Genomic DNA, 54,354 nt, shown 5'->3' with positions numbered 1-54,354 from the left:
AGGAAGAAGGAAGAAGGAAGAAGGAAGAAGGAAGAAGGAAGAAGGAAGAAGGAAGAAGGAAGAAGGAAGAAGGAAGAGGGAAGAGGGAAGTTCGGCAACGGATTCTATAACGGATCTAACTCATATGTTTTACCATTCTCAATTAGCTTTTTATGAACAGGCTTTTCGGCCTGTTCCACACAATATAAATTTTCTTGTGGAACAGGCCGAAAAGCCTGTTGCTGAAAATGGTGCAAGATATCAGATGTAACGGATGTCAGGAAGAAGGAAAAGGGAAGAGGGAAGAAGCAAGAGGGAAGAAGGAAGAAGGAAGAGAGAAAATTATCCCCTCTTCCAACTTAAAACTTAAAATTCAAAATTCAAACCTGAAAACTATACCTCACACTACACTCCCAACAAGCTGCTTAGCGGCAAGTGCGATATTTGACGTGATAAACTAAACCGCGATGAGCCAAATCGAAGGAGTCAACGGTGGCCATGCCGGCACCGCGGGCTGTCATTGCAGCATTTACTCGCATATTTACACTGTCGCCGCAGCGAGACCAAACATTAGCTACAGTGGCTAAGCTATCTCGAACATTGTAGTTAGTTTCGCCGCTGAGATTCCGATTAAAAACTGGGCCGCGGGCTCCAGCGAAAAAGTATTCTGCCCGCAGGTTGCCTGTGGTTTTGGGAGCAACGTAGCCGCGGTAATCAGCATCGTAGATAGAAATTTGGTAGCCTTGGGGTACTTTGATGGGAATGCTCAGATTGCAACTTTTCCGGCTTTCTGTTGAGACATTTCCCAGGGCTGCAAATTTATCAAATAGGATGGTGAGTTCTTGACCGTCGGGGCTGACGCTGACGCTGGCGGAGCGATCGGGGCAACCGCTACCGCCGTAGCTTGCACCTAAAATTTGAACTGCAGGATTAGCCAAGGCGGGGCCGATAGAAGCAGTCATTAATGCGGTAGCTAGCAATAGTTTTACAAACTTCATGGATGTTCTCCTTAATAAGTTCAGTTGTGTGTTAGGAGCACCCTAAAAAAATGGAACTGAATTTAGGTAATGTGTTTTAAACTTGGATATGGCAGCCTTCATGTTGCAAGATGAAAAGCCTGTCAAGCCAAGCTTATGACCTCATGTGCAGTTCCTATTCAGGTTTTTTCGATTAGTGAATTAATCGAAAGAATAGGTTTTATGTTGATACTTCTTAAGATTCATATCTGTTGGTAAAAGTTCCGGAAGATTTCGGTGCGAAACTCCGGATCTGTGTTATTGGGCTTGGATGGAGCGCGAGACAGCGAAACCAGTGGGGAGGCTTTTGGGCCCGGATCTGCGTTCTTAGGAAGAGTGCGGGAAGGAGAGGAAACGAGATAATGACATATTTGTGTATTTTCAAACCTCGCATACTTAGTGTCGCGCTGGGCGGATGAAAGGCAATTGTCGGAGCGAATTTTATGCGCGCGATATTCGTGTTTTCAATAGGGGTTTGATATAAGTAGTCCCGGACGCAGGGGCGGCAGAAACCGGGTTTTTTTTGCGTCAAGAATGCCTCGATGGCTGATAAGTTAGAATAAAGCCAATTAATTATTCCAAAAAATGAGTGCTAAAGTTACTGTCATCGACCATCCTTTGATACAGCACAAGTTAACTCTTATGCGGCAAACTCAAACGAGCACGGCGAAATTTCGCCAACTGCTGAAAGAGATTGGAATGCTGCTAGCCTATGAAGTGACGCGAGATTTGCCGCTAAAATACGAACTAATAGAAACGCCGATCGCCAAAATGAATGCACCGGTGCTGGCTGCAGAAAAGAAAATTGTTATTATTTCGATTATGCGCGCGGGTCAGGGACTGTTAGATAGTATTTTAGAGCTGATTCCGTCTGCGAGGGTAGGACATATTGGTTTGTACCGCGATCCGACAACTCGGATGGCGATCGAATATTATTTCAAAGTTCCCCAGGATATCGAACAGCGAGATGTTTTAATTGTCGATCCGATGCTGGCTACTGGTAATTCAGCAGTGGCGGCAGTTGATAGGCTGAAAGAAGTTAATCCGAAGTCTATTAAATTTTTGTGCTTGCTGGCGGCACCGGAGGGAGTGGGGCACTTTCACGAACAACACCCTGACGTGCAGATTTATACGGCTGCTGTTGACGAGTGTTTAGACGAGCATGGCTATATTGTACCGGGATTGGGAGATGCGGGCGATCGACTTTACGGGACTATGTGAATTCAAGAAAATTATTTTCTGCTGTATATGTCAATACATTCATTGAAAAATAACTTTACTAACATAACTATTGGTTTGATAGTGCCAGACAATGTAAATTGTAAGATTTTAATGTCAGGAAAAGCCTATATATAGCAAGGGTTGTAGGATTTTTTTCGTTAAATTCGTAAATTGCATTATCTCAATGTATTTACTGCATTTTATGGTGTAATTCTCTGCCTTTAGTGTAATTAATCGCAGGAATTATTTCTCATAAAATAGATGTATGATGCTTACCGTTTTTGATCGACTACTAACAATTATTGGACGAGGAAAAAAGAATGGAGACTACAGCACAGAAAGAAGCCCCAACTCAGCCTGTTGAGGAAGTGAAAATTCAGAATATCAACAGTTTGGAGTTTGAGCTTTGGGCTAAAGCAGTGAAACGGCAGATGATTGCAGCACTCTCTAAAAAGGGCGCGATTTGACCTCTCTGGGTTTTTTGTGCACAGGTTGTGTTAATTAATTAAATTAACAAAAGTTTTGTCTGCATTGTTGTCCGAGTTCGAGAGGAGTAAGGGAAAGAGTTTTGAGATTGCGCTGCTTTCGGAGTTACGGGAGGTGCAAAAGAAAGAATTTTCCTTTTTCCTAGTTTTGGACGTACAGGTGGAAGGAAGCCGGGTTTTTTTACGAAAATACTTCTGTTGCAATCGGCAGAAATGGTAAAAAACCCCGGTTTCTTTGTGTCAAGAGTGCCTCCGGGACTGTTCTATAGCAATCCTTGCAGGAGTCGTAAATTTTTGACCCCACCCCAACCCTCCCCTTATCAAGGGGAGGGAGTAAGAAATTCACAAATGATGCGAGGATGGCTATATCTGCCGAATGCTTTCTGCCCGATTACGATCGCTTGTCAACCGCCGCCAGCAAGCGCAGACTTCCGTCTTGAATCTGCACTGCTTTCACCGTTCCCACAGCAACTCTTTGTTGACCGTTAGCCATCGCTACCTCAATCTTAATCTTGGGGTCAGCCTGCAATCCCAGCCGCCCCCACAGCCACTTGACTTGAGTAGCAGGAAAAGAGCTCACTTCAACATCAGAAAATGGCGAATTAACCCAGCGGCTACCGTCGTAAAAACTCGCTACCTGCACCTGATACCAAACTTGTTCTCCTGCCAATTTTAGCTCGTTTTTCGGTTCTGGTTCCAGCCACTCAGCGGGATTGACACTGTTAATTAAAGTAGCAGAACCCATAATTTGACTTTTGTGGTCTTCTAAACTTTCAGCCTGAGAAACTGCTTCCTCAAGTTTGTTGACCAAATTCCGAATTCGACTTCTTGTTTCGCTGTCAGTATCTGATTGCTGGTCGAGCCAATTCATCGCCTCGCGAGTGCCGTCTTGAGACGCTACAATCAGGGCACCCCAAGCCTTGACATCGGCGTCAGCGGCATTCACTCTCAAGGCGGCGTCGATGCGGTTCCAGATCCGCCCGCTGTCATTTTTGAGGGTTGTGGCTATTTCGTGACTGTTACTCGGATCGGCTTCAAATACTTGCAAAGCTTCAGTCCAGCGGCCGTCGATCAATTCTGCGAGAACTTGTTGACCGGGACTGGCCCAAGATGCGATCGCCTGAGCCCGAGTAATTTTAGCGTGAAATTCGATCGTTTCTAGCTGAGCTTGCGCGACTGCAGGCCAATTTTTGCCGGCTTTCCCCTTCGCCAAACGCATGACATTTAATGCTGGAGACCATAGCCCGCTTTTTGCCAGTCGCAGCCCATTTTTGTAAGTCTCGTCATTGAAAGCAATTTCTTCTAAAGAAATCGCCGTTAACTGAACGGGGTTCGGCAAAAATTTGCGCGGGCCAATTTGATAAAGGGTAAATTGCGGCTCTAAACCAACTGTTTGGTCGATCGCTAACTGCGGGTTTTCGCCCTTAACAATTTGCTGCCAATTCGGCGGTTGTCCAGCCGCACTCGTCCACTCCAAAAGCGAGATTAAATGATTTTGGCTGGGGTTGTAGCGAACGACTTGTCCGTAGGGAATTTTCTTGTCGCCCTGCTTTAGTTGACCGCTGACATTAAACCAAATGCCGGAGGCGGGGGGCTTTCCGTCAAAGCGGCGCAGTTCTGTTAGGGGTAGGGACTGATTCGAGGCTTGATTGTCAGATGTAGAGTCAGCTAAAGAAGCAATGACAAAAGATTCCGCAGGGCCTTCTACATTCACAGAACTTGCTAACTGAAAATACTGCTCTTTATCGGAACTGCGATCGGGAAGCTGCACCCGCTTGTACACCCGAAGTTCGACAATTTGACGGCAAGGATTTTTGCAAACCGTAGAAGCCTTAACGGTTCTTTCTACCATCACCGGCAATAGCAAATCGGAAATAGAATTATCGCGGGATTGATCGACGGGAAGCGGCAGGGGTTCTCCGGTTACGAATCCCAATTTGCGGATGCTGGCTTTGATTTGATCGAGAGTTTGGATCGAATCTCTGCTACCTGTAGGCAGGCGCGACCATTCCGGCACAAATTGAGAGATCAACTTGTTGCCATTGGGATCGACAATTAGCTGATAACTCAGCCAAGCGCCGCCTCCCATTAAAGCTGCACAGCCACCCAAGATGCTGAGGGCTGTCAAATTAGCTATCAGTCTTTTCCAGGGATATCTGGCGCGAGTTCGGGGAGTAGGTATTGGACGCTGGGACTCTTGAAGATTTTTGGGGCGTCGGGTTTGGCGACGGCGTCTTGTCGGAGGAGGAGCAACTTTGCTATTTTCTGGGGGTTTGGCTCGATTTTTTGAGGGGTTAATTTTGTGTTCCATCATGCCATTTTAGAATTTAGATTTTAGAATTTAGAGTTTAAATTTGCAATAGCCGATCGTACTGCCGACCTATGATATCCCAAGTGTATTGGCTTTCAACGAGCGATCGAGCGTTGACAGAGAGCTCCTGTCTTAGCTGCTGATTTTCAAACAAACTGGCGATCGCCTCAACATAGTCCTGAACTTTGTTGGCCCGCAAGGCCCTGATCAGTTGTAGCCCACCATCGACGGCTAAACCCTCCAAACCTCGATCGCTAGCAACCACGGGAGTTCCCGCAGCCATCGCCTCCAAAGTTTTATTTTTAATCCCAAAACCAATCCGCATCGGCACCACACAAACAGCAGCTTGATGCAAATATTCTGCCACCCTTTGCACCCGACCTACTACTTGAATTCCGGGGAGTTTCCCCAAACCGAGCACTTCCGGGACTGGCGAAGCCCCTACTAGGGTGAGGGTAGCATCGGGATAGCGCTGCTGCAAAGGCGGCAGTATTTGCAAACTCAGAAATCGCGCCGCGTCAATATTAGGCAAATTGTTCATTGCGCCTGCAAAAATTAAGGTGTGTCCTCCCGGATCGATCGACCGATAGGGAAATTCAGTTAAATCCACGCCGTTAGGAATTACATCTATGGGAGGTACAAAAAAATCTTGTTTTCCTCGCACTCGAACCGGAGGCGACAGCAATTCTAGGAGTTGCTCTCTGTCGGTGGATGTTGTCGCAACAATGCGGGAGAATTTGGAACAGTAGCGTTTTTCGTAGCGGGCGAGTAGCGGTAAATTCAGTCGATCGCGCAGGGGTTTTTCCGAGGTGCCGGTTGCTAACATTTCCCTGCAAGTTCCCCAAACGGAACTGTGAATGTTTGCCACTGTCAGCACTTTTTGTCGCCATTCTGGACGCACGTAAATCTCGTTAACGCTGTGTTCGCAGGTGACAACATCGCATTTGCCTGCAGTTACTAATTCGTCTGCCCAATTCTGCATTGCTTGGGAGTAGCTTGAGAGGACGTTCGGAGGTGTCCCGAACAACAAAAATCTACTGAATCTGTGGAATTTTCCTATTATTTCAGAGAACCCCCCCTCAGTCCCCCCCTTATTAAGGGGGGGAGGCAAGAAGCCCTCCTCAAGCCCCTGGTGCAGAGTTAGCCCCTCCTTGACAAGGGGGGGTTGGGGGGGTAATTGCGGGGAAGCCAAGAAGCCCTCCTCAAGCCCCTGGTGCAGAGTTAGCCCCCCCTTGACAAGGGGGGTTTGGGGGGGTACTTGCGGGGAAGCCAAGAAGCTCTCCTCAAGCCCCTGGTGCAGAGTTAGCCCCCCCTTGGCAAGGGGGGGTTGGGGGGGTACTTGCGGGTGGGGAAAAACTGCCAATTCTGCAACTTGCTGGCGCAATGTGTCGATTTGTGCGTCGGTGACATCGCGCGATCGTACAGTGCCGAGAATTACCTCATGCCGCTGGCTCAAGTATTGTAATAAATTAAACGTCCTTACCTGAGTTCCTCCGCGGCTTGGCGGATAGGGAAAAGTCGAGGAAAGCATCAAAATCTTCATGGGATGTGGGATAAACTGAGATGTTGCACCATTCTCAATTACTTGTTTAGGAACAGACTTTTCGGCCTGTTCCACAAGAAAATTCACTCTTTGTGGAACAGGCCGTCGAGCCTGTTAAGCGAGAATGGTGCAAGATGTGAGATAAATAAATTTGCCGCTTGCGCGATAAAATTGATTGATAAAACGTTTTTTTTTAACAATTCTCGCACCTATGGACGAATTATCTGTTAAGGCGCTGCTGGAAGACTTGAAAAAGTCCGACGAAAGCGTGCGCGATCGGGCAACTACAGAACTCTGGCGCACGTGGTTTAACCAGAAGGGTGAGTATGGGATGCAAATTCTCAGGCGATCGCAAGTTTCGCTGGATGCAGGCGATGTTCACCACGCTTTGGATTTGCTGACGAAATTGATTGCGGAAGCGCCGGATTTTGCGGAAGCTTGGAACCGACGCGCCGTACTTCACTATACTCAAGGAAATTATAAAAAGTCGATCGACGACTGCGAAATCGTCCTCAAACTGAACCCGGTGCATTTTGGGGCGTTGCACGGTCTGGGTTTGTGCTACGCTGCCTTGGGAGAATACCTAAATGCTATTCAAGCTTTTCGTCGCGCTTTGGAAATTCAACCGTTTGCTTTGGTGAATCAAAAGTTAATTCTGGAGTGTACGGCTCGTTTGAGTTAAAGTTAATTTTCTGGGGCTGAAAAGTGTTAATACCCAATTATAAGCTGCTACGCATTTAAATTGAATCCATATCAGGGTTCAGGGGCCAGTTCCACAATAATAATTGTAGAAAAATTGACTTTCAAATTAGATGCACAACAGCTTAGTCACTTTTTAGCAATCTAAAATCTAAAATCTAAAATCTAAAATCTAAAATCTAAAATCTAAAATCTAAAATTGTCTAAGTTAGTGCCGAAAATTAGCGTTTGCATTCCTACTTACAATCGAGTGCATCTGCTGGCTTGTGCGATCGCCAGCGTGGTAGATCAAACTTATACAGATTTTGAATTAATTATCTGTGATGACGGTTCTACAGACAGCACTCCTCTGTTGATGTCGGAATTTGTCGATCGCGGGATTCGCTACATTCGCCACCCGCAGAATATCGGCAAGAGTAATAATATGCGATCGGGCTTTGCGGCAGCAAGGGGTGAGTATTTTATCAAGTTTGACGATGACGATCGCCTGAGCGCGCAATTTCTAGAGCGGACATCTGCTATTTTAGATAAAGACTCCAGTATCGATTTTGTCAGTACCGATCACTGGGTGATCGACATTAACAATTATATAGACGAAAACCAGACTAAACTCAATTCGCAGCGGTGGGGCCGCACCGAGTTATCGCCGGGAATTATTGAAGATTTGCTCTCTGCAGTGTTTCTCAGACAAAGTTTGCAAATAGGGGCGACTTTGTTTCGGCGCCGCGCCCTGGAAGAAGTCGAATTTCTGCGGCCGAATTTGCAAAATTGCGAAGATAACGATTTGTTTGTGAGACTTGCGATTGCCGGCAAAAAATGCTATTACTTGCCGGAGCTGTTGATGGAGTATCGAGTTCATGCAGGACAGCAAGGAGTCGATCGGGCAATTCCGTATTTAAGCGATAAATTGCGCTATTTGCTCGGCTACGAATTTGATTCCGAGAAGTTGGAAACAGTCAGGCTCAAAAGGATTGCAGAAACTCAATTAGCGCTAGGTTTGCGACTGATTGAGGTGGGTGAAACTGCAAAAGGGCGCCTGATGGTGCGGGCAGGAAAGTCTGTTTCTGCGGCGAAAATGTGGGCGGGTTTGGGATTGTCGCTGCTGCCCATCGAGTTGCGTCCCAGGGCGTTTGAGTTGGTGCGAGAGTTGATGAAATAACCATCAAGAAGAGTTATTAATTATCAGAAGCGGATAATATATTAATTTTAATTAGAGTACGGGGCTTTGTCGGGGCTTGAGATTTACTGAGATTTGGCTCGATCGAGAACTTGCCGGAGATCGTTCCGAGAGTCGGCAAAAAATAAAAATTCGATGGGACACGTTTTACATTAAATTAAGAAATTAAGAAATACTGAAAAATTAAGTATTTACGAGTTTGACATTGATCGGGCACGAGTACAGACCTAGGGCTGTTTCATTCTCTTGTAGGGGCAGCAAAGAGTGGCTGCCCCAATCTCTGAAACACCAGCAAATCGTGGATGGGGAGGGTAGGCACGGGGAGTAGGGGTAGCACTACAAGAGTCAAAATCATCGTTTTCCGTAGGGGCAATCCCCCCGTGGTTGCCCTGAAACAGCCCTGAGTACAGACCTTTCCTTGGGTCAGCCCTGCTTGTGCTATCTGTCAGGCGATTAGGGAAAACTTTTGCCCTGACATTGGGTAAAGGGATCAAAGCCAGCATTGTTAAATTTTGTCGAGTTTATTAATGCACCACTCATGTCAGTAACTAATCAGATTCGTTTTAATAATCTCAAGGGCGACATCTTCGGCGGTGTCACGGCTGCCATCGTCTCGCTGCCCCTGGCCCTCGCCTTCGGGGTCGCTTCGGGAGTAGGGCCGATCGGGGGACTGTACGGTGCCATTTGCGTTGGCTTCTTTGCGGCGCTGTTTGGTGGCACCCCAACACTGATTTCTGAACCCACGGGGCCGATGACTGTGGTGATGACTGCGATCGTCGCATCCCTCACCGCCAGCAATCCCGAACAAGGGCTAGCAATGGCGTTTACCGTTGTGATGCTGGCGGGGTTGTTTCAAATCATCTTTGGTATTTTCAAGCTAGGGAAATACATCACCCTGATGCCCTACAGCGTGATTTCCGGCTTTATGTCGGGAATTGGCGTGATTTTGATCATTCTGCAAATTGCACCGTTTCTGGGTCAAGCCCCTCCCAAGGGCGGTGTTTTGGGCACTTTTTTAGCAATTCCGCAGTTGCTAGCGAACATAAATCCGCCGGAAGCAATTCTCGGTGCCTTGACGGTGGCAATTATTTTCCTGATGCCCAAAAAGGTAAAGAAAATCGTACCCCCGCAATTGATAGCGCTGATTGTCGGCACGGTAATTTCCATGACTGTGTTTCAGGGCGCGGATATTCGCCGGATTGGGGAAATTCCGGTGGGACTGCCCCCCTTGCAATTGCCGACTTTTTCCGCCGGTCAAATCACGGTGATGTTTGTGGATGCGGTGATGCTGGGGATGCTGGGCTGTATCGATACCTTGCTGACGGCGGTGGTGGCGGACAGTCTGACGCGGACGGAGCACAAGTCCGATAAGGAGTTGATTGGTCAAGGAATTGGCAATATCGTATCGGGGATCTGCGGTGGCTTACCGGGCGCCGGGGCAACGATGGGAACTGTGGTCAATATCCAAACAGGCGCGACTTCGGCGTTGTCGGGTTTAACTCGGGCCTTGGTGTTGCTGGTGGTGGTTTTGGGGGCGGCGAAGTTAACTGAACCGATTCCGATGGCGGTTTTGGCGGGGATTGCGCTGAAGGTGGGGATTGATATTCTTGACTGGAGTTTCCTGAAACGATCCCACAAAGTGTCTGTTAAGGGTTCCCTGATCATGTACGGGGTGCTGTTTTTGACGGTGTTTGTGGATCTGATTGTGGCGGTGGGTGTGGGCGTCTTTATTGCCAATATCCTGACTATCGAACGGTTGAGTAGTTTGCAGTCTGCGGGAGTGAAGCTGATTTCCGATACGGATGATGATGTGATCCTCAGTGAGGAGGAGAAGCAACTCTTGGATCGGGGTAAGGGGCGCGTGTTGCTGTTCTGTTTGAGCGGCCCGATGATTTTTGGGTTGTCGAAGGCGATTTCCCGCGAACACAATGCTATGAAGGATGCGGATGCTTTGGTGATGGATTTGAGTGCTGTGCCCATGCTGGGGGTGACGGCTTCGCTGGCGATCGAAAATGCGATTCGCGATGCCTGCGATAAGGGTTTGCAGGTTTACATCGTCGGTGCCAGCGAGAAAATTCAGCAGCGCTTGCAGAAGTTGGGATTGTTGGATCTGATCGCGCCAGAGCATTTCCTGAGCGATCGTACCGCAGCCTTGCGACAAGCCGTCGCTGTGGTTGACAACAAAGGCATCCCCTTGGGAGTGCCGGTGTAACAAGGCGCGAATTCGCCAAAATAGTAGTTGTTTAGCAGGAGTGCCAGTTTCTCCTGCTATTTCTATGGCTCGATCGATCGTTTCATCTCGTTTCCGGTTGCATCAGTATTGTTCAAGTGTCCAAACAGTCAGTTGTCCCCAAAGCATAATTTTAGTCAACAGCCAACAGTCAACACTCAAGAATCAGGTCTGAGTGCAACCAGAATTGATATGAATTCTTGATTTTCGTCAGTCCCCCTCTGCTGGAACCAGAGGCAAGTTTAGACGAGGTTTTAACCGCCGAGTCTTCTGGCGTGTAGCTATACAACCAGAAATTATCCGATTGATATAGCGGGTAGCCACGGAATATCTGTAACGCCTGGGTCGTAGCCAAGTTGTTTGAGGAGTGTGGTAATTTGCCCTCTATGGTGGGTTTGATGATTGAACATATGTGTCACCAGCACCCAAGTCGGTAGCACGCGGCATTTACCATCTACATTGCTTGTGTACTCAAACCGTTGACTCAACCAGTCAGAATTAAGGTGTCTAGACCATTCTATAATTTGCCGATCCGTTGTCTCCCGTTCTGCTCTCAAAACCTCAAAGTCACCATAAAGTTCTTGACCGATAACGGTATCAGAAAATGGGTGAAGAGTGAAACGCCCCATCCATGCTTTGTCACCATACAGTAAGTGATTCAAAGTGCCATGAATCGATTTGAAAAAAGCACCCATGTCCTGTTTGCGCTGTTCATCAGGAATAGCCGAGCAGACAGAATATATATTTTGGTTCATCCAGCAATTGTACTCGGCCATTAGCTGGTAGTAGCTACCGTCGTACATACTCAAAACTTAACCGCCTAGTTTGAACAACTTACATTATACAATTACGTCTTTCATAATACACCTGAGTCTAATAGGTCTAGATAAATAAATTCAGGAGCTTTAACTCCCGCTTCCTCTCTTATTTTAACCAGTGCAGGCGACTCAAAGAATGCTCTTGCATCTGTTGTTGATGTCCACGCGGAGAAATGAACGATTTTGTTGGGTTCATTGTCATACTTCAAGACCTGATAGGAGCGCTCTCCAGCTTCTTTTCGGATGCTTTCAGCATTATCAAATACGTGTTTCCAAGCTTCATAATTTTCTACTTCATGAATAATTAAGACATACTGCATAGCAATAAAGTTTATTGGCAATTTAAGTTTGTGATGCTGCAAATTATAACAGGCGATCGCACATTTTTTTGCCTAAATTGCGATCGCCCCACGTCCAAAATGCCAAGCTGTCATCAATGGAAGCGATTGCTTCCCTTCGGTCGCAATGACATACTTATGTATCAGGACTTACATAAAAAGTGGTTGAACGCGCGAATTATAGCCATAAGACTCCATGCACACCGCACCCTACATAATTAGGTTATGCGTAAGTCCTGTAAAGTAGAAAACAGTTCCCCATCTAAGTTTTTCCTAAATATCGTGTCTATATTTTCTGAAATTCCGACTGTGTGGTTGCAAATTTCCCTCGTGGGTATCTGGCTGGGCTTGATTTTACTGGTAGCGGAAGGGTTAAATCGCTTTACTTCTGTCGATCCTGAAGTATCGCGGAAGGTTGTTCACATCGGTACTGGAAATGTGATTTTGCTAGCGTGGTGGCTGGAAATACCCGGTTGGGTGGGGATTTCGGCGGGGGTTTTAGCAGGTGCGATCGCCCTAATTTCTTACCAAGTTCCGATTTTGCCCAGTCTTAACAGTATCAACCGGAAAAGTTGGGGGACTTTTTTCTATGCTGTTAGTATCAGCGTTCTCGTGGCTTGGTTTTGGCCGCTACAACATCAGGAGTACGCTGCTTTGGGCATTTTAGTCATGACTTGGGGCGACGGATTGGCTGCTGTCATCGGCCAGAAATACGGCAAACATATTTATCGAGTTTGGGGAATACAGAAGAGTTGGGAAGGTTCTGCAACTATGTATTTGGTGAGTTTTGCTGTTAGCAGTTTGATTTTGCTGACGGTTCAAGGCACAGTTTGGCAAACTTGGGCTGTGTCTGCTGTTGTAGCTTTGGTTGCTGCTACTTTGGAGTCGGTTTCCAAGCTGGGAGTTGACAATCTGACTGTGCCTATCGGCAGTGGGGCGATCGCCTTTTTCCTAAATCAATTTTTGATAATTGGTAATGTGTAATCTGAACTTACCCCCACGGGGGGCGTTGCTGGATACAGATATGAATTCAAGATTTCGCAATTGCTATAAACCAAGTCGGGTGAGTTTTGTAACTTTCGATAAAAGGTAATTCATACGGTGAATCAGCAACGCCAATTATCAAATTTCTAAGTTCCGTTAAAGCAGCCGACGTGCTTGTAAAATTTGTTGTTGCCATTGCTCGAAAGCGGGGATTTTTGAGCGATCGTCTGGGGGAAACATCGCCCTTATTTGCTCCATTAGCTCGATCGCCAGCGGTACGCCAAGCTGCAATTGTTCCAAGACATCCCGCTGAGCAAAAACGGTTTCGGGTGTTCCTTCTAAAATCAATTTTCCTCGATCCATGACAAACACCCAATCAGCCCAGCGGTAGATGAAATCGAGGTCGTGACTTGCTAAAAGAATAGTGGTTCCAGCGCTGTGAATTTGTTGGAGTAAACCGATCAGTTGTCGGGTGTGACGCGGGTCGAGATAGGCGGTAGGTTCATCTAGCAGCAGCAGTTTGGGCTTGAGAACCATGATATCGGCGATGGAAACCCGCTTTTTCTGGCCCAAACTGAGATTGTGAATTGGTTCGCGGGCGAGTTCGTTTAGATCGAATTGCTCGATCGCCTGCTGCACCTGTTGAGCAATTTCCGATTCTCTCAGGCCTAAATTGTACAATCCATAGGAAATATCTTCTTCTACCGTCGAAGCTACTAATTGATGTTCGGGATTTTGAAAGACGAGTCCGATTTGTTGGCGCAGTTGCATCAAAGATTTGCGATCGTAGCGAAAGGGTTCACCTTGCCAGCTAATGATTCCCTGTTGCGGTTGATATAAGCCATTTGCTAACAGAAAAAAGGTAGTTTTGCCACAGCCATTTTGACCGAGCAGCCCGCACCGTTTCCCAGCGGGGACTTTGAGATTTAAACCCTGAATTGCTACTCGCGAACCGCAGGGATAGGAGTAGGAAGTGCCAGCGAATTCGAGAATCCATTCAGACATATTTGTTATTTTTTATTTTGTATAGCTTTGTTCCCAGGCTCTGCCTGGGAATAAATACCCGGAGGCTATGCCTCCAATTACCGATTACCGATGAATGATTACCAATTACCGATTACCGATTTCCATTCTATAGCAATCCTTGCAGGAGTCGTAAACTTTTTACCCCACCCCAACCCTCCCCTTATCAAGGGGAGGGAGTAAGAAATTCACAAATGATTTAGAATTGCTATATTTGTGTCAGCCTTGATCAGATTTTGACAACTGCCAAAGTTGCATTTCATAACAGAGATGTTGCTCAAAAAGTTGACTTGCCTCCAATCCTTCAACTACCAGCTTCTTGAACCAGCGACGAAATATCCACCGCAGGAATTTGTGGACGGGGGGAACTGTAATCGCAATCAAATCTGCAACATAGATCATTGTATTCAGTCCATATCGGCGGAAAGTATCGACATACAAATCGATTGTTGGCAAAATATGGGCGGAAATATCCTCAGTTTTTACTAAAGTGAATCCAGCCTGATTTAATGCTGCATGAAGTTCCGTAACAACATGACAATTAGAGAACATTCCCTCTTTATAATTAGCATCAGATCGCAGCATATCAGCCAGCAAAACGTAACCGCCCTGATTGAGGATTTTGGCGGCACCGTTAGCAATATCAACAGCCGACATATACTGGCTACTTTCGCTAAAGAGAATAAGATCGTAGAAATGGGTTGCTTTGAAGTCTTCAAACCTCGTGAGGTGGAAGATTGCCCGATCGCCCGTACACTTAAGAAAGCGCTGTTGTTGGAACGGATCGGGTGCGAGCCCTTCGACTGCAAAACCTCGATCGAGCAAATAAGCCGCATTTCCGCCAATCCCGCAGCCCACATCGAGTATCGTATGAGTGCCTTTGGGGATTGCATCCAACAGTTTTACAGTATAAGCTTGCTGAGCTAGGCGCAATCGTGCGATCGTTAGTTCGTCTGCGGACACAGGTAGGGTTTCCCAATAGCCGTAGTGAAGGTAGGGCGAATCTGTCAGGCCCAAATAGTAATTAAGCGCTGCATTTTGGTAGCGAGTTACCTTGGAAATTTCGATTAATTTTGGCTGCGGCATTCGGAAAATTTAGTAAGTTTTAGGATTTAGGGCAGAGTTGAAATTCTTCCCAGCGCTTGCATACCTGTTCATAGCACTCAACAGGAGAAATTGCCAACTTTTGCAACAAATTGATATCAATCTGACCATTGGCGATCGACAAAAATATAATTGCTGCCTTGGGTTCGTAGCTATCAATGATTTGGAGCAGATTTGAAACAGTGTTCTCCTCTATTTCTAGTTGCTGCAAATAAACGGTTGCCTCCAAGTCGGAAATAAATTGCAGATCGTACTTGATAGTATCTACGCTCCAATTCACAGAACCGTTAATGGGAGTATTGATTTTGCAAGCAACCAAGCCTCGTCCTTGATGCAAAAAGCCATTCCAAGCAGTATGTCCTATCGGCAAAATATTCTGGTGAATAAACAAGTTTTGCCAGTAGCCAAAACTACCCTGCCAAACACTATCTTCAACTCGCATTTTTTTAGTTTCCCGCTGCCTAAAATTTCGTTATTGTCAATCGGGAAACGGAGCACAACAGCGGATTATTTGTAAAAATATTGAACTCACCATCATCCATACCTCGCAGATGAAAAACATGATTGTAAACAAATCGGCGGGCATCCTGACTCAGAGATGCAATGATCTCCTTACAGTTGCGGGACAGCGCCGGATTCGCACCGAACTTTCCCCCTTACGTCTGATGTGTGTTTTTCATCAGAGCCGATCGATATACGGGGATATTACCACTATTTGGGATATTTGACAAAAAAAGCCGTGTGCCTATTCACCAAACTCAATATTTTCATACAAATCGGCCAGCGAAATTTCCACAGCAACAGAGGTTAAACTGAGCCGATCGCCCATACAGCTATATTCCGAAAAAATCCACTTATTCGCATCAGTTTTAGAATATTGCTCGACCTGTAGCCGATATTGGTCGATTAATAAATACTCCTGAAAACTAGGAATACTGCGATAAGCAGCAAACTTTTCATCGCGGTCATAAGCTTTGGTACCTTTAGACAGCACCTCAGCAATTAGCAGCGGATTGGTAATTGTATCCGTCCGTCCAGATTGGAGCTCGATCGGGCGCGCTACCACCATCACATCTGGGTAAGTATAATTATTAAGCTGCGGAACCCAAAGCCGCTGATCCGATGCAAAAATACTGTAAGGTTTACCCTTAAGACTCACCCTCAAAATAGCATTTAAGATGCTCGTAATTTCATTGTGATCCGGTGTGCCGCCAGCCATCAGAACAATCTCCCCATTGATAAATTCATGCCGATCCTGAGAATTGATTTCCAATTCTAGATATTCCTCAGCGGTGTAGGTTTTGGTTTCAACTTGCGCGATCATACACAACGCTCTCCTTTAATCTACTCATTTCATTTTATCTTAAAAATTTGCCTGATTCAACAGAAAAGTAGATTTGAATCATGCTAAGAAACAGGCTTTTCGGCCTGTTCCACAAAGAGGGAATTTTATTGTGGGGCGTGAGTTTGGCATCAAGAACAGGCTTTTCGGCCTGTTCCACAAAGATTGAATTTTGTTGTGGGGAGTAGGGGTTGGGCCGAAGAGCCCGCCCGTGCGATCGCACTTAACAAACTTACCGCAGCGGGACAAAGTTATAGCCAGTGCTTCCTCCTTGTTTAACTTGCACTAAAATCGGCTTACCAGCCCGATCGCCCGTGGGCAAAAACTTCACATCCTCGCTCGATCCTGCTGCCGAAAAACTCGCATTTCTGAGTGCTTGTTGCAACCCTTCCCGCGTATTGCTTTGCCGCAAGCCAGCGATGACAGCTTGAGTCGCGTCAAAACTCGTTGCGGTTCGCCAATTCACAATGCCTCCCCAACGCTGGCGGGCATTTTCTGGGAAACGGCTACCGGGATTAGTTTCAGGATGCCAGGGAACGGGCAAAACAAGGCCGTCAACGTCTTTTTGTCCGTCTTTTAAAGTTTGAAAGGTGTAGAGCGTAGTGCTGCCGTAGAGTGGCAATTTGCCTCGATTGCTGCGAGCCAGAGAAATCGCACGGTCAATGCGATCGATGTGGGGCGCTACCATCAATCCTTGTGCACCTTTGCTGACAGCATCGGCGATCGCACTTTCGGGATTAAAAGAGGGTAATGAAAAGTCGCAAACAGTGGGAACTAATTTGCCGCCAGCAGCAGTAAGAGATGCCACAAATTCATCTTTAAATGATATGTTATCCGGTGCTTGGGAGTCGTAACAAACGGCAATATTAGTTTGGCCTGCTGTTTTGACTGCATATTCTGCTAAAGGAGCGGCCATTAAGCTAATATTGGGTACTGTCCGAAAGATGTAGCTGCCAAATCCTGATAGATTGTTGGCAAAGCTCGTCGGTGTCACCATTACCAGTTTTTCTTGCTGATAGATAGGAGCAGCTTCGAGAGATGCGTTGCTAGCGTTGTGTCCAATTACGGCTAGTATATTCTGATCTTTTGTCAATGTCCTTGCAACTTCTCTGACCACTTCGGGACTGTTGTCATCGTTGACAATTTCTACTTGCAGTTTGGCGCCCTTGATGCCACCGCTAGTATTGATTTCATCCTGAGCTTGGGCGACACCTCGAAGGATTTCTTGGGCAACATTGGGGTTGCTACCAATGGGGACGCTGACAGCAATTTTCAAGGAAGAACCATTGCTGGCTGTGGCATTATTCAAATAAATAATGGTTTCCGGGTCGTTGCGATTTTGTTGCAGCGATTTCTGAAAATATTGGGCTGCCGCTTGGTAATTTCCCTCAGCAAAAGCTTGAACTCCTGCTTGTTTGTCAGGTGTTGTGTAGGATGTCAGCAATATCTGATTTCCTAAACTGATACGATTGGCGATCGCTCCCGATGCGATCGTTGTCGGTGTTGATGTAGATGTAGGTGTATTTGAAGTTTTGGCATTCAATAAACCGGGAAGGAACTTGTATGCGCCAAACCCAATTAAGCCGATAGCAATAATAAAAACAATGGGCGGTGGGCTGTTTCTTTTGTTAGTATCTTGATACATAATTTTTTTTCGGTATTTTGTTGATAATATAATTATTCATTCAACTACTGTTCACGTCAATTCATATAATTCATTAATTAAGCTCATAAAAGTCATATTTGTAATAGCTGTTGCAGGAAGTGCGATCGCCCTGATTCAAATCCGGCCCGCTAAACTAACGAGAATACGAAAATTATCAACAATAGTCCTGGACGCGCGGGTAGTCAGAAACCGGGTTTTTGGCCAGAATACTTGGTTACAACCCGCAGATTCAGTAAAAACCCGGTTTCTTTGCTTGTGATGCGTAAGTGTCGTTGATATTAACCACCGCCACCGCCACCGCCACTAATCGTGAATATAATGCAGGACTTACCTACTCCGACCAAAGAAACCGGGTTTTTTACGAAAAGACACGTTATATCGCAGATTCGGTCAAAAAACCCGGTTTCTGGGCCCCCATTCGTCCAGGACTAACAATAAATTTAGCGTTGAAATACCGCACTTAACAAAGTTAAAAACGTACATCCAAACACCGCTTCCAATGTATATCTTCGCGAAGGTTTGTAAGGGTAAGAATTCCAAACGCGCAATTCTCCATTAAAGCCGCGCGACGCTAAACTCAGCGAGACTTGACGGTAGTTTTCCAAAGTTCGCTGAAGCAATTGCCCGATTAAAATGCCTAAACTCTGCATTCCCCGCTTCCAAGTGCGATAGCCACAGCGGGAGTTTTGGGCTATCCAAAGTTCATCGGCGATCGCCAATAAGCTAAAAATAAACCGATACATTAGTAATAGCAGTTCTGTGACTAACTCTGGACAGCGTAATTGTCGGAGAATCTGCAAGATTTCTGTAAATGGCACGGTTAAGAGGATGAAATACATACAGCTTGTCGATGCGAAGGCGCGGGCAAATAGCAAGCTCACTTGGTATATTCCAGTGCGACTCACATACAGATAAAAAGTGCCGATGCTAATGCCCCAACCTTGCCAAATATCCCACTGAATTCCAGGGATTCGATCGCCCGCAACCGCACCCAGCGCCAAAGCAGGCAAACTTGTCAGCAAAAACATCAACGGTAGCGACAGCAACCGCAAATACAGTTTCCCCGGAATACCCGCATAGACGACGATCCAGACGGCCAACCAAAGGGCGATCGACAATTGGACGATCGCCCCAGAAACTAGAGACAGAATTAAAAGGGCGATCGCAAAGGATAACTTGTGAGATGGCGGCAACCCGCGCAAGCGATTGGTATAAGCCAGACTATCAATCTGATGGTTCATTCCGACGATTTATTATCAGACTGCTGCCGAGATTGCGATCGGCCTTTATACAACCCAATGACGTACCCAACTACGCCCGCCCCCATCGCCGCTTGAGACGCAAACAATAGACTTGAAATTTCGCTGCTAGCCGGCTCAAACAAGTGATTAAACCAAGGTTGATAACCCGGTTGAATTTCCGTAATTGCTTTTTTAGCTTGGTCATCGGCACCGCCATATTCACCCCGCACAAAAACGAGAGGAAACGCTGCCAAAACAATTACAGCGCCAGCCAACAGCCAATTTTGCCGCGAAGTAGATTGGTGATTTTTTGTAGGCTTTTGATTCACGGCTTATGACTCCTGTCTCAATAATTTCAAAGTTTCCAACTCTGGCTTCCCGTAAGAATGCAGCCAATTCCAGACCAATAGAGTCAGCAATCCCTCACTGATGGCTAGGGGTACTTGAGTGATAGCAAAGATGCCAGCAAACTTGAGAAACGAAGCCATAAAACCGCCACTTGCTGCCGGAAAAGCTAATGCTAATTGAATCGAAGTCGTCACATAAGTCAGCAAATCTGCCAAAGCCGCCGCACAAAAAATTGCCGCCCGCTGACTACCAGTTCGCAACAGCAATTGATAGATAAAATACGCAGCGAAAGGGCCGACAATCGCCATCGAAAACATATTCGCTCCCAGCGTTGTCAAGCCACCATGCGCTAACAGTAACGTTTGAAACAGCAGAACTAAAGCCCCCAGTACCGCCATCACCGAAGGGCCGAACAAAATCGCACCCAAACCGGTACCCGTCGGGTGAGAACAACTGCCCGTTACCGAAGGAATTTTTAAAGCAGAAAGCACAAAAGTAAACGCACCCGCCAAAGCCAGCAATAGTTTAAGTTCGGGGTGTTCTTTTGTAATGCGAGTAATCGATCGCAAACCTACTGCAAAAAAAGGCAACGCCACAATCCACCAAAATGCAGCCCATTGCACCGGCAAAAAACCTTCCGAAATGTGCATAGCTGCGGCGGGCGTTGCCGAGCCCAGGACAATATAACAACTCAAGCCAGCCATCAATCCCAAGCTGACTAATTTCCGATTTCTGGCCTTCACGCTGAACCTCGCAGATGAGACTATGTAAACTAACACATCGGCGGGCATCCTGACTCAGAAAGCGACAAAACTCTCATTACAGTTGCGGGACAGCGCCGGACTTGCACCGAACTTTCCCCGTTTCCTCTAACGGCTGCTCCCCATTAGAACCGACTGGTTAGACATAGTTTAGTCGATCGCGTAAGTCTCAGCAAATCTTTTACAAAAATTACTTCAGATTAACTAAGTCAAAATTACCTATCATCTTCTCTTCCTTCGCGTCTTCGCGGTTCGTTCCATAAATACTATTGTTAAACAAATCAACGGTATAATATTAGTGAGTTTTGAGGAAAGCCGCCATGTTAGATTACAAATTTCCGAGGCACTGGCCCTCAGCCGATGAACTACCAGACTCAGATGAAACGCCTGTGGATAACGAACTGCAAGAACTAATACCAGGGTTGTTAAAAGCTATATTGCTCATACTTTGGGCAGAACGCATGGACTGGTTTTTTGGCATAGATATGGGTATTTATCATCACCCCGATAAACCTCCCATTGTGCCCGATGCTTTTTTAAGTTTAGGTGTAGAAAGGTTTTATGATGAAGAATTGCGCCCCAGTTACGTGCTGTGGGATGAAAATGTTCTGCCGAGTTTTGTGCTGGAAGTAGTTTCCCCAAATTATCGCAAAGAATACAGCACAAAGTTGGAGGAATATCAAGCTTTAGGCGTACTTTATTACGTCATTTATTCTTCCCGCCGCCGTCGTAAACCTCATTTGGAAGTACACAAGTTAGTCAATGGGAAGTACGAGTTACAGCCAGGACATCCTGTTTGGATGCCTGAAATTGGTTTAGGGATTGGTTGTGAAAGGGGAAGTTATTCTGGGGTGACAAGGGAGTGGTTGTATTGGTATGATGCCGATGGAAAACGTTATCTGACTCCTGAAGAACAGGTGAAAGAATCAGCGCAGCGCGCCCAACAGGAATCGCAGCGCGCCGATCAATTGGCCCAACGTTCCGATCGACTAGCTCAGCGATTGCGGGAGTTGGGGATAGATCCTGATAATCTGACCTGATGGCAATCAAAAGCACAACACTGACGCACTCTTGACGCTCAGAAACCGGGTTTTTCAACGCCCGATCGATCGTCCTCAACGGAGGATTTTCTGGAAAAACCCCGGTTTCTGCCTCCAGAAATGTGTGAATATTTATCGCAAAAATCAGGAAATATCGAGCTAGATTTGGGAAAAACAGAAAGTTGGACGGCAAACATTGAGATGCAGCTCGAAAACATGAAAATCAACAGAGGTTATTAAATAATGGTCATGAATCTGCGTTCTTACGATATCATCTGTTTTGGTGATGAAGTTCCAGGAGTTCTAGCTGTTATCTCTGCCTCCAGAGAATATCTTCGCCGAACAAAGCGTTATCCGCGAATTTTACTGATGTCTAAAGCAAGCTTGCAAGAAGGCATTGGCGGGCATTTGGTAAGAGGCGGTCTTGCTTATTTAGATAGAAGTCAGATTAGTGAAGAACTTCAACAATCTTTAAAGTTAGATACCTTTGGTTCACCGGCGACAATCTATAAAGAATTCTTACAAAAATCCGGTGTCACCGCAATTGCACTAGACCCCCGCAAAGCCAGTGCAGCCCTGAAAGAAATGCTGGTAAAAGCTGGGGCTGATCTCCTCAGCAAAGTAGAAATTAAATCAGTCAGTAAAGAAGGTCAAAAAATTGTCAGTATAACCACCTCTCAAGGCGTAGTTTATGCCGGCAAGCAATTTATTGATGCCACTGTCAATGCCGAATTAGCTCAAGCTGCCGGTGTGAGAAAGCTGAAGGGATTTGAAACATTTGGTCTGCCTAATTCAGAACTTCCAGTCACCCTCGTTTTTGAAACCCAAGGACTCAGTGCAAGAGCACTGAAAGAATTCGATTATATTTATCTAAAACGCTTTAGCAACCTGGCCGATGCAGAGAGTCAAAAATTTTTGCTGTACGCTGCAGGCAAGGATGCCAAACTAGCAGAAGAGCTTCGGCGGGAAATGAGGGACACTCAAGGCAATCTCAAAACTCTGTGGGCGGGTAACGATTACATCGATGTTCGCGCGCCGGCTCTGTCTGTAGCTTACCACTCATTTAGAGGAAGAAAACTATCTTTTTCTGAAACTGGCATAATTTTAGATGAGGGAAATATAGCAATACTTCCAAATGACAGACTTTCGTGGAATGCGCTTTTATTTGCAGTCACAGCCAGCGAAGCGGAAGCCTTAGCGAGAAGCGGGAGCAAACCCACGGCTAATATGCAAAGAGAGATGTTATTTATTACAACTTGGCTGAGGAGTTTGGGGGCTACTTCTGTTACTTATGCCTCAGAACTTTATATCAGACACGCTGGCAATGTGACGGGAGTTGTAGAACCTTTAACTGGCGCACAAATGCTGTTAGGTGGCGTACCTGCTAATGAAGCCCTGGCAACATTTAGCTATCATTTTGATGTACGGGGAGGCATCCAGGGTATTGGCGAGAAAGCAAACAGTCTAGGATGGTTTAAAAGTCTGAGTTTTAAACACCCTATCTTTAATGTTGGCATCCGCCACGCATTAATTAAAAACGTTCCTAACCTGGCAGTAGTCAGTCCGTGTTCGGGATTTGAAGGGTTAGCCTGTTCTGTCGGCAGAATAGTTGAATTCAACGCCGCAGTTGGTCAAGGTGTGGGTATCGCTGCGGTTAATGCCATTCTAAATAACAAAAATCTAGCCGATGTATCTAACCAAGAAGTGAGACAAGTTCTCGCTGAAACAGGTCAGTTACCTAAAATTTTTGGAGTTGCAAATAATGGTGATGGAATGCTATTGGCGCAATTTGAGAATCTTGTCAGTTCGGATGCTATTGCGTAATCTCAATTCCAATAAACAATGCAATAGTAGGTTTAGTGGGGGGAACGAAACTCAACACAACACTTTTTAGCAAAAAATGAGTGAAATTGGTATTAATATTATTTCCCCTGGAACGACAACAATCACGTTGGTTTGTAGTGAGGACTTTAATCCTCATAAAAATCTGAGCACTTCCGTCGTCACTACAAACCTATAACGGTGATTTTACCGGAAATTATATAATACCTCGATCGCCAACACCGAATTATTGTGCTGCGCGGCACTAATCGGTGAAACAACTTTTCAACTTGAGACTTCGCTTGATTTTTCCAGCTTGCTTTGCCACACAAACAAGAAAAGCGGGAAAGCACAGGAAAACGAAACAAGCACACCCAGAAGTATGTACAGCCCTACAAAACTTATATCCAATCGTTGTGACTCAGCGTACATCCAAGTGCTTCCTGCTACAGTTGCGATCAACAAATCTAAACTTACCGATTTCGCAGCAAGATTAGCCGAACTCTCCTTTACAAAGTCGAGCAAACCAGCATTTCTAAAAAACTGCAAGTTATACTACCAAGGCACTACAAGGCCCAGAATTGCTAGGATGAGATAAATGATTCGCTTAACGCTCATAATTACCCTACCTGTTCGTTGATCAACTGTATTAGCCTACTTGCTAACAACAAATCCTTACTTCTTCTGCGGGCACTTCGGATGAATCCCCCCCTGCAAACAAATGTAAGCAATTTGACTTTTATCTAAATTCTTAGCCTCCGCAAAATCAACTCCTAGGAATCTACCTGATTTACTACCAGTCGTGGGATTTTGAATAAATTGATCCGAAGCTGCTTTCCCCAGAAACACAGCGCCTTTAAAATCCGCTCCCGCTAAATTCGCGCCCCTAAAATCAACCGAACTCACCTCTGCATTCCGAAAATTGGCATCTTGCAACCGAGCATCTTTTAAATTCACGTTGGCGAGTTTAGTCGAAGTCAAATTGGCATTTTGTAAGTTTGCGCCGCTCAAATCAGCACCGGATAAATCAGCACCTTGCCATTCCGATTTAGACAAATTTGTCAAGGACAACTGAGCGCCTTGAGCCTTCACTTTGCCCAAACGTGCACCTGACAAATCTGCTCCCGACAAATTCGCACTTCCTATATCTGCCCCGGTAAAACTGGCATTTTTTAACAGTGCTTCCTGTAAATTTGCTCCAATTAAAATAGCACTGCTGAAATTAGCTGCATTCAAATTGCCGTTTGACAAATTAGCTTTGTTCATGACAGCGCGCACAAAATTAGTGCGGTTCATTACAGCACTGTTCAAAGACGCCCCGACCAAATTTACTCCTTCCAAATTAGCGCCGCTCAAGTCAGAAATCCAATCGTCAAATGTACCCGGACGCCTGTCTTCGCCGGTGCCGTAAAAGCGAGCTCCCTGCAAGCTGGCATTGGTTAAATTGGCATTTTTCAGCTTAATTCCAGACAAGTCAGCTTTGTTTAATACTAAAGTAAACTGAGACGGGCCGGCAGGACTTTGAGCTAAATCCGTGCGGCTGAGATCGACACCGTTGAGTTGGCTGCTATACACTGTGAGAATTTTGCCGATCGCCCTTTGTACTGTTCGCTGGCGGGCGGCCGCTAACTCGCGTTCCGGGGCCTTGCCGCCAAAGCGCAGGGAATCAAGGTCGTTGCTGAGGGCCTGATTCAACCGCTGCAACTCAGGCAAAGCTTTCGGGCCGCTACTGACTAAAGCTTGCTGGATCGCGTCCAGCATGGCGCGGTTGTCTTCTTGAGCTAGCAAATCCGCTAGAAGGGGTACGGCGCGGGAGTCTTCCACCGCCCCCAAAGCCAAAATAGCCGATCGCCTGCCGGATGCCCCGCTAGCCGATGTGGGAGACAATTTGCTGACTAAAGCTACAAATAATTCGTCGTTCCGCTGCCGGGAATCCCGCAAATTTGCTTGACTTTGAGTGTAGATGAGAGTGCCGACAAACAAAGTTAAAATCAATCCCGCGCTGCCGAGGGTAACTATCACTAAAGTTGTGCCTGGGTGTTGGCGCATCCAATTCCACAAACTGGCATTTGCTTTCAGGCCGCTTTGTGGAGTCACAACCAAAGCCGCAATTTGCGCGTCTTCCTCAGTCCAATCTGGACCCTTGACAGGATTGTCAGACAGTTGATTCGATCGAGCATTGACGACCAAAGTATTGGCGAGGCGATCGTGTCCCGCTTGCCGTTTGTAGCGCCATGCAAAAGCCCCGTCTGCGAGCACTGCCAAGCCGCTGAGCCCCCCTAAAATCAGCAAATCCGGAAACGCACCGCTCAAGCGCCAAATGCCGTAAGCGACGCCCAGAGGCACTCCCCAGCGCCCCAAACTTTCGCGAATTAGCACTTGCCCAAAACCCGGAGGAGTGCCCGACGCTGTGACAACTTTGACGCCGAACCAGCGTTTGGGGAGAGTTTGGCCGGTTCTGGCGAGCAAAAACAGTTGCCACCCCGCTAAAACTGCCGGTGCCAGCAGCGCCCCTGACCAGAATAGATTAGTGAGGGGTGCGACTCTGGGGCTGCGATCGCGCACGGGTATGCCCAAAGTACGGGCGACGGTTTCGGATGCTGCTGCTACTGAGGAATTGAGCGGCACGGTTTGAGATTCCTGGTTGACCAATGCCCCGATACTGAAGGGAACGAGGGCGCTGGCCGCAATTAACGAAATTTCCACTGCCCAAGCGCCGCACCTGCGAACCAGCAGTGGCATTTGCTTGGATTGTGTTTGCCAAGACGGATCGGGTTGATTGATGCCGCTGGGCGCGGTGGGGTTAGCCATATTTAGAAATTCCTATTATTTGTCGTTAGTATTTGAGGACTGGGGGGAAATTGCCAATTTATACGCTATGTAGATTAGCACTCCGAGAACCGCAAGAGTCATCAGCGCTGAAATTAGCTGTACGATGCTATTGAAGACTGTCAGGACAATTATCGCTGCGACGGCAAAGGCTGCCACCTGCCCCGGTTTGGGGAGTCTTTGAAACTTGTCCAGTAATTGATTGTAGAAGGTGCCGACGGCTTGATAGCTGTCTGAATTTTGTGTGATGAGTGGCGATCGTTCTACTTTAGCTTTTAGTTCTCCGAACGCTTGCTGCCAATTGAAGTTATTTTGAGGATTCATAAAAAAATTCAGTAGTTAGTTTAGATTAATGTGTTCGGAACCGCAATTATCCCCTACCGTCAAAGAACTAGAACTAAATGCCATTGTGTGAGGAAACATGAAGATCCATTATCTGGGCGATCGCGGCAAACTGTGGTTTAGCTCGATCGTGACCCTAGCCTTGGCAATGATTTTAGCGGATGCCGGTGCCCTTCGGAGCCAACCGCTACAAATTGCTCCGGGATTTCCCGAACCGCTGGGAGTTTCTGGAGTTTCCGGCGGCCCGAACAATAGTGGCGACTGCGGTTTTGTCTCCCAAGCACCGAACCACGTCATCGAAGTAACGCAGGATTTGCCTTACTGGCGGATTGCAGTACAAACCGCAGGAGCTCCGAGTTTGATGATTCAGGGGCCGAGGGGGCGTTTCTGCGTCCTGCCGGCGAATGCTGCGGCGGGGAATGTAGAATTTTCCGGTTATGGGGACAAGGGGACTTATGTTATTTTTGTGGGCGATCGATCTCAAGGTCAACACCCTTACTCTCTCTCTATTTCCCAAAAGCGAAATTAACAATACAGCGGAATTAGGAGGCTGGCTGTTAGAAAATGGCTTTTTGGCGATCGTCAATAAGCCTGATTTTTGACAGCCAGTGCGGGGAATAGGGATTTCATATCAATTTTGTATTTGGTCTTTAACCCACTTGCGAAACAATCTGAGAGTTTGACTCGTACCGACTGTTTGGCTTTGTTCGCAATATTGAGAAATAGCTGCAATAATTGGTAGATTGGGAAAAGTATGACTAATTTCTGCTTCAACATATTTCCCATCTTGAAGCACATTAATCTGAAGCTTCTTATTTTCATAGCGCCAGATTTCAGGTACTCCCAAAGCTTCGTAAGCATCGAGTTGAGTTTTGGAAGTTATATCGACTTCAATTGCTAAGTCAGGCGGCGGATCGACAGTTAAGTCGATCCGCTTTTTGCCAATCATTAGAGCGTGATTCTGAATGTAAAAACATTCATCAGGCTCAATTCCTTGTAACATACTTTTTCGCTTGAAAGTCGTCGAACCAAATGGTTCAAAGTCGATTTCTAGTTCCTCAAACAGAATTTTCACTAAATAGCCAATAATGATTTTAGCTTTCTCATGTTCTGGTAGTGGCATCCTAATCTCCAAAGTTCCTTGACTGTAAGCTATTCTAGAGCCACGGTGTTCTCCCAACTCTTCTAAAATTGCTTCAAATTCCTGCCAGTTGACATCATTGAACAGCACTCTATGTCCTGGGGGTACACTGATTTGTCTTAAGTGCAGCGTTACCATTTGAATCTCCGATTAATTTAAGTTTATTATAACTGATACAATCTTTTAATTTGACGGGTGGACAGCGCCCCCTCAACTTAATTTACTGGTAACTATCGCCCAAAATCGAGCTGTCTACTCTGCGTTTTTTTGCTGCTTGAAAAGTTCCTTAAACTTGCGCTGCTGCTCGTTGTGATCTACGATTGGAGAGGGATAATGAAGAAGTCGGCGTTCTAGAGACGAAATATTTCCTGTTAGCAAAAATTTAGTATCAACGCGGCGCAATTCGGGAACCCAGTGCCGAATATATTCCCCCTCCGGGTCAAATTTCTGAGCTTGACTCGCCGGATTAAATATTCGCAAAGGTTTCGGGTCCATGCCGCTTGATGCACTCCACTGCCAGCCGCCGTTATTAGCAGAAAGGTCGCCATCTATCAATTTTTGCATGAAGTATTTTTCGCCCCACTGCCAGTTAATAATTAAATCTTTTGTGAGGAAACTGGCGACTATCATGCGGCAGCGATTGTGCATCCAACCTGTCTGATTTAACTGCCGCATTGCCGCATCAATAATAGGATAGCCAGTTTTGCCTTTACACCAAGCTTGAAAGAGCTTTTCATCGTTCTCCCAGGGAAAGTCTTTGAATGCTTGACGATAGGGGCCGTCTACTAATTCGGGGAAATTATACATGGCGTGTTGGTAAAATTCCCGCCACGCTATTTCCTGTTGCCAAGTGCGGATACTTGTACACGCTTCTTCGTTGCGGCAAGTGTCCATTACTATCTGGGTAGCTTGCCAAACAGTGCGGATGCCAATTGCACCAAATTTGAGGGCTGCGCTGAGTTGGGAGGTGCCGCTAATGGCGGGGAAATTGCGCTGTCCTTGATATTGGTAAATTGCCCGATCGCAAAATTCTTCTAATTTTTGTTGCGCTGCGTCTTCTCCGGGTTCTATTACTAATGGATTTTCCCAAATAAATCCCAAACTAGAGGCAGTTGGCACTGTTTCCATTGCACCTGCTTGGTTGGCGATTGCTTGTTCTTCGGTGGTTAATCCGGTCATTAATTCCAGATAAGTTATCGGCAGTGTCTCTACTGGTTGGGCTTTGGGTTTACTGTTCCATTTTTTCCAAAATGGTGTATAAACTGTGTAGGGAGTCCCTGTACCGCTGCGAATTTCATCTGGGGCGTGCAGGACTTGATCCCAGAAATTTTGAACTTGAATTCCTGCTTGTTGGAGGGCGTTTGATACGGACTGATCGCGCTGTTTTGCGTAGGGTTCTACATCCCAGTTCCAAAATACTGCTTGAGCATTTATAGCTGTTGCTAATCTCGGTATTCCTAGGATCGGGTCATCTTGAATTATCAGCAATTGGCTGCCTGCATCCATGTAACGCGAGGAGAGTTTTTGCAAGCAGCCGATCATGTAGGTGACTCTAGCTGGTGCTACGTCATCCCGATTTAGGATATTGCGATCGAGACAAAAAATTCCGACTACTTTCGGGCTTTGCTGGCGCGCTGCTGCCAGTCCGATGTTGTCAGAAATACGCAAGTCGCGGCGGTGCCAAAATAAAATTAGATTGGATATATCGGACATTCGATTTTAGATTTTAGATTTTAGATTTTAGATTTTACAGTTCTGGACACAAGCGGGTTCAAAAACCCGGTTTCTAAGTTAAGATTTCTCGGTTTGATGCACGATTTTTCTCTGAAACCGGGTTTTTTCCGTCACTCCTATTTAAGTCAAAAATGGACGGGCTAAGAAAAAGCTAGAAATAGATTTTGCATCAATGGGTTCCCCAGCTAAGATAGCTTTTTCTAATTCTTCAGGGGTGAATAAAACTGTCTCCATGTCTTCGTCATCGTCTTGTGCCGGTGGCTTTTCCAGTTTTTCCAAATCTTGGGCTAAGAAAGCATAAATGATTTCGTCGGAATAACCGGGGGCGAGAAAAAATTGCCCTAATTTCCGCCATTTTCCGGCGCGATATCCGGTTTCTTCTTCGATTTCGCGTTTGATAGTTTCGGCGGGATTTTCATTGATTTCTACCGTACCAGCGGGAAATTCTAAAATTCGCCCTTTTGTGGCAAAGCGATATTGGCGTACCAAGACGAGTTTACCTTCGGGTGTGACGGGAACTGCAAGTGCTCCGCCTGGGTGGCGAATACATTCCCACTCGCCTTCGGAACCGTTGGGAAGACGGAGGGTGGCTACGTCAAAGTTGAATTTGCGCCCTTGGTAAAATAGGCGTTGTTTGAGGAGTTGGGGTAGTTCTTGACCGATCGACATAAGCGACAAGCGAATAATGTTTGATTGCACCGATTTAAGACATCATAGGCGATCTCATAGGATTTTAGATTTTAGATTTTAGATTTTAGATTGGGAATGACTGATAGCTATCACAGTTTGCAGCTTTTACGGTTGCATTTTTTGGGAAACTGGTACGATCCGTGAATTGTACTCAATTTTTACAGTTGCAATTTTTGCACTCCCGAACAGTCTGCGGTTTGCAGGAGTTGGACGATCGCACTTTTCGTCACCGGATGCACCCAATCCGGGGCAATTTCTGCTAAAGGTACTAATACAAAAGCTCTTTCGGTCATCCGGGGATGAGGTAGAGTCAGTGTCGGAGTTTCTAGGATTAAATTGTCGTACAGCAGCAAATCTAGGTCGAGGGTTCTCGGCCCCCATTTTTCTCGGCGAATTCGATTAAATTTTATTTCAATTTCTAATAAAGCTGCTAGCAATTGTTCGGGTTTTAGTGCAACTTCTAGGATGGCACAGGCGTTGATGTAATCGGGTTGGGGCGGCCCAACGGGGGCGGTTTGATACCAGCTTGAATGAGATTTTACGGCTATTCCTGGGGTGTTGTTGAGGGTTACGATCGCGCTAGAGAGTGTGGCTAGGGAGTCGCCTAAGTTGCTACCGAGGGCGATCGCACATTTTGTTAGTTTCATTGAAGGAAGAAGGAAGTTCGGCAACGGATTCTTTAACGGATGTAACGGATGTAACGGATGTAACGGATGTCCGTCGGAAGAAGGAAGAAGAGTAACGCGGGGGCTGGTTGATCGATGTCCTTTACTACCGACAAATATTTCGAGTAAAACCCGCCTCTAAAAGCCTAATTTTTGGTAGTAAATTGAGCCTACAGGACACTTTTTTAGGGAAATGTGATGACACAAAATATTATTTTAATCAAATATTAACGTAGTGTTAAAGTTTATTAACTATCATTGACAAGTGTTAGGATTTAGTTTCAAGAATAATGAATTTATACCTACGCTTATTGTTGACAGTCATTCTAGCAATTATCAGTTTAACAGCAAGTATATCGATAGCTTTGGCTGAAACCAAAGAGCGCTACCTTACCCTAGATTCGGACGGTAGTCAATCTTTTGCGAGTTTAGTGCAGCAGGCGGAAGATTTAGCGAAAGAGTCGATCGCCAGCGAGTTTCAAGAAAATCCGGCATTAACAGAAGTTACAGTCATCATTACAGCCGATCGCAGCCGACAAAGAGTTCCTGTTTTGCGATCGAGAGTATCCCGCCGCGACTGGCAACAAGATGCGAGAATCGAACAATGGACTAGATATTTTGCCGATGCTCAATTGCTGCTGGGATTCAGAAACGGCAATATTTCGTCCGCAAATTCTGGATCTTCGCAAGTGAGGAATGTACCTGCGCCTAGTCGATCGACATTCCGAGAAAATGATCCGGGTTTTCGAGATGATTGAAATCGGGCATCGGCCAAACAGGGCATTGGGCATCGGCCAAACAGGGCATTGGTAGCAAACAACAAATAACCAATTATTAACCTAAATATCTCCCATTTTTAATTAACCTTCAGGTAAACTTCCCTTAATTGAAAAGTGATAGAGTTTCATACGGAATCATCAGATTAGGGATGTTGGTTTGAAAAGGAATTTATGTCTAAAATAACTCGCCGACAACTGCTAATTTTCTTCGGCAGCAGTGCGGCTACCACTGTGCTTGCTCCTAGGCTAACTCAAAAACTGTTCAGCATCAATTCCAGCGCTGCTGAAGCTGTAGTTCCGACATCTTTCACTCCTGTAAGACTTCCCCACCCACTGCCGATTTATCGAGAACAGCCCAGCTTCATGGCGATGGCGCCGGGGGGACAGGGAACCGTGATGGCTGCCTCGCAGGATACTAGATTAACGAGTTACAGCGTTGTTGACGATGTGGTTGTGCCGCCGGAATACGAACGTTACGTGATTGTCCGCTGGGGCGATCGAGTTTTCCCCGATCCTGCCGACTATTTCGGCTACAACAACGACTACACAGGCTTCGTAGGCCTTCGCGGCAGCAATGAGGACGGTTATCTCTGGGTTAACCACGAGTATGTAGGTTTCCCGATGTCGAAAGTGGCGCCGGAAGCGCCGTCTGATCTGGCACCATTTCCCACAACCGATCGCGCCGTCCTCGGTATAGACTTATCGGTCAAGAATCAGGCTACCCTCGGCGAATTTCTGTACAATCTCGGTGGTTCGATCGTCCGCATCACCAAACAGTCTAACGGTAGATTTCAGGCGATCGCCGGCGACCCCCTCAACCGCCGTATTCACGGACTTTCCGGCCTCGGCATCAACAGCCAGCGTACCGACAAATACAAAGATGTCACATCCTGGGGCACCAGACAAGGCGATAACGAGTACCTCACCGGCACGGGCCCCGCAGCTACCCAAGTCTTCGCGCAAGTCAACACCGACGGACTCGGCAACCGCATCATCGGTACAGCTTACAACTGTTCCGGCGCCACAACCCCGTGGGGCACAATCCTCTCCGCCGAAGAAAACTTCCAAGGTAGCGAACTATTCTTCGTGGGAGTTCAGGAAAACATCAAACCCAACGGCGGCCAAACGGGCTACGCCAAGGGCACTATCGGTGAGGAATTCGGCTTAGTCGGCGAAAAATACGGCTGGATGGTAGAAGTCGATCCCCAAGATCCGAGTTTCCGCCCTCGGAAGCACACATGGTTGGGCCGTTTCCGCCACGAAAACGTCGGGATTCGCGCTGAAGCAGGCCGCAAGTTAATAGGGTACATGGGGGACGATCGGCGCGGCGGACACACCTGGAAATTTGTCAGCAACGGTACTGTCACCAATCCCGCAGATAAAAACAACAGCCGATTATTTGAAGACGGCGTTTTGTACGTTGCCCAATACAACCGCAACGGTACTGGAAGATGGCTGCCACTAACTATAAATAGCCAGACAAATCCGGTGCGTCCTTCTAAAGTTGGCGAGGCGGAATTAGCCAGTTTTGGCAAAGCTCAAAGAGATGCAAATACTCGCTTGCCCAAACGCGCCGGAATTGCTGGTCAAAACGAAGACGGCGGTTCTTTTGTAGTAGATACAACCAATGAAGCAACAGCAATTCCGGGCTACCAAAATAAAACTCTGGCTAATTTCTACAGCAGCCAAGGTGCGGTGTTAGTTGATGCTTTCTTAGCTGCTAATTTGATTGGTGGCACTCCGACGGCGCGGCCGGAAGATTTGGAAGTTAATCCTACTACTAAGGAAGTTTTCATTGCTTATACGGACGCCGCACCCGGAAGCGACGGCTATCCAGATTCTCGCATTTTTACTGTTGCTAAATACGGTAGCGCCGTCAACAGCACTCAGCAGTCTGGAGGACTGTACAAAATAATTGAAGACAGTCCCGACGGTGCAGGTTTGACGTTCCGCTGGCAGCGTTTGGCTCAAGGTGGAGAAGCGGGTTCGGTAGCTGGGGCGGGATTTGCTAGTGTAGATAATTTGGCTTTTGACACTCAAGGTAATGTTTGGGGCGTGACTGATATGTCTACGAGCACGCATAACGGTTTTGATGTGGGTGCGAGTGGAAAGCCAACGACAATCGACCATAAAAAGACGGGAAATGTGTCAGATTTTACTGGAGTTTTCGGCAACAATTGGCTGTTTTATATTCCCACTTCTGGGCCGACGGCAGGAACAGTAATTCCGTTTGCTTACGGCCCGAACCGGTGCGAAATGACGGGGCCCACTTTTGTGGGAGATACGCTGTTGCTTTCGGTGCAGCATCCTGGGGAAGATTGCCCGATCGATGATGGTACTGTACTGAGTCGGCAAATTGAAATGTTGGATTTGAACGGTGCTGTTTTCAATCAGACTCGGAGTGTGTCTCGCGGTAGTTTGTGGCCGAGCAATATTGAGAACGATCGGCGCAGATCGCCGATGCCGTCGGTGATTGGAATTCGTCGGGTGCGATCGACTCCAACGGGCCAGTTTGTTTAAATTGGACTTACGCATCGGGGCCCAGAAACCGGGTTTTTACGAATCTGGAGTAAGATTAAATGAACCGCGAGGCACGCGGACGCGAATAAAGAGAAAGAATAAGATACTGTTCTTTATTCGCGCTCCATGCGTCTTCGCGGTTTGTTCAAATAATTAAAAATCGCTAGGATAATTAATATCAAATCCCTTGACAGCGAAATTATTCAGAAAATTGTACTTGGCGATATAAATCGGCGATCGCAATTTCTAGATTCACCGATTCCAGTTGCAAGGAATCGCCCAAACCATACTCGGAGAGAACCCATTGCCCCTGTCGATCGCGCCGAAACATCTCTACTCCTGGCTGTTCGACTTGCACCAAGACATACTCTTGCAGTGTTGAAAATTGGCGGTATTTCGCAAATTTAATGCCGCGATCTGCTGCTTCTGTCGAAGGCGATAAAACTTCTATAATCAAGGAAGGAAATTGCACTAATTGCGGATCGTTATCGCCATCGTCACAAGTTACTACAACATCTGGATAAAAATAGTTTTTTCCTGGTTGCACTTGAACTTTTACATCTATAATGTAAATTTCGTAGGGGAGATTAAGGCTATCATCTAATAGCTTGAAAAAGTTTATGGTAATTCGATTGTGATTGCGGGTGCCGCCGCTCATGGCGACGACTTCGCCATCCCAATACTCGTAGCGTTCCTCTTGGGTGGGTTCCCAAGCCAGGTATTCTTCTGCACTCATCGATGGGCGATCGGGTAAGGCAACCATAATGCGATCGGGAATGAAGTATGTTTATATAATAGCTTGAAGAAAAAGATTGCTGCGGTTGCCCCGATTGATGGGGAGGGGGACTCTTGGGGTTTCCGTACTTAGGAATGAGAATTAAATACTTCCACAAGTTTGTGGGATGGGCGGGACGCCCATCCCACAATAACAATTAAAATTGTAAGTTATTTAATTAGCGATCCTTAGTGTGCTTAAATATTAGTTTAAATAGCCAAAAACTAAACTACGTCTGAATGGACGGAAAAGCTGAATTAATCTTGCCATCTCAAAACCGATATCAGAGGTTTTGATTGCTCTGATTTAGATATTCCTCAAGCCTCCTGGGTCTGACGGGTTGTCAGCCCGTCAGGGACTAAATTCCTCTTGTAAGTCACTGTAATTGATTAAGTGCGATCGTACCAACTTTGCAGCGCCAAGCGGTGAACTTCCCGCCAGCTAATATTTTTAAGTCGGGCAATTTCCGCGCAATCTTCGTATTCCGGCTGTACATTAACAATCGTTTCTCCAGACTTCGCAACTTTGATCTTGACTGCGCCGTATTCTGTTTTAACTCTCTCGATTTCTCGACCCAAAATAGTTCTTTGTTGAGTCGATCGCCTAATTCCCAAAGTAGTAGTCTCGCGAAAGATCACAGCTTCGCAAGCATCCTCAAACTCGGGATGACAAATCGCAGTTAACAAAACGCCCAGCCGCGACTTTTTCATCACAATTGGGGCAGTAAAAACATCCAGAGCTCCTGCAGCAAACAAAGCATCAAAAACATAGCCGATCGCCTGCGGACTCAAATCATCAATTTGCGTTTCCAATACCGAAATAGTTTCTATGGCATTGGGAATTGGGCATTGGGAATCGGGCATTGGGCATTGGGAATGACTACCCGTCTTTCCTCCACTCTCCCCCACTCCCACTCTCCCACTCTCCCCCACTCCCACTCTCCCCCTCTCCCCCAATCCCTTCTCCCCAATCCAGAGGCGCAAAATATTAGGAATTGCCAGGTTTCGAGAACCTGCACCCAAACCAATGGCCTGAATTTGCATCGGCGGCGGCGGGCCGAAAGCAGAGGCGAGAGTACAGGCGATCGCAGTACCCGTAGGAGTGCACAATTCGCGATCGATCCCGTTGCTATAAACCGGCACTCGGTGCGTTTCCCACAAGCGCATCACCGCCGGCGTCGGCACCGCTAATCGGCCGTGTGCAGCCTTCACCGTACCTGCGCCAGTCGGCATCGCCGAAAAGTAAAACTCCTCAATATCCAACCAATCCAAACCCAAACAAGTACCCACAATATCAATAATTGCATCCGTCGCCCCCACCTCGTGAAAGTGAACCTCGCTTGCGGGGATACCGTGTACGGCACCTTCTGCCTCTGCTAATTTGCCAAATACGGCCAAACTCCAAGCTTCCACGCGCCGAGGCAATTTTGCAGAGACGATGATTTGCTCAATTTGTGGCAAATTGCGGTGATGAGTGTGGCTAATTTCAGCATCTGGTTCGCCGTGACTGTGAGAATGTTCTTCCCCGTGATGATGGTGGTGGCGGGCGTCAAAAGTCGGGGATTCGGTTTCCGAGGGATCGAGTTCGGTAGCGGGATTTTCTGGTTTTAACGACAAATCCGCAGCTAAATCCACATAAAATTTAGTTGCTTGTTGAGTATTCCGGTGGACTAATTCCGTCCGCAACTGGTACTCTGTCGAAATGCCGAGCAAATTGAGTTTTTCGATTAGGTATTCTAAAGGAACGCCAGCGTGGACGAGAGCTCCGATGCACATATCGCCAGCAATGCCGGTTGGACAGTCAAAATAAGCTATTTTATTCATTGTTAACAATTAATTTTTAGCATTGATTGTTTCACTCGATATTTCGATCGCCCACTTAGCCTGCAATATCTTAACATGGCAACTATTTACGAAGTGCATCCAGTTGCACCCCAAAGAGACCGGATCGAGAAAATTAACAAATCTCTGAAAGATGGGGCCGTGATGCTTTATCCGACAGATACAGTTTACGCGATCGGCTGCGATCTCAACTCCAAGTCTGCCGTAGAACGAGTCAGGCAGATCAAGCAACTCTCCAATGATAAGCCTTTAACGTTCCTGTGTTCTTCTCTGTCAAATATCACCGACTATGCTGCAGTCAGCGATGAAGCATACAGAATTATCAAGCGGTTAATACCGGGGCCTTATACATTTCTGCTGCCAGCTACCAAGTTAGTGCCACGGTTGGTAATGAACCCAAAACGGAAAACCACTGGAATTCGCGTTCCCGACCAGCGGATTTGTTTTACACTTTTGGAAGCCTTGGGAAATCCAATTATTTCAACCTCCGCTAACATTACCACGGATGATGAAGGTGCAGCACCCGTGCCAGCAGGAAAAGCAGAAAGCTTTGGCAAAGCTGAGCTGTTTGACTGTTTTTCAAAGTTAGTAGATGTCATTGTCGATGACGGTTCCGATCCGGGATATCAAGTTTCTACCATTCTCGATTTGACACAAAGTGAACCGATTGTTGTTCGCCGTGGTTTGGGTTCGGAAGCTGTCGCCGTTTGGGAAAAGGATTAAAATTTGAGGATGCTTTCGCTTCTCCAACAGTCCGCCGGGGGTTCTAAACCCCCGTCTCATAGCGAAAGTCCTCTCAAAGAGGACTGTTAAATATAGCGGTTATGGTATTGAATTTAATTAAGCTCTGTTTTATATTTTAAAGGATTGACAATTATCAGAGGAGCAATCGCTATTAGTAGATATTAGATATTATTTCTATTGGAACTCATCGCAACTTATGTTATTCCTCCCTAATTTCCACAGTCGTCTTAAGACGACTTCAGCTATGAGCCAGGGAATTAATTCCCTGGCGGCCTGTCGGAATCGCCAGCTAACAAACCTGCGGAAAAAACCTAAGCCTCTACCTTAACTCCTTTCCAAAAAGCAATATATCCGGCAATATTTTTAGCAGCATCTTTCGGGGTAGGGTAGTACCAAGCAGCATCTTTATTAACTTGTCCGCCGACTTCCACACTGTAGTAACTAGCAACACCTTTCCAACCGCAAGTAGTGTGAGTGCTGCTGTCCTTGAAATACTCACGGTTGATGGCATCGGCGGGGAAATAATAGTTGTTGTCTACAATTTCGCACTTGTCGCTCTCGGCCAAAACGGCACCATTCCAAATTGCTTTCGGCATCAGTTTTTCTGCTTAAATTGAGATTCTCAATTATTGTAACTGTATTTGTGCTCAAAAGGCATAGAATAGTTGAGAAGCCAACAACCAACTACTGCAAATGCCAGCGTCTCATCCGCCAATATCTTCTGTGCCACTGTCCCTGGAACAAGCTCTTAAACATTTTTTTGGCTATGACTCTTTCCGTCCGGGACAGCAGGAAATTGTCGAAGCTGCTTTACAAAAACGGGATATGATGATTGTCATGCCGACGGGCGGTGGCAAGTCTTTGTGTTTTCAATTACCGGCACTGTTGAAACCGGGATTGACTGTGGTTGTTTCGCCGTTAATTGCTCTGATGCAAGACCAGGTGGAAGCTTTGCAGGATAATGGAATTGGGGCGACTTTTCTCAACAGCACTTTGAGCTCTCAGGAAACCCGATCGCGCGAAACAGCAATTCTCGAAGGTAAGATTAAATTGCTCTACGTTGCACCCGAACGCTTGCTGGGTGAGAGATTTTTACCGTTTTTAGATATAGTAGCAAATAAATTAGGAATTTCGGCATTTGCGATCGACGAAGCCCACTGCGTTTCGGAATGGGGGCACGACTTTCGACCAGAATACAGGCAAATGCAGCGAGTGCGCGATCGATATCCAGACATTCCCATTATGGGACTAACCGCCACCGCCACCGAGCGCGTCCGCCAAGACATCATCCAGCAGCTAACTCTGCGAAATCCCTACATCCACGTCGCCAGCTTCAACCGCCCCAATTTATACTACGAAGTTCGCCCCAAAACCAAACACAGTTTTGCCGAAGTTTTGCAAATTATCCAAAAAAAAGGCGGTTCGGGAATTATCTATTGTCTCAGCCGCAAAAAAGTTGACGAAGTTGCCTATAAATTGCAACAAAGTGGCATCCAAGCCTTACCATACCACGCTGGGATGAACGATGTTGATCGCGCCACCAATCAAACCCGCTTCATTCGTGACGACGTGCAAGTAATGGTAGCCACAATAGCCTTCGGTATGGGCATTAACAAACCAGACGTGCGGTTTGTAATTCACTACGACTTACCCAAGAATCTCGAAGGATACTATCAAGAATCCGGTCGCGCCGGTCGAGACAACGAACCCGCCCATTGCAGCTTATTTTTCGGCTACGGCGATGTCAAAATGATCGACTACATCATCGAGCAAAAACCTGACCCACAAGAACAACGAATTGCCCGCCAACAGTTGCGGCGAGTAATCAACTATGCAGAATCCACCGAGTGCCGTCGTACAATCCAGTTAAGTTATTTTGGCGATTCATTCCCAGGAAACTGCGGTACGTGCGATAACTGTTGCAACCAAAAACCAGTAGAAGATTGGACGATTGAGGCAATGAAATTTCTTTCTTGCGTCGCCCGATGCCAAGAAAAATTCGGCATGAATCACATTATTGACGTGCTGCGCGGTTCAAAAAATCAAAAAATATTGCAATACCAGCACAACCAACTTTCTACTTACGGAATTGGCAAAGATAGAAGTGCCGACGAGTGGAAAAAATTGAGTCGTTCGCTGTTAAATCAAGGTTTTTTAGAGGAAAGAACAGACGGATTTCCCATTTTGAAACTGAATGAAAAAAGTTGGGAAATTATGAAACGTCAGCGCCTAGTTGAAATCGCCATTGAACCGCAGCGGGAAGTACAGGGAAAAGTTCGGTCTTTGGCAGTAGAAGTAGAAGCTTTATTTAGCATACTGCGGACGCTACGCAAGCAAATTGCCGACGAACAATTTGTGCCACCTTACGTAGTTTTTGCGGATAAAAGCTTGCGAGATATGGCAGAAAAACGCCCGCAAAATCTCAGAGAATTTGAGGATGTTTACGGCGTTGGTAGCAACAAGCGAGATAAATACGGTAAGGTTTTCTTGGAGGCAATACGCACTTTTTGCCAAGAACAAGACTTGCCAACTGGTGCTGCATCTTCTGATGTTGCTAATCTTCCCAATCTTTCTAACGTTGCGTCTTATTCGCAGATGCAAACCTGGGAATTATACCGACAAGGTTTGACAGTTCAAGGAATAGCCAATGCGCGGGGTATGAGTCCTAATACTATTTCTGGGCATCTGATAGAATTGATGGAAATGGGTAGGGAAGTTGATATAAATTTGTTGGTAGAATCGGAACGCCAGCAGGCGATAGTGTACGCCATTGAAGTTATGGGGGATGAGAAACTGAGAGCAATTTATGATTTTTTGGAAGAACGTTATACGTTTGAGGAGATTAAGTTTGTGCGGGCTTGGTGGCGGCAAAATTATGTCGGTTTTTAACCGCAGATGTATGCAGATGAACGCTGATGGACGCAGATAATTAATAGATAAGCTGTTACGCATTTAAATTGGAGATTTGGGACAGGCTAGAAGCCCGTCCCACAAGAGTTTTATTGATTTTTGACACACAGTTTAAATGTAGAACAGCTTAGGAGGGACAAATGATAATTTAAAAAGTAGCTTTTGGGATATATTAAAGTGGCGTTTTTAACCGATATATTTTTTCCATTTGGCTTGGCTAGCTGGCGTATATGGGGTTGGCAAAGCTCAAAGTTCAAAAGAAATTTTTAAAGTGCTATAATTCAGGAAGCTTGGCTTGGCTAAGCGTCTCATTGTTCGCTATGCTTCACGCAGTTGCGAGGGCGAGAAATTACCTTTTTAACTGAACCTTATTGAGCTATAAGTACCTCGTTAAACCACTTTTTAGCTAAGTAGTAGAGTGCGTGAGAGGGAGCAATATTTGAATCCACACGCATGAGACTATTTATACTCACCCCCGCCCCAAGGATTGAATAATATTGATGCAGGCGGAAACGATATTAGGTCTCTCTGTGTACCCAGAAGTACCCTGAATTTTAGCATTGTATGTGGTTGCAGCAAAATTATATATAATATCGGTTTTTGATGGCGAATAATTAAGTTTCTACACTTTACAATTGTACACCAAATAGTTGACCTCGTTAGCCAGCCATTCGTTAAACAGATTGTGCAATATTTCTTGATACCGTTCAGGGGTTAATTCCGCCGGGAGAAACTTTTCAACCAGGAACAAGTGATATCCTAGCTCTGTTTCAATTGGACGAATTACTTCTCCGGGTTTAGCGCTAAATACGGCGACGGCTATGTCTGGTTTTAAACCCCACCGATAAACCTTGTCTTGGCAACCGCATATATGCCGACGATTTTCGTCAATATCGTAAAGGTGAGCGGCATCAAAAAAGCTGATTTCTCCTTCTTGAATTTGATAAAATAGTTCTTGAGCAAGCTGCGGGCTGGCAACAACTATTTGATAAAGAATTATTTGATCGAATTGCAATTTGTTTTGAACAAAAATCTTTTCTACTTCTTTGCTGAACAAGTGTTCGGCTAGTTTTTGGGCAAGGAGCCGATCGCAAATTCCGGCTTCTAAATCTTCTACAGAAATCATCTGATCGACCAGCCAAGCAATCGTATCCGCCGCTTTCTCCAAACGCTTCTCGCGGCGGAGTTGGTCGCCCTCTGCTTGAATTTCTTCGGGAGTCACAGTTAACCCCCGTTCCCGGCTGGCTTTCTCAATAACTTTTTTCTGCAAAACCTTTTGACTAAATGTCTTTATTTGCTGCTGTTGTCTGAGTAGTTCGATGATTTCACTTGCTTCTATCAATGGCCCGTAAAAGTCCTTCATCTTTCTCTCTCAACCTATATAAATTTATTAACTTCATCCCCCGACACTTCCTGCGGGGTAGTTGGTGTTAACGGTTAACGGTTAGCTACAAGCTGTCATTTGGCAAACTAATAAAATCAGCATTGCTCAAAGTTGTTGCACCCGCTGCGTTAACTGTTCCCAAAACAACCGCTAACATTCGATCGCCATTATTTGAACTAAACTTGAGCAGAGTCGCGTCTGTCGTACCGGAACCGTCATTATCAAACGCCACGAGTGTCAAGTCTGCTACCGAAAGCCCCCCTATCAGCCCAATTCGATCGCCTTGAGCGGGATTGAAATCAACGACTCGATCGGCTAACAAAGGATTAGCTGCTGCACTCGCTGTTTCGGATCTAAAGGCAAAGGTATCAGCGCCGCTACCTCCAATCAATGTATCGGTGCCGAAGTCGCCGCAAAGAAAATCGTCGCCGTTGCCACCACTGAGCAAATCTTGACCTTTTCCTCCCCGCAAAGTGTCGTTTCCATCGCCTCCATCGATCGCATCATCACCTTTGTTACCTGTGACAATATCGTCGCCGCTTCCTGCAAAAATTTGATCGCTCCCGCTATCGCCACTAATCACATCGCTGTCGTTGGTGCCGAGCCAATATCCGTCGCCATTGCTGTCATAGCTGATAGTTAATGCGCCCGGATAGTTTTCTGGGGCGACCATTTCTGGAGGCGGGGTTGTGTCAGCATTGCTGTTGTTCGTATTGTGATTGGGAAGTGCGATCGAATTATTGCTGTTACTGTTATCTGTGGGATTAGAAGTGCTCGCCCTGCTGTCACCACCACCCGTACCGATCGCATCCTCATTATTTGAGGGTGTTGGCGCTGTTGGCGCTGGTGTTGGCGCTGGCGCTGGTGCTGGCGCTGGTGCTGGCGCTGGTGCTGGCGCTGGTGCTGTGATGTTAGTTGTGATGTTAGTTGTGATGTTAGTTGTGATGTTAGTTGTTGGTGGATCGCCTGTAGTAGCGGTTGCTTCTGCACTGCCAGAAGTAGCTCCCGGAGTATAGGCTGTCTGATTGCTAGTGCTACTGCCTGTGGGGGAAGTTACTGTCGCGCTGCTGTTGTTAGTAACACCTTGATTATTGGCGATCGAGCTCGTTTCGCTCGAACTGCTACTCTCTGAAGGCGCTGGCGCTGGTGCTGGTGCTGGTGCTGGTGCTGGTGCTGGTGCTGGTGCTGGTGCTGGTGCTGGTGCTGGTGCGGGCGCTGGTGCTGGTGCGGGCGCTGGTGCTGGTGCGGGCGCTGGTGCTGGTGCTGGTGCTGGTGCTGGTGCTGGTGCTGGTGCTGGTGCGGGCGCTGGTGCTGGTGCGGGTGCTGGTGCTGGTGCGGGTGCTGGTGCTGGTGCGGGCGCTGGTGCTGGCGCTGGTGTTGGCGCTGGTGTTGCTGCTGTGGCGCTAGTAGTTGGCGGAGTATCTAAACCACTGCTAGCTGAGGCGCTCGCACTGCTAGAAGTGCCACCGGGAGTCGATGCTGTCTGAGTGCTGGTGCTGCTGCTGTTCCCTGTCGGAGAAGTCGCTGTCGCGCTGCTGCTGGCACCGCTGCTGTCTCCTAACGGTGCAGGTGCAGGTGCAGGTGCAGGTGTTGGTGTTGGTGTTGGTGTTGCTGCCGGGGCCGAAGCTGTGGCACTTGTCGTCGGAGAAGCCCCCGACGAGGCTGTAGCGCTGCCGCTGCTCGAGGTGGCTCCCGGAGTATAGACTGTTTGGCTGCTGTTGCTAGATTCTCCTGTAGGGGAAGTGGCTGTCGCGCTGCTTGTACTGCCTGCACCGCTGTCGGAAGTGGATGAAGTGGATTGGGCAGAACTGCTGCTGCCTCCTGAAGGCTCGCTGGGAGTAGAAATGTTAGAACTGTTAGCTGTTGGGGCTGATTCTGAAGATGCTGAATAGTTAGTAGGTTCACTACTACTTGCACCAGTTCCACCCGCTAACAAGCTAGAGCCACTTGGACTGCTGCTACCGACCGTTAGGGTAGGAGGAGCAGATGCGTCTAATTGAGGCATCGCTGTTAATCTCCTTAAAATTTGTTTTAAGCTGGATAAATCAACTGAAGATTGCTCTGGGTCAAAGCAATGGAGCTATACATTTTTATTGTGATTTTATTACCCTATCGAGATAATAAAAATTATTTAATTTCTATTATTCACGGAATCTAGTTTCGGAAATTGGGAAATGACGGCGGAGTGTAGGCGATCGCAAATACCTGACCGTAACCAACCGCTAGAGAACCACCGTAAGGCGAAGATACTGCCCAAGACTGAGAATTAGCAGCAGTTGAGGTGAATGCACCGATCGCGGAGCTAAAAACACTGATATCGACTGAAGCAAAACCGCCAACAATATTGCCTTCGTCAGAAATTTTATCCAAATATGTCAAATCCTCAATTCTCATTGATTTTTACCTTTATCTGATTATTATTCTTGGATACGGCTGTATTTTTGACTTGAAAAATGTGTAATTCTATCGTTCCGCTGCCAGTAGTGCGGACTTAATTATACTAGCAGCGGGCGACTGAATTCCTAATCGGAAACCGATACGGAAAATGCACCGGATGAACTCGAAAAAGGAGTCGTAAATGTGCTGGTAGCAGCCTTGGTAAATGAGCCATAACCGATCGCACCGGCACCAGCGTCGGCTACCGCTACGTTACCAATTGCTAGACCAGCAGTCAGCGAAATGAAGTTTACTTGGCCGACAATCAAATCAAATTCAGTGAAACCGCCTTCGATTCTGGTTGCTTCGGAAACAACTTCGACATGGTTCAGGTCAGAGATAATCATGGTTTTTTCCCTTTACTATTGCAGGTTTGTTTGACTAAAAAACTGTGTAATTCTATCGTTTAGCTGCCAGTAGTGCGGACTTATTTAACTAGCAGCATTTGACTGAATTCCTAATCGGAAACCGATACGGAAAATGCACCGGATGAACTCGAAAAAGGAGTCGTAAATGTGCTGGTAGCAGCCTTGGTAAATGAGCCATAACCGATCGCACCGGCACCAGCGTCGGCTACCGCTACGTTACCAATTGCTAGACCAGCAGTCAGCGAAATGAAGTTTACTTGGCCGACAATCAAATCAAATTCAGTGAAACCGCCTTCGATTCTGGTTGCTTCGGAAACAACTTCGACATGGTTCAGGTCAGAGATAATCATGGTTTTTTCCCTTGTTGGTTAACTGCTTGCTCGAAGCAATCTTGTTTGCTTTCGATGTACCTAATATATCTGGACTAATTAGAGCTGTGTTGCCAATTTGGCAGATTTGTGGAAAATTCAAATGTAAACTTCACTTCATAAATATTTGTATTTCTTTGGGTCAAAAGCTACAGAAAATCGATGTATTTTGACAGAGAAAAACCAGCCTCGTTTTATTATCTATTGACGAGACTGGAAGATTGTAGTATTGGGCTCACTTGATAAGTTGTATTGACAAAGACTGCCCCGGCAAAACCGCAGAAGTTACAGGTCAAACGATTTTAGATTTTAGATTTTAGATTAAAGAATTGAATCAACGTAAAACGTTATTATCTTAGATAGCCGACTTCTTAAAGAAGTCGGGTATCTGGGTATTCCGTTTTTTTAGGTTGACCTACTTAACAAAGTATTAGGTACGATCACCACAGAGTGTTGCCATTTTGGCAGATTTATCGGAAGTGCGGATGTTCGATACTGAAAAACCCGATCGCCCGCGGTGAGTCAACCAAAAAACAGGTACACCCAACGCCCGCAACCGGGTTGTCGGTCAATCGACTAAATTACTTACCCGCCCAATTAAACCAGCGCGTCTTAAATCCAGCAAAAAATCCTTGATTGTGAACATCAACCGCCAACGCCGAGATAGGTGAACCTGGGCCGACTACTTCAGCTACAAAACCTGCGGTATCTGAGTGCAACTCGCTACCAATCTGAATTGCATCACCCCCTCGAACTCCGGCTCGTTTTTCCCTCACCACTTCCACATAATCTAAATCCGCAATTTTGCTCAGCGCCGGCTGAGTTTCCGATTTCCTCGACTTGCTGATTTGACTGTTTTCCTTCAGCAAGCGGTTGGAAGTACGGTAAGGGATATAGTCGAGAGGGTTGTAACCCGTGCACCGCAAAAGTAAAAAACAAGCCCAAGAATACTTTCCTGCCAGGATGGCTGAAATTATCTCATCCAATTGTTCTGGTTTGATTCCAACTTGGGAATGATTGGCAGAATGGTGAAATTGGGAATTCATTATTTTATCCTGTTCTGTGTAAATTGGTAGACTGTTGACTGTTGACTGTTGACTGTTGACTGTTGACTGTTGACTGTTGACTAATGACTAATTTCTACAAACTCATGCCGCCCTTTTGTAGCTGCTTGAGAGGGTCAAGCAAAATGTCGGCTATGCTGCGCTGGCGGATGACAATTTCCGCAGTAGCTGTTTGACCAGCTTTGAGTTTCCAGGTTTGATTTTTGGCTTTCACTGAGTCTCGATCGATACTCACTTCCACCCGGTAAAAAACACCCAATCGCTCGTCTGTTTTGGCATCCGGCGAAATAGATAAAACTTTTCCCGGAATCACGCCGTAATTTTGATAGGGAAAAGCATCGAATTTGACTTGCACCGGCATTCCGGTTTTGACAAATCCTGCTTCTCGATTAGGCAAACTGACTTCCAGCACTAGCGGAGCCTGATTCGGAGTCATTTCTGCAATAGTTTGACCCGGTTGAACTACTTCGCCGGTGTTGTGAATGTTGAGTGCGGAAATCACTCCGCTGACGGGTGCGTAGAGAAATCTTTGTTTGAGCTTATTTTTTGCTTGATCGAGCAGGGTTTGGGTTTCGGCAATTTTGGATTTGACTTGATTTAATTGCATTTCCAACTGCTGAATTTTTTGCTCTTTTTCTAACTGCGTTTGGCGCGCTGCAGCTTGTTTGCTGGCGGCTTCGGCTTGCAGTCGATCGACTTCTGCCAATTGTTGAGTTAATTCACCTTGGGTTCTAGAAATGGCGCTAGTTTGATCGCGCAAATTTTGCTCGACTTCAAACAGCCTTTCCTTAACCACAGTTGCATCAGAGAGTTGACTCCTGATGGCAGCACTTTGCCTGTCGCGAACGGTTTGCTCGACTTCAAAGGCGCGATCGTCAGCCTGAGTGGTCTCCCCCAACTGGCTTCTAATCACGGCATTTTCGCTTTCTCGTAGAGCTTCCTCAGCTTGAAACAATACGTCTTTTGACAGTGCTCCTTCATCTACCAAAGGTTTGAGACGCGCGATCCGCTCTTTGTGAGCCACCACTTTTGCTTGCAACCCGGCCAGCAATTCTTGAGTCTTGCGTTGCAATGGTTTCACCTGATCGCGCCGCCCTTGCTGGGAATTAATATCTGTTTTCAGTTGCGAGAGCAAGTCTTGTACATTGTTTTCCAGAGGTTTGAGCTGTTGTTGCCGCGCTTGCTGAGACACTAAATCTGCTTGCAATTGCTCGATTTGAGACTGCGTGGTGGCCGCTGAAGCGATCGCACGGGCGATCGCAGCTTCAGCCCCCCGCTGCTCTGCAGCAGCAATAGCTTGGCTCGCTTCAACTTCCAGTCGAGTTCTCTCGATCGAACTAATCTGCTGCACCAATTGAATTCGATCAGCGTCCAGAATTTTCTCAAGACGCTCCACCTCGCTCTGGGCATTCGCCGGGTCTAATTCGGCCAATAATTGTCCAGCTTTCATTTTTTGACCTTCTTTGATAGCGAGGTTAATAATTTTTCCCGTATCTGTCGGGTGAATTTTGTAAACAGCGCCTTTGGGAACTAATTTGCCCTGAGCATGACCAACCTCGTCAATTTTTCCCAAAGTTGCCCACGCTCCAAAAGCTACGGAAAAAACCATTCCTCCTAATATCAACCGCTGCGGAAAAGATACTGGCGGCTGGTCGAGTACCGAGTGCAAAGAAGTAGACCAATTATTAGCATCTGGCTGCCGTAACTTGGCAATATTGATACCGTCATGAATTTTAGATGAGCGATTTTGAGATTCGACTACTTCTAAAGAGCGGTCTTTTTTTCGAGCTTCGTTTTCTTGCCTAGAAGCTACGCCCCCATAAACTTCGCCTATTTCGTTAGGAGCGTGGCCTAATTCTTTGGCATCTTCTGAAAACATTGTATTTCCTCCAAATTAGTCTGTTGACTGTTGGCAGTTGACCGTTGTTAGGAGCTATCAGTCAGGAGTCAGAAGTTAGGAGTCAGGAGTCAGGAGTCAGGAGTGAGTAAAAATGATATTTAGTCTTGTATTGGTTGCTAATGACTAATGACCAATGACTAATGACCAATGACTAATGACTAATGACTAATGACTAATGACTAATGACTAATGACTAATGACTAATGACTAATGACTAATGACTTAAATATCGAGTTGTTGCTGAGCGAGGTGATAGTAAAGTCCGCGTTCAGCCATCAATTCGTCGTGGTTGCCTTGTTCGGCTAAAATGCCTTTGTCTAAAACCAAAATTCGATCGGCATTACGCACCGTAGACAACCGATGAGCGATAATAAACGAAGTGCGATCGCGACTAATGCGGGCGAGATTTTGCTGAAACCTGCGCTCAGATTCGGTATCCAGCGAAGAAGTTGCTTCATCCAAAACCAAAATCCGGGGATCACCCAAAAGAGCGCGGGCGATCGCAATTCGTTGTCGCTGACCCCCAGACAAGCTTGTTCCCCTTTCCCCCACAGGAGTTTGATAACCCAGTGGCATATCTTGAATAAAAGCGTGAGCTTCTGCTAGCTTCGCCACTTCTATCGCCTGTTCCAAGCTTGCAGAATCAGCATCGTTTCCGTTTTTATACAGCGTAATATTTTCCAAAATCGTTCCCGAAAACAAGAAACAATCTTGAGGAACAACACCCAACTGAACTCGCAGCGACTGCAAAGAAATGTGCCGAATATCGTGGCCGTCAATTGTTAGCCGCCCCTTTTCTGGATAATAGAAACCTTGCAGCAGCTTTACCAAAGTGCTCTTACCGGAACCGCTGCGGCCGACAATTGCCACAGTTTCTCCAGCTTGCACCTCAAAGGAAAGATTTTGCAGCGTATTGCGTTCCTCATCCTGAGAATAGCGGAAAGAAACATTGTCAAACTTGACGTTTCCCTGAATGCGAGGCAGCACCAGCATTGGCTTGTAAGGGCTTTCTTCAGGTTGGGCAGAGAATACATCATCCAAACGCTCGATCGAAACCAGCACTTCTTGAAACTCATCCCAAAGTCCCACCACTGAAAGCACAGGAGAAATTACGCTCCCAATCATCATATTAAAAGCCACAAATTGACCGATCGTCAAATCATCTTGAATCACCAGCATTGCCCCATACCACAGCAAAGCCGTACTCCCCAAAGTATTAATCCCACCCCCGATCACCTGCAAAGAATTCGCCAACTTCTGCCCGCGAAATTTAGCATTAATCATGCAGGTTAATTGGTCTTCCCAGCGCCAGCGCATTTCTCGCTCAGCAGCAGTTGCCTTAACCGTCGCTACCCCAGTAATCATTTCCACCAAAGATGAATTTTGCTTGGCACTTTCGGTAAAAACCTCCCGCGACACTTTTCGGAGGAACGGAGTTGCCACTAAAGTCAAAATCACGATCGGCGGAATCAACGCCAGCACCAACAACGCCAGACGCCAGTTATAGTAAACCATCAGTCCGATGTAAACTACAGCCATCAAAGCATCCAACCAAGCCGTAATAGCTTGGCGAGTCAAAAATGCCTGAATTTTTTGATTTTCCTGAACCCGCGTCAAGATATCGCCCACCTGACGAGATTCAAAAAACTTGATCGGCAAACTGAGAGTGTGACTGATAAAGCCACTAATTAAAGTCAAGTCAATGCGGTTCGACAAATAATCCAGCAAATACTGTCTCGTTGCACCCAACAACGTTCGCCAAACACTAAACAGTAGCAGCCCGATCGCAAAAACGTGCAGAGTTACTACGCTTTTACTGACAACCACTTGGTCGAGAATTACTTGGGTAAATAGGGGAGTAACTAGACCAAATAATTGGAGCAACAAGGAGAGAATCAGAATTTGGGCGATCGCAGCCCGGTAGGGCCAGACTATGCCCACAAAATTTTTAAGTTTGATACCTTGATGTTCGGCACTGTGATTGCGGTATAGTTCCGCTGTTGGGTCTAAAATTAGGGCGTACCCAGTCCAATTTTCGGTAAAATTTTTAATGCTCATCCACCGCTTGCCCGCAGCCGGATCAGCCACTAAAACCTGTTGATTTTTAAAGCGGTAAACTGCCACGTAGTGATTGCCTTGCCAGTGAGCAATCCAGGGATTTTGATTTCGCAGCGGAGTTAAAGAAGCTCGCACGGGACGGGTTTGAAATCCCATCCTTTCCGCTGCTTTTGCCAGACTTTTGAGCGACGCGCCGCTGCGGCCGATTTCTGCCAATTCGCGCAAGTAATTTAGGCTGAATTTTTTACCCCAATATTCGCTAATCATGGCTAAACAAGTAGCTCCACAATCTGCTGCGCTCTGTTGTTGAATGAATGGGTGTCGGCTGCTCAACCAGCGCCGCTGCTTGGGTTTGGGAAAGCTGATGATTCCGGTTGCGGGTTTTTGCTGAGCAACTGCGGTTAATTTTGATGGCTCGGTTTGTGAGGTAGAGCTGGCCTTTTGGGGCGGCGTTACTAAGCTTAAGATTGAAGGTTTGCGGATGATTTTAGGGCGGGAATTGCTTTCGGAACTAATTGTGGCGTTGGCGATTTCCCACTGTTCGCTGCTAAGCTGGTAAATTAGCAGGTCTGTTACCGCTATCCAGTCGCTCTTTACGTCTGAATGTTCCCAGTTACTGCCGAGAATGGGCGGTGCTTGACCTTGAATTTGACCGCTGCGGAGCCAAAAATGATTGTTGGAGTTTTGGCAATGCTCAGCGAGGGAAACTCCGGCAGGAATTCGGCTTTCTTGTGTGTAAGGAAGTAAGTGGGGCCACAGAAGCTGTTGTTGGTGGGGAGGGAGCGATCGCAAATCTGTTTGTGTCTTGAAAAATATTAACCGCTGTCGCTCTTGAAATTCTTGCCGCCAGTGCTGTTGCAGTTGCGGGAATTCCTCTAAAATAAGCTCCAATGTGGTAGCCGCAATTCGACCGATTTGGCAAGTCCCAGCCGCAATTGCCCTGTAAGGCAGTCCGCTTTCAATAAATAGGTTATCTGTCCCAAATATTGCTCCGACTTCCAGTACCACCGCCGAAATTTCCTGCTGTTGAGACGCTTCTACCGCTAGCAGCCTGACTCTTCCATCGCCAACTAAATAAAAATTTCGATCGCTCTGTTCTTTTTCAACTAAATTGTTGCTATTATCTGATGTTTGATATTGAGTGATTTCATCTCCGAGCTGAAACTCGCAAATTTCACAGGCTTTATTTAATTTCGCCACTAATGTCGGTTCTGCACCGACTTCCTCGAAAATTTTCTGAATAGCCGGGAATTTTTCCAAGGCTTCTCTGGTTTTAAAAATGTGATTTTCCACCCCTGAAATTTTTTTCATAACTTACCCTGTCAAAAAAGTGTTTCAATTTTTTTGAATTACAACTAACCCGGTTATGAGAAATTTTTATTGGTTTAGTTGCAACCTAGTTGGCTTACAAACTGTTTGTCGATATGTCAGACGAATACCCGTTAGTTACGACATCCCTTCAACGCCTTTAGGATATATAAAATTGCGTTTTTTCAGGATTGTGTGGTGATTACGTAAGTGTGGTTTTGACTGGCTCTCAGTTTAACTTACAGAATCGTGATTTTGGCTACCTTTAAGGGTAATCTTTACCTAATCTTTATAAATTTACCGTAATTATACGGAAATTTATGAAGATTGTGTGAAGTTTCGAAGGCAACTGTTGTGGCCGGTACACGTATATCTACGCACAAATTTACATTCAGAATTCAAAAACCATCAATTTTTGACGCTTGTTTGTGAAGTCCAGATTCCGAACATTGTAAAGAAATATTGATGGCTGTTAATTTGTAGCAGTAATTCAAGCAAATAATTGACCATCTAATCTCGGTATGTAACGAATTAAAGTAAAGTGGAAAATTCTGCTGTTGATAACGGCTTTCCATTTGGGGGTGACTTCTGTGAGGGCCCAAACCCATCACTATCGCTACCCATCACTATCAATCTAAACCCCGATTAAAAGTATCGGTTTCTCTGCTTAAGGAATTTTGTGCGATCGCACTCAGTGTATTGGTTCTCCAAAAGCATGGAATAGTGTAGAATCCAACAACCAACTCAGGAAATTGTCGAACCTGCTTTACAAAAACTGGATATGATGATTGTCATGCCGACGGGCGGTGGCAAGTCTTTGTATTTTCAATTACCGACACTGTTGAAACCAAGATTGACGGTGCTGATTCCGCGGTTAATTGCTGTGATGCAATGCCAGACACTTGTGGCGAGTAATTAACTATGCAGAATCCAGCGATTGCCACCGCACAATCGAGTTAAATTATTTTGGGGATGGGAGGAAGGGTACTTTTCGGCAGATCTTAGCCGTATCATCTGTTGTTTAGCTGAAACAAAAAGAAGCCTCTCGCCTCGCCCGTTGCGGAGGCGATGAGATGAATTTTTGGGCGATGAGGAATTGACCCACAACCGATTCAATCCTACGGATTGAATTCCACGGTGGGCCGATGAGAAATTGCCATTTTTAACACTCATAGCGAATCTATAAAATCTTCAATTACATGAGTTATGGTTTTATCGTTTTGAGACGAGTATAAGCGTAGTTTGTTTAATCTACGCTCGGAGATCCTCAAATTTAATGTTTTGTTTTTCATCAATGCCTACATAACGTCTTTGCATTGATGTTATACTATTTGTATGTCGCAAACAAAGGATAGCAATGAGAACTTCATACCAGTACAAAATTAAACCAACTTTCATAGCAAGTAGAAAAAATCGCTCGAACGCTCGAAATGCTGCGTTGTCAATATAATTATCTACTTGCTCAAAGGTTTGATTGGCATGGGCAAAATCGTTTTCCTCTAGATAGATGTCCCTTAATTTGCCAGCTACCCGAGTTAAAAGAGCAGCCTAACTATTACAGTCAAAAGGCATCTCTCACCCAACTTAAACTAGATAGACCTTGGTATAAAGAGATTCACTCTCAAGTATTGCAGGAAGTCCCTAAGAAAGTCCAGATAACTTTTGAACGATGGTTAAAAGGTGATAGTAATGGAAATAAATCTGGTAGACCTAGGTTTAAAGGCGTGGGGCAATACAAAACATTTACGTACCCTCAATTCAAGAGACATCATTTTGCTAACAACAAAATAACACTGTCAAAAATTGGGAATGTTAAGGTAATTGTTCACCGTCCAATACCTGTAGGGTTTGATATCAAGACCGTATCGGTTACAAAAAAAGCAGATGGTTATAATGTAACCCTAAGTCTTGATGACAAAACGGTTCCCACAATCAAACCTGATTTTAACTCGGACAATATTGTTGGTATTGATGTAGGCTTAATCGATTTCTATGTAGCTTCGGATGGTTCGAGAATTAACGCGCCAAAACATCTACGTAAAGCTGAACGCAAATTAAAATCAGCGCAACGTCGTGTTTCTCGGAGAAAAAAAGGTTCTAACCGTCGCAATAAAGCTATTAAAAAACTAGCTGTCCAGCACAAAAAAGTTGCGGATACTCGTAAATACTTCCACTTTAAGACAGCTAGAACGCTGCTCGATAAGTACGATGTCATAGCTGTGGAAAAGTTGAATATCAAAGGACTCGTTAAAACTCAACTGGCTAAAAGTATTAATGATGCTGGGTGGGGACAGTTTATCATCATACTTTCAAACAAAGCCGAAAATGCTGGGTTGAAAGTAATAACTGTAAATCCGAAGGGCACCAGCCAAGAATGTTCTAACTGCGGTCACAAAGTTAAAAAGTGGCTATCCCAAAGAATGCACAATTGCCCGGTATGCCATACAAGTTTGTGCAGGGATTTGAACGCGGCTATAAACATAAAGGCGCGTGGGACGCACGCCCTCAAAGCTCAATTAATGTCCTCATAGAGGAGTCGTTGAGAAGCCCACACTCACTCGAAGGGGAGTGTGTGGAGTACGTCACTTCACCCTCCTTCATGCCGTTTCACCTGAGTTCGGCTCAGTCAAGGCAACTGCTAGTAATTGAGCAGCCTGCACGTTACTCATTGCAACTTCCCAAATGCCTTTTGCACAATAGCTGTAAAAGTTACGAACAGGCAGAAACAATGAAAGCTACTGGTAAGGTGTATACAATTGATTTGGCTGGAAATCAGTATCAAAGCCCTCGCTACTTGCAAAGTCGGGCCAGGATTAACTCCCTCATCGACCATTATATGTCATTGGAAGTTTTGAGCGATCGACTTTCCGATCTACCCCAGCAATTTTCCACCCCGCATCCCCGCCCTTGGGAACCCATAGATTGGCAAGGCATCAATCGCGACCAAATTATTGGTGTCAAGCCAGAAATTTTTTTACAAATTTTGGCAAGTGCGGCAGAAATTGAAGCTCCCATCCGCAGTTACGGTAGAGAAAGTTGGTGCTACTTACAGCATATTTACCCGCAAATGGCGCGGTTTATGGGAGGAATTTTTGATGCCAATGGCAACATTCTAGAGATAGGTGTCTGGGAAAAAGAAGAACGCCAACATTGCCCGACATTTAGGAAAATTTACCAGCAACTTACAGGGGAAAAACTGCAAGTTAAACCGAACTCTGTGAAGGGCTGTCAATCCACAGGTGACGCTTGGCAAGATACCTACAAACACGTGATTAGGAATGAAAATTTAATAACTTTAGCGTCTGCTAAATAGTCGGAACTGCACGATAATTCCATTTGGGTAGGTACTCA

Annotated in this window: 52 protein-coding genes and 2 riboswitches; of the genes, 21 read left to right on the top strand and 31 right to left on the bottom strand. The window is 46.1% G+C overall.

Going from position 1 to position 54,354, the window contains the following annotated elements; genetic code table 11:
- Positions 1-250 (top strand): hypothetical protein (locus QUB08_RS21000; RefSeq protein ID WP_333226748.1); only part of this gene is annotated, 250 nt, incomplete at its 5' end.
- A gap of 154 nt (positions 251-404) precedes the next feature.
- Here QUB08_RS21000 and QUB08_RS20995 read toward each other — a convergent pair.
- Positions 405-977, bottom strand: coding sequence for a DUF4360 domain-containing protein (locus QUB08_RS20995; RefSeq protein ID WP_333226746.1), 573 nt, complete (start codon positions 975-977; stop codon positions 405-407).
- 603 nt (positions 978-1,580) lie between these two features.
- Here QUB08_RS20995 and upp point away from each other — a divergent pair.
- Complete coding sequence (gene upp, locus QUB08_RS20990; RefSeq protein ID WP_333147071.1) at positions 1,581-2,216, top strand: uracil phosphoribosyltransferase; 636 nt, start codon at positions 1,581-1,583, stop codon at positions 2,214-2,216.
- A gap of 320 nt (positions 2,217-2,536) precedes the next feature.
- A complete protein-coding gene (locus QUB08_RS20985; protein WP_332946242.1) occupies positions 2,537-2,683 on the top strand; it encodes a hypothetical protein in 147 nt (48 codons plus the stop codon).
- Between the two features lie 409 nt (positions 2,684-3,092).
- Here the strand turns inward: QUB08_RS20985 and QUB08_RS20980 are convergent, their stop codons facing one another.
- Positions 3,093-5,015: a hypothetical protein gene (locus tag QUB08_RS20980; protein WP_333226744.1), complete on the bottom strand. Its 1,923-nt coding sequence runs from the start codon at positions 5,013-5,015 to the stop codon at positions 3,093-3,095.
- A gap of 34 nt (positions 5,016-5,049) precedes the next feature.
- Positions 5,050-6,555 carry a glycosyltransferase family 4 protein gene (locus QUB08_RS20975; RefSeq protein WP_333226756.1) on the bottom strand — a complete coding sequence of 502 codons (1,506 nt, stop codon included), beginning with the start codon at positions 6,553-6,555 and terminating at the stop codon, positions 5,050-5,052.
- Positions 6,556-6,766: 211 nt separating this feature from the next.
- Here QUB08_RS20975 and QUB08_RS20970 point away from each other — a divergent pair, with 211 nt between their 5' ends.
- From QUB08_RS20970 to bicA, 3 genes are all read left to right on the top strand, one after another.
- Positions 6,767-7,237 carry a tetratricopeptide repeat protein gene (locus tag QUB08_RS20970; protein ID WP_333157512.1) on the top strand — a complete coding sequence of 157 codons (471 nt, stop codon included), beginning with the start codon at positions 6,767-6,769 and terminating at the stop codon, positions 7,235-7,237.
- A gap of 228 nt (positions 7,238-7,465) precedes the next feature.
- Entirely contained in the window at positions 7,466-8,413 is a 948-nt protein-coding gene (locus QUB08_RS20965; RefSeq protein ID WP_333226754.1) for a glycosyltransferase, read from the top strand.
- Between the two features lie 556 nt (positions 8,414-8,969).
- Positions 8,970-10,643, top strand: coding sequence for a bicarbonate transporter BicA (gene bicA / locus QUB08_RS20960; RefSeq protein ID WP_333226742.1), 1,674 nt, complete (start codon positions 8,970-8,972; stop codon positions 10,641-10,643).
- Positions 10,644-10,957: 314 nt separating this feature from the next.
- On the opposite strand, the gene QUB08_RS20955 is transcribed toward bicA, so the two are convergent.
- Together QUB08_RS20955 and QUB08_RS20950 are read right to left on the bottom strand one after the other, a co-directional pair.
- The gene (locus QUB08_RS20955; protein ID WP_333226740.1) at positions 10,958-11,464 is read right to left on the bottom strand and encodes a DinB family protein; all 507 of its coding nucleotides are present in this window, start codon (positions 11,462-11,464) and stop codon (positions 10,958-10,960) included.
- Positions 11,465-11,517: 53 nt separating this feature from the next.
- Positions 11,518-11,820, bottom strand: a complete 303-nt coding sequence (locus QUB08_RS20950) for an antibiotic biosynthesis monooxygenase (protein ID WP_333226738.1) — start codon at positions 11,818-11,820, stop codon at positions 11,518-11,520.
- 279 nt (positions 11,821-12,099) lie between these two features.
- Here QUB08_RS20950 and QUB08_RS20945 point away from each other — a divergent pair, with 279 nt between their 5' ends.
- Positions 12,100-12,801 (top strand): diacylglycerol/polyprenol kinase family protein, encoded by a 702-nt coding sequence (locus tag QUB08_RS20945; protein WP_333226736.1) that lies wholly within the window; start codon positions 12,100-12,102, stop codon positions 12,799-12,801.
- A 156-nt stretch (positions 12,802-12,957) separates the two neighbouring features.
- Here the strand turns inward: QUB08_RS20945 and QUB08_RS20940 are convergent, their stop codons facing one another.
- The 8 genes from QUB08_RS20940 to QUB08_RS20905 form a co-directional block, all read right to left on the bottom strand.
- Complete coding sequence (locus QUB08_RS20940; RefSeq protein ID WP_333226733.1) at positions 12,958-13,806, bottom strand: ABC transporter ATP-binding protein; 849 nt, start codon at positions 13,804-13,806, stop codon at positions 12,958-12,960.
- A 237-nt stretch (positions 13,807-14,043) separates the two neighbouring features.
- Positions 14,044-14,910: a methyltransferase domain-containing protein gene (locus QUB08_RS20935; RefSeq protein WP_333226731.1), complete on the bottom strand. Its 867-nt coding sequence runs from the start codon at positions 14,908-14,910 to the stop codon at positions 14,044-14,046.
- Between the two features lie 19 nt (positions 14,911-14,929).
- Positions 14,930-15,370: a hypothetical protein gene (locus tag QUB08_RS20930; protein ID WP_333226729.1), complete on the bottom strand. Its 441-nt coding sequence runs from the start codon at positions 15,368-15,370 to the stop codon at positions 14,930-14,932.
- 118 nt (positions 15,371-15,488) lie between these two features.
- A riboswitch (cobalamin riboswitch) is annotated at positions 15,489-15,633 on the bottom strand.
- A 40-nt stretch (positions 15,634-15,673) separates the two neighbouring features.
- Positions 15,674-16,252 carry a Uma2 family endonuclease gene (locus QUB08_RS20925; RefSeq protein ID WP_333226727.1) on the bottom strand — a complete coding sequence of 193 codons (579 nt, stop codon included), beginning with the start codon at positions 16,250-16,252 and terminating at the stop codon, positions 15,674-15,676.
- 250 nt (positions 16,253-16,502) lie between these two features.
- Complete coding sequence (locus QUB08_RS20920) at positions 16,503-17,915, bottom strand: ABC transporter substrate-binding protein (RefSeq protein WP_333226725.1); 1,413 nt, start codon at positions 17,913-17,915, stop codon at positions 16,503-16,505.
- 461 nt (positions 17,916-18,376) lie between these two features.
- Complete coding sequence (gene cbiQ / locus QUB08_RS20915; protein ID WP_333226723.1) at positions 18,377-19,177, bottom strand: cobalt ECF transporter T component CbiQ; 801 nt, start codon at positions 19,175-19,177, stop codon at positions 18,377-18,379.
- On the bottom strand, positions 19,174-19,506 hold the full coding sequence (locus QUB08_RS20910; protein WP_333226721.1) for an energy-coupling factor ABC transporter substrate-binding protein: 333 nt from the start codon (positions 19,504-19,506) through the stop codon (positions 19,174-19,176). The genes cbiQ and QUB08_RS20910 overlap by 4 nt, the downstream gene beginning before the upstream one ends.
- 3 nt (positions 19,507-19,509) lie before the next feature.
- Positions 19,510-20,229 carry an energy-coupling factor ABC transporter permease gene (locus QUB08_RS20905; RefSeq protein WP_333157513.1) on the bottom strand — a complete coding sequence of 240 codons (720 nt, stop codon included), beginning with the start codon at positions 20,227-20,229 and terminating at the stop codon, positions 19,510-19,512.
- A 61-nt stretch (positions 20,230-20,290) separates the two neighbouring features.
- Positions 20,291-20,437: riboswitch (cobalamin riboswitch) on the bottom strand.
- Positions 20,438-20,606: 169 nt separating this feature from the next.
- Here QUB08_RS20905 and QUB08_RS20900 point away from each other — a divergent pair.
- Together QUB08_RS20900 and QUB08_RS20895 are read left to right on the top strand one after the other, a co-directional pair.
- On the top strand, positions 20,607-21,326 hold the full coding sequence (locus QUB08_RS20900) for a Uma2 family endonuclease (RefSeq protein ID WP_333226719.1): 720 nt from the start codon (positions 20,607-20,609) through the stop codon (positions 21,324-21,326).
- A 369-nt stretch (positions 21,327-21,695) separates the two neighbouring features.
- Positions 21,696-23,150 (top strand): FAD-dependent oxidoreductase, encoded by a 1,455-nt coding sequence (locus tag QUB08_RS20895; protein WP_333226717.1) that lies wholly within the window; start codon positions 21,696-21,698, stop codon positions 23,148-23,150.
- A 282-nt stretch (positions 23,151-23,432) separates the two neighbouring features.
- Here the strand turns inward: QUB08_RS20895 and QUB08_RS20890 are convergent, their stop codons facing one another.
- The 3 genes from QUB08_RS20890 to QUB08_RS20880 form a co-directional block, all read right to left on the bottom strand.
- Positions 23,433-23,696, bottom strand: coding sequence for a DUF2834 domain-containing protein (locus QUB08_RS20890; RefSeq protein WP_333226715.1), 264 nt, complete (start codon positions 23,694-23,696; stop codon positions 23,433-23,435).
- A gap of 126 nt (positions 23,697-23,822) precedes the next feature.
- Complete coding sequence (locus tag QUB08_RS20885; RefSeq protein ID WP_333226713.1) at positions 23,823-25,958, bottom strand: pentapeptide repeat-containing protein; 2,136 nt, start codon at positions 25,956-25,958, stop codon at positions 23,823-23,825.
- Between the two features lie 15 nt (positions 25,959-25,973).
- Positions 25,974-26,300, bottom strand: coding sequence for a hypothetical protein (locus QUB08_RS20880; RefSeq protein ID WP_333226711.1), 327 nt, complete (start codon positions 26,298-26,300; stop codon positions 25,974-25,976).
- A gap of 97 nt (positions 26,301-26,397) precedes the next feature.
- Between QUB08_RS20880 and QUB08_RS20875 the strand changes: the two genes are divergently transcribed.
- Positions 26,398-26,847 carry a hypothetical protein gene (locus QUB08_RS20875; RefSeq protein WP_333226709.1) on the top strand — a complete coding sequence of 150 codons (450 nt, stop codon included), beginning with the start codon at positions 26,398-26,400 and terminating at the stop codon, positions 26,845-26,847.
- 102 nt (positions 26,848-26,949) lie between these two features.
- On the opposite strand, the gene QUB08_RS20870 is transcribed toward QUB08_RS20875, so the two are convergent.
- The 4 genes from QUB08_RS20870 to folK form a co-directional block, all read right to left on the bottom strand.
- Positions 26,950-27,597, bottom strand: coding sequence for a Uma2 family endonuclease (locus QUB08_RS20870; protein WP_333226707.1), 648 nt, complete (start codon positions 27,595-27,597; stop codon positions 26,950-26,952).
- Positions 27,598-27,711: 114 nt separating this feature from the next.
- Positions 27,712-29,163, bottom strand: a complete 1,452-nt coding sequence (locus tag QUB08_RS20865) for an FAD-binding domain-containing protein (protein WP_333226752.1) — start codon at positions 29,161-29,163, stop codon at positions 27,712-27,714.
- Positions 29,164-29,313: 150 nt separating this feature from the next.
- The gene (locus QUB08_RS20860; RefSeq protein WP_333156764.1) at positions 29,314-29,862 is read right to left on the bottom strand and encodes an NUDIX hydrolase; all 549 of its coding nucleotides are present in this window, start codon (positions 29,860-29,862) and stop codon (positions 29,314-29,316) included.
- A 179-nt stretch (positions 29,863-30,041) separates the two neighbouring features.
- Entirely contained in the window at positions 30,042-30,530 is a 489-nt protein-coding gene (folK, locus tag QUB08_RS20855; protein ID WP_333226705.1) for a 2-amino-4-hydroxy-6-hydroxymethyldihydropteridine diphosphokinase, read from the bottom strand.
- A gap of 308 nt (positions 30,531-30,838) precedes the next feature.
- Here folK and QUB08_RS20850 point away from each other — a divergent pair, with 308 nt between their 5' ends.
- Together QUB08_RS20850 and QUB08_RS20845 are read left to right on the top strand one after the other, a co-directional pair.
- Positions 30,839-31,306, top strand: coding sequence for a hypothetical protein (locus tag QUB08_RS20850; RefSeq protein WP_333226703.1), 468 nt, complete (start codon positions 30,839-30,841; stop codon positions 31,304-31,306).
- 192 nt (positions 31,307-31,498) lie between these two features.
- A complete protein-coding gene (locus tag QUB08_RS20845) occupies positions 31,499-33,847 on the top strand; it encodes a PhoX family phosphatase (RefSeq protein WP_333226701.1) in 2,349 nt (782 codons plus the stop codon).
- A gap of 199 nt (positions 33,848-34,046) precedes the next feature.
- On the opposite strand, the gene QUB08_RS20840 is transcribed toward QUB08_RS20845, so the two are convergent.
- Together QUB08_RS20840 and larC are read right to left on the bottom strand one after the other, a co-directional pair.
- Complete coding sequence (locus QUB08_RS20840; RefSeq protein WP_333226699.1) at positions 34,047-34,610, bottom strand: Uma2 family endonuclease; 564 nt, start codon at positions 34,608-34,610, stop codon at positions 34,047-34,049.
- A gap of 401 nt (positions 34,611-35,011) precedes the next feature.
- A complete protein-coding gene (gene larC / locus QUB08_RS20835) occupies positions 35,012-36,445 on the bottom strand; it encodes a nickel pincer cofactor biosynthesis protein LarC (protein WP_333226697.1) in 1,434 nt (477 codons plus the stop codon).
- A 75-nt stretch (positions 36,446-36,520) separates the two neighbouring features.
- Between larC and QUB08_RS20830 the strand changes: the two genes are divergently transcribed.
- Positions 36,521-37,186 carry an L-threonylcarbamoyladenylate synthase gene (locus tag QUB08_RS20830; protein ID WP_333226695.1) on the top strand — a complete coding sequence of 222 codons (666 nt, stop codon included), beginning with the start codon at positions 36,521-36,523 and terminating at the stop codon, positions 37,184-37,186.
- Between the two features lie 332 nt (positions 37,187-37,518).
- Here QUB08_RS20830 and QUB08_RS20825 read toward each other — a convergent pair whose 3' ends face one another.
- Positions 37,519-37,803 (bottom strand): DUF427 domain-containing protein, encoded by a 285-nt coding sequence (locus tag QUB08_RS20825; protein WP_190738299.1) that lies wholly within the window; start codon positions 37,801-37,803, stop codon positions 37,519-37,521.
- A 97-nt stretch (positions 37,804-37,900) separates the two neighbouring features.
- On the opposite strand from QUB08_RS20825, the gene recQ reads away from it, so the two are divergent.
- Entirely contained in the window at positions 37,901-40,096 is a 2,196-nt protein-coding gene (recQ, locus tag QUB08_RS20820; protein WP_333226693.1) for a DNA helicase RecQ, read from the top strand.
- Between the two features lie 643 nt (positions 40,097-40,739).
- Here recQ and QUB08_RS20815 read toward each other — a convergent pair.
- On the bottom strand, positions 40,740-41,480 hold the full coding sequence (locus tag QUB08_RS20815) for a peptidylprolyl isomerase (protein ID WP_333226691.1): 741 nt from the start codon (positions 41,478-41,480) through the stop codon (positions 40,740-40,742).
- A gap of 85 nt (positions 41,481-41,565) precedes the next feature.
- Positions 41,566-42,174 carry a hypothetical protein gene (locus tag QUB08_RS20810; RefSeq protein ID WP_333226689.1) on the bottom strand — a complete coding sequence of 203 codons (609 nt, stop codon included), beginning with the start codon at positions 42,172-42,174 and terminating at the stop codon, positions 41,566-41,568.
- Between the two features lie 67 nt (positions 42,175-42,241).
- On the opposite strand from QUB08_RS20810, the gene QUB08_RS20805 reads away from it, so the two are divergent.
- From QUB08_RS20805 to QUB08_RS20790, 4 genes are all read left to right on the top strand, one after another.
- A complete protein-coding gene (locus QUB08_RS20805; RefSeq protein WP_333226687.1) occupies positions 42,242-42,517 on the top strand; it encodes a hypothetical protein in 276 nt (91 codons plus the stop codon).
- Positions 42,518-42,647: 130 nt separating this feature from the next.
- A complete protein-coding gene (locus QUB08_RS20800) occupies positions 42,648-42,908 on the top strand; it encodes a hypothetical protein (protein WP_333226685.1) in 261 nt (86 codons plus the stop codon).
- An 86-nt stretch (positions 42,909-42,994) separates the two neighbouring features.
- Positions 42,995-43,204 carry a hypothetical protein gene (locus QUB08_RS20795; RefSeq protein WP_333226682.1) on the top strand — a complete coding sequence of 70 codons (210 nt, stop codon included), beginning with the start codon at positions 42,995-42,997 and terminating at the stop codon, positions 43,202-43,204.
- Between the two features lie 15 nt (positions 43,205-43,219).
- The gene (locus QUB08_RS20790; RefSeq protein WP_333226681.1) at positions 43,220-43,393 is read left to right on the top strand and encodes a hypothetical protein; all 174 of its coding nucleotides are present in this window, start codon (positions 43,220-43,222) and stop codon (positions 43,391-43,393) included.
- Positions 43,394-43,655: 262 nt separating this feature from the next.
- Here QUB08_RS20790 and QUB08_RS20785 read toward each other — a convergent pair whose 3' ends face one another.
- The 6 genes from QUB08_RS20785 to QUB08_RS20760 all read right to left on the bottom strand — a co-directional run bounded on the left by QUB08_RS20785 (position 43,656) and on the right by QUB08_RS20760 (position 51,006).
- Positions 43,656-43,895, bottom strand: coding sequence for a hypothetical protein (locus QUB08_RS20785; protein WP_333226679.1), 240 nt, complete (start codon positions 43,893-43,895; stop codon positions 43,656-43,658).
- Between the two features lie 128 nt (positions 43,896-44,023).
- Positions 44,024-44,284 (bottom strand): hypothetical protein, encoded by a 261-nt coding sequence (locus QUB08_RS20780; protein WP_333226677.1) that lies wholly within the window; start codon positions 44,282-44,284, stop codon positions 44,024-44,026.
- 110 nt (positions 44,285-44,394) lie between these two features.
- Positions 44,395-44,655, bottom strand: a complete 261-nt coding sequence (locus tag QUB08_RS20775) for a hypothetical protein (RefSeq protein ID WP_333226677.1) — start codon at positions 44,653-44,655, stop codon at positions 44,395-44,397.
- Positions 44,656-45,254: 599 nt separating this feature from the next.
- Positions 45,255-45,719, bottom strand: a complete 465-nt coding sequence (locus tag QUB08_RS20770) for a HetP family heterocyst commitment protein (protein WP_333226675.1) — start codon at positions 45,717-45,719, stop codon at positions 45,255-45,257.
- A 94-nt stretch (positions 45,720-45,813) separates the two neighbouring features.
- Positions 45,814-47,616, bottom strand: coding sequence for an HlyD family efflux transporter periplasmic adaptor subunit (locus tag QUB08_RS20765; protein ID WP_333226673.1), 1,803 nt, complete (start codon positions 47,614-47,616; stop codon positions 45,814-45,816).
- A 243-nt stretch (positions 47,617-47,859) separates the two neighbouring features.
- Positions 47,860-51,006 carry an ABC transporter transmembrane domain-containing protein gene (locus tag QUB08_RS20760; RefSeq protein WP_333226671.1) on the bottom strand — a complete coding sequence of 1,049 codons (3,147 nt, stop codon included), beginning with the start codon at positions 51,004-51,006 and terminating at the stop codon, positions 47,860-47,862.
- A 727-nt stretch (positions 51,007-51,733) separates the two neighbouring features.
- Between QUB08_RS20760 and QUB08_RS20755 the strand changes: the two genes are divergently transcribed.
- The 3 genes from QUB08_RS20755 (at position 51,734) to QUB08_RS20745 (ending at position 54,316) form a co-directional block, all read left to right on the top strand.
- Positions 51,734-51,922, top strand: a complete 189-nt coding sequence (locus QUB08_RS20755; protein WP_333226750.1) for a DEAD/DEAH box helicase — start codon at positions 51,734-51,736, stop codon at positions 51,920-51,922.
- Between the two features lie 511 nt (positions 51,923-52,433).
- Complete coding sequence (locus tag QUB08_RS20750; protein WP_333226669.1) at positions 52,434-53,534, top strand: transposase; 1,101 nt, start codon at positions 52,434-52,436, stop codon at positions 53,532-53,534.
- Positions 53,535-53,575: 41 nt separating this feature from the next.
- On the top strand, positions 53,576-54,316 hold the full coding sequence (locus QUB08_RS20745) for a hypothetical protein (protein WP_333226667.1): 741 nt from the start codon (positions 53,576-53,578) through the stop codon (positions 54,314-54,316).
- Positions 54,317-54,354: the final 38 nt, after the last annotated feature.

It is taken from the genome of Microcoleus sp. BR0-C5, assembly GCF_036705045.1.
Lineage (GTDB): Bacteria > Cyanobacteriota > Cyanobacteriia > Cyanobacteriales > Microcoleaceae > Microcoleus.
Note: the sequence above shows the minus strand (reverse complement) of the source record. Positions and strands in the feature narration are given on the sequence as shown.

Coding starts and splice junctions, on each gene's coding strand:
- QUB08_RS20920 (WP_333226725.1), bottom strand. CDS start 17,915: ATGTATCAAGATACTAACAAAAGAAACAGCCCACCGCCCATTGTTTTT.
- QUB08_RS20940 (WP_333226733.1), bottom strand. CDS start 13,806: ATGTCTGAATGGATTCTCGAATTCGCTGGCACTTCCTACTCCTATCCC.
- QUB08_RS20810 (WP_333226689.1), bottom strand. CDS start 42,174: ATGGTCGCCCCAGAAAACTATCCGGGCGCATTAACTATCAGCTATGAC.
- QUB08_RS20760 (WP_333226671.1), bottom strand. CDS start 51,006: ATGAAAAAAATTTCAGGGGTGGAAAATCACATTTTTAAAACCAGAGAA.
- QUB08_RS20875 (WP_333226709.1), top strand. CDS start 26,398: ATGAAGATCCATTATCTGGGCGATCGCGGCAAACTGTGGTTTAGCTCG.
- QUB08_RS20775 (WP_333226677.1), bottom strand. CDS start 44,655: ATGATTATCTCTGACCTGAACCATGTCGAAGTTGTTTCCGAAGCAACC.
- QUB08_RS20980 (WP_333226744.1), bottom strand. CDS start 5,015: ATGATGGAACACAAAATTAACCCCTCAAAAAATCGAGCCAAACCCCCA.
- QUB08_RS20750 (WP_333226669.1), top strand. CDS start 52,434: ATGCTGCGTTGTCAATATAATTATCTACTTGCTCAAAGGTTTGATTGG.
- QUB08_RS20985 (WP_332946242.1), top strand. CDS start 2,537: ATGGAGACTACAGCACAGAAAGAAGCCCCAACTCAGCCTGTTGAGGAA.
- QUB08_RS20935 (WP_333226731.1), bottom strand. CDS start 14,910: ATGCCGCAGCCAAAATTAATCGAAATTTCCAAGGTAACTCGCTACCAA.
- QUB08_RS20995 (WP_333226746.1), bottom strand. CDS start 977: ATGAAGTTTGTAAAACTATTGCTAGCTACCGCATTAATGACTGCTTCT.
- QUB08_RS20815 (WP_333226691.1), bottom strand. CDS start 41,480: ATGAAGGACTTTTACGGGCCATTGATAGAAGCAAGTGAAATCATCGAA.
- QUB08_RS20895 (WP_333226717.1), top strand. CDS start 21,696: ATGTCTAAAGCAAGCTTGCAAGAAGGCATTGGCGGGCATTTGGTAAGA.
- recQ (WP_333226693.1), top strand. CDS start 37,901: ATGCCAGCGTCTCATCCGCCAATATCTTCTGTGCCACTGTCCCTGGAA.
- bicA (WP_333226742.1), top strand. CDS start 8,970: ATGTCAGTAACTAATCAGATTCGTTTTAATAATCTCAAGGGCGACATC.
- QUB08_RS20970 (WP_333157512.1), top strand. CDS start 6,767: ATGGACGAATTATCTGTTAAGGCGCTGCTGGAAGACTTGAAAAAGTCC.
- QUB08_RS20825 (WP_190738299.1), bottom strand. CDS start 37,803: ATGCCGAAAGCAATTTGGAATGGTGCCGTTTTGGCCGAGAGCGACAAG.
- QUB08_RS20885 (WP_333226713.1), bottom strand. CDS start 25,958: ATGGCTAACCCCACCGCGCCCAGCGGCATCAATCAACCCGATCCGTCT.
- QUB08_RS20955 (WP_333226740.1), bottom strand. CDS start 11,464: ATGTACGACGGTAGCTACTACCAGCTAATGGCCGAGTACAATTGCTGG.
- QUB08_RS20870 (WP_333226707.1), bottom strand. CDS start 27,597: ATGGTAACGCTGCACTTAAGACAAATCAGTGTACCCCCAGGACATAGA.
- QUB08_RS20860 (WP_333156764.1), bottom strand. CDS start 29,862: ATGTCGATCGGTCAAGAACTACCCCAACTCCTCAAACAACGCCTATTT.
- upp (WP_333147071.1), top strand. CDS start 1,581: ATGAGTGCTAAAGTTACTGTCATCGACCATCCTTTGATACAGCACAAG.
- cbiQ (WP_333226723.1), bottom strand. CDS start 19,177: ATGAACCATCAGATTGATAGTCTGGCTTATACCAATCGCTTGCGCGGG.
- QUB08_RS20930 (WP_333226729.1), bottom strand. CDS start 15,370: ATGCGAGTTGAAGATAGTGTTTGGCAGGGTAGTTTTGGCTACTGGCAA.
- QUB08_RS20880 (WP_333226711.1), bottom strand. CDS start 26,300: ATGAATCCTCAAAATAACTTCAATTGGCAGCAAGCGTTCGGAGAACTA.
- QUB08_RS20975 (WP_333226756.1), bottom strand. CDS start 6,555: ATGAAGATTTTGATGCTTTCCTCGACTTTTCCCTATCCGCCAAGCCGC.
- QUB08_RS20850 (WP_333226703.1), top strand. CDS start 30,839: ATGAATTTATACCTACGCTTATTGTTGACAGTCATTCTAGCAATTATC.
- QUB08_RS20830 (WP_333226695.1), top strand. CDS start 36,521: ATGGCAACTATTTACGAAGTGCATCCAGTTGCACCCCAAAGAGACCGG.
- folK (WP_333226705.1), bottom strand. CDS start 30,530: ATGAAACTAACAAAATGTGCGATCGCCCTCGGTAGCAACTTAGGCGAC.
- QUB08_RS20765 (WP_333226673.1), bottom strand. CDS start 47,616: ATGTTTTCAGAAGATGCCAAAGAATTAGGCCACGCTCCTAACGAAATA.
- QUB08_RS20840 (WP_333226699.1), bottom strand. CDS start 34,610: ATGGTTGCCTTACCCGATCGCCCATCGATGAGTGCAGAAGAATACCTG.
- QUB08_RS20770 (WP_333226675.1), bottom strand. CDS start 45,719: ATGAATTCCCAATTTCACCATTCTGCCAATCATTCCCAAGTTGGAATC.
- QUB08_RS20785 (WP_333226679.1), bottom strand. CDS start 43,895: ATGAGAATTGAGGATTTGACATATTTGGATAAAATTTCTGACGAAGGC.
- QUB08_RS20900 (WP_333226719.1), top strand. CDS start 20,607: ATGTTAGATTACAAATTTCCGAGGCACTGGCCCTCAGCCGATGAACTA.
- larC (WP_333226697.1), bottom strand. CDS start 36,445: ATGAATAAAATAGCTTATTTTGACTGTCCAACCGGCATTGCTGGCGAT.
- QUB08_RS20925 (WP_333226727.1), bottom strand. CDS start 16,252: ATGATCGCGCAAGTTGAAACCAAAACCTACACCGCTGAGGAATATCTA.
- QUB08_RS20845 (WP_333226701.1), top strand. CDS start 31,499: ATGTCTAAAATAACTCGCCGACAACTGCTAATTTTCTTCGGCAGCAGT.
- QUB08_RS20905 (WP_333157513.1), bottom strand. CDS start 20,229: ATGGCTGGCTTGAGTTGTTATATTGTCCTGGGCTCGGCAACGCCCGCC.
- QUB08_RS20780 (WP_333226677.1), bottom strand. CDS start 44,284: ATGATTATCTCTGACCTGAACCATGTCGAAGTTGTTTCCGAAGCAACC.